The organism is Hyphomonas pacifica (genome assembly GCF_000682675.1).
Lineage (GTDB): Bacteria > Pseudomonadota > Alphaproteobacteria > Caulobacterales > Hyphomonadaceae > Hyphomonas > Hyphomonas pacifica.
Genome location: NZ_AWFA01000045.1, coordinates 56,846 through 114,055, shown reverse-complemented (window position 1 = coordinate 114,055; position 57,210 = coordinate 56,846). Strand labels below are relative to the sequence as shown.

Below are 57,210 nucleotides of genomic sequence, written 5' to 3'. Positions count from 1 at the left end.
TCCATGCCGATGGGGTCTGCCAGATTACGATCGAACCAGTCCGTGAAGCTCGCCGCGCCGCTGACCTGCTGCAGCGCATGGCCGATCAGATGAAAGCCCGCCGTGGAATAGTTCCACATAGCCCCCGGCGTGTGCACGGGTGGCAGATTATCCTGCGCATATTGCAAGACATCGAAGCGACCGGGGCCATACATCATCTGTACAACATCATTCGTCCTCAGATCAGTTGCGCCGATTTCCAGATAGTCGAGCCCGTCCGTCATGGTCAGCCATTGACGCCAGGTAATTTCCGCCCTCGGATCGCCTGCTGCAAACGGTGTTGGCATGGGGGCGTCCAGATCATCAATCAGGCCCAGCTTGACCGCCCGCCCGACCAGCGAGGAGGTGATCGACTTCGCCATGCTCCAGGAGACCTGCTTGGTGTCCGGCCCAAAGCCCTCGCGATAGGTCTCGAAAACCAGTTTGCCATGATGAATGATAACGACCGCTCGCGTCTCCCCCATCGGATCGGCCAGTTCACCTGCCATGGCGTGGTCAATGACGGGCTGGACAAGGATCGCCGTTTCCGCCGGCATCTCTCCCGTCTCCCAGCCACTTGTTGGCCAGGCGAGCTCGTCCGGCTGGGGCGGCAGCCGCACAAGTGGTTCCGCACTGGCAAGGCCCGGCGCCAGCATCAGGCCCAGCGCTGCCAATCCTGATTTAACGTATCTGCTGCACACGAAAAACTTGCCCATCTTGCCCGCTCTCCCTTACTCTTTGTGTCAAAGATTAGGGGCAAGGGATGAAACTCGTCAAAGCACTTTTGATTGTCGCGGTGACATTGGCCGTCATTGGCGGCGCTGTCTGGCAATTCTGGCTGAAGGATCAGGTGGCCTTTGCACGTGTCGCCACGGCCTATGGTGCCAAGACGGTTTGCTCCTGCCTGCACATTGGCGAGCGGGAGATGGAAAGCTGCCGCAACGACTTCACCGTGGATGTCAGCGCCATCACTTTCAGCGATGAGAACAATGTGACTCGCGCCAGCGTGCTGGGCGGCCTCGTAAAGGCCGAAGCTCGATACGAACCTGGCATGGGCTGCACACTTGTGAAGAAGTAGCAGCTAGTCCCCCATACGCTCAACGGGGGCAGGCTGCCCGTCAAACAGGTTCAGATATTCAGGCTTCAGCTTGTCCCGAAAGGCCGATTGCGGCACCGTAATGTGATAGGCTCCCTCCGCATACGCCCCAATGTCATAGGGCGCAAAATGCACGACATAGCCACCGAATTTTCCAGGCACAGTGGACGGCACGAAATTCACCTCCCCTGCGAGGATGCTGTCTGCATTGACCAGTTCAGCGGCCTCGGCAGCAAATGTTTCCAGCTGGCCTGAACCGCCAGCCTTGCGCTGTTTCTGCTCGGCAATCTCCTGCCAAACCAGATTCATGTGCTCACGGATTGTCGCTTGCGGCTGAAGGAAGAAATTGCTGAGCCGCATGGGCTGGCCCGTCTGGGAATCATAAAGCCGCGCATCGGTCATGTAATTGCCATGCGCGCCGCCGGTGAAGGTATAGATGAAGCCCTCAAGGCTCATCACATTGCCGGCTTCTGCCACGACATTCCACTGGACGCGCACGACATAGGGCCGGAAATAGTCCGGATCGGCTTCCTTGTAGGCCTTGGCATCGGCCAGCATGGCCTCGATGCGGATCTGCGCGCTGTCGACCACATCCATCGCGATGGCGGGTGCCTTCTGGAACAGGCCCTCATCAAAGGTGACCTCTGCCTTCAGATACTCATCATCGACGAGAATTTCACGCGGCAGATCCGCAAGGGTTTCGATGGCCGTGACATCGACTGAGCCGTCATAATCATCGCCTTGGCCTGCAACAGCTTCGCCCGCATCGGGCAGTTCCCGCACCTTCTTCTGGCAGCCTGCCAGAAGAAGGGCCCCTGCGAGCGTAGCCATTGCGAGTGTCTTCATGCCGGTCTCCCTAGAGGCTGAGGAGTTCGGTGTCGCCTCCCTGTGCCGTGATATTCACAGTAAGAGTGCGCTCTGTGGCGAAACGATGCAAGTAGTGTGGTCCACCTGCTTTTGGCCCGGTTCCGGAGAGGCCTTCGCCGCCAAAAGGCTGCACGCCTACCACGGCTCCGGTCATGGAGCGGTTCACATAGGTGTTGCCGACCGGCACGGCATCGCGCACTTCGATCTGGAAGCTGTCCAGACGTGAATGGATGCCCAGTGTCAGGCCATAGCCTTTCGCTTTCAGCGCCGCACCGACCTCATCAATATCATCCGGATCATAGCGGACAATGTGGAGGATCGGGCCGAATTTCTCTTCCGTGATCTGATCAAGGGATTTCAGCTCGATCAACGCCGGGCCGAAGCCATAGCCAGTCTCACCAATCTTGCCCGCCGGGATCTGGTGAAGCACTTTGGCCTCTTTCTCCATCTTCGTCAGGTAGTCCTGCAGCATCTCGCGGGATTCCTGGTCGATGACCGGGCCGACATCTGTATCCGGATCGGCCGGGTCGCCTAACTTTAGTTCGTTCATTGCGCCGATCAGGCCGTCAATCAGCATGTCGGCCGTATCATGCGGCAAGAATGCGACCCGAAGGGCAGAGCAGCGCTGCCCGGCCGAGCCATAGGCCGACACGATGATGTCGTCGATCACCTGCTCCCTCAGCGCCGTCGTATCGACGAACAAACCGTTCAAACCGCCTGTCTCCGCGATCAGCGGAATGATCGGTCCGTCGCGATCTGCCAGTGACTTGGCAATGATGCGTGCCGTGCTGGTACCGCCCGTGAAGCAGACACCGGAGACGCGGGGATCCTTGATCAGGGCAGAGCCGACTGTCTCGCCGCGGCCCGGCAGAAGGTGCAGGGTCTCTACCGGCAGGCCCGCCTTGTGGAACAGCTTCACGGCTTCAAACGCGATCAGCGGTGTTTGCTCAGCCGGCTTGGCAACGACCGTATTGCCGGCGGCCAGTGCGGCCGCGATCTGGCCCGTAAAGATGGCTAGCGGGAAGTTCCACGGGCTGATGCAGCAGAAGACACCTCGTCCGTGCAGGGAGATCTGGTTGGTCTCGCCTGTCGGCCCCGGCAGGCGGACCGCGCCGGTGAATTCCGCCTCGGCCTGCTTGGCGTAATAGCGGCAGAAATCAACCGCCTCGCGCACTTCAGCCACGCCGTCGCCGAGCGTTTTGCCTCCTTCGCGGGCCATAAGCGCGATCAAGCGCGTCATGTTCTCTTCGAGAATGTCACCCATGGCACGCAGATGCTTGGCGCGCTCTGCCCCCCCGAGACGATCCCAGCCAACCTGATAGCCGGCCGCAGATTTGAGAGCCTGGTCGATTTGTTTCTCGTCGGCTTCCTTGACGGAGCCGAGCACGATTTCAGTGTCGAACGGAACGCGTACCATGTCGCCGCCGCCTGTCTCTGCCTTGCCGTTGACAATCGGCCCTGCAGAAATCGCAGGGCTGTCACGGAAGGATTTGACGGCTGCGGCCAGCTGCTTGCGGACAGCATTCTGACTGATATCCATGCCGGAGGAGTTGCGCCGGTCCGGCCCGTAAAGGCGCGGCGGTGTCGGGATGCGCGGGTGACGGCGCGGGCCGACTTCCACCTTCACGATCGGGTCAGCCACAACCTGTTCGGCCGGAACGTCCGGATCGAGAAAGGAGTGCACGAAACTGGTATTGGCACCATTCTCCAACAGGCGGCGCACCAGATAGGGCAGCAGGTCGCGGTGGGCGCCGACCGGGGCATAGACGCGGACCTTGCGGCCTGCATCCGCCGCCGCATAGAGCGCTTCGCCCATGCCGTGCAGACGCTGGAATTCAAATGCCGTGGTGCCGATATCGTCCGCCAGCTGCTCAATCGCCGCGACGGAGTGGGCATTGTGCGTGGCAAATTGCGGATAGATCGCACCGGACGCTTCCAGCATCTTCCGCGCGCAGGCAATGTAATGGAAGTCCGTACCGTTCTTCGTGGTAAATACAGGGAAGTTCGGGAAACCTTCGACGTGCGAATGCTTGATCTCGCTGTCCCAATAGGCGCCCTTCACAAGGCGCACCATGAAGCGGCGGCGGGTCTGCCCGGCAAGTTCCTTAAGCAGATCAATCACCGTGCCGGCACGTTTCTGATACGCCTGCAGGGCAAGGCCGAGGCCGTTCCAGCCCTTCAGCGAGGGTTCGCGCGCCAAGCGCTCGAGAATTTTCAGGCTGAGGACCAGGCGATCAGCTTCTTCTGCATCCAGACAAAGATTGACGTTTGACTTGGCGGCGCGCTCGCAGAGCTCCAGCACATCGGGATACAGCTCTTCCATGACGCGCGCTTCATTCACCGCTTCATAGCGTGGGTGTAGCGCGGAGAGTTTCACCGAGACGCCATTGGCCTGTTCCGGCGGGACAGAGGGGTCCTTATCGGCGGCGACGGCATCAATTGCGGTCTGATAGGCCTTGAGGTAGCGCTCGGCATCCTTGGCCGTGCGGGCGCCTTCCCCAAGCATGTCAAAACTGAAATGCGCGGCCTCGCCCGCCTTCACCATTCGGCGACCGCGTTTCTGCGCATCCTTCACATTGCGCCCCAGCACGAATTGTTCGCCCATGATCCGCATGGCCTGCATCATTGCGGCGCGAATGACCGGTTCACCGCTCTCACGAATCAGGCCCTGCACAAAGTTTCCCGGTCCCTTTTTCAGGCTGGCCGGCACGCCAATAACACGACCTGTCAGCATCAGCCCCCAGGTGGACGCATTGACCAGCCACGAATCCGACTGCCCCATATGTGCACTCCAGTCACCGGAGCTGATCTTCTCGGCAATCAGTTCGTCGCGTGTCTCGGCATCCGGCACGCGAAGCAAGGCCTCTGCCAGACACATCAGTGCCAGCCCCTCGGCATTTGACAGACCGAACTCCTCCAGGAAGCTCTCCATCATACCCTTGTTCTTGTCCTGCTGGCGCGCCTTTTCGACCAGATCCAGTGCGCGCCGCATCGTGGCCTGGCGCAGATCGTCAGAAAGGGGGGATTGTTTCAGCAGATCTTCAAGAAGCGCCTCTTCATCGGCAAATTTGATGTCGTCGAGGGAGTTCCAGTCGATCTTTTCCAAAGCAAGCGTGTCAGCCATATAATTCCTGAATGAGCGTATGTGTGAATGGTGTAAGAGCTAAGTACACTAGGCTTTAATCCGCAAAAGGCGAATCCGGGCCAATTTTTGCCTCTCATTAAGCCAAACCGGGGCAGAAGCCTATCACCTATGTTGCCTGCACAGGGGGGCTGTTCAGGAGAACGCTGGCCCTTTACGCAATGTTGCAAGCCCGCCAAGATGGCGCGGGACTGTGGCTGAGGCTGTTGAAGGAGCGCTCATGCGCATCATGCTCGTAACGGACGCCTGGGATCCTCAGGTGAATGGCGTCGTGCGCACAATGAAGCGCGTAATCGAGGAAACCGAGGCCATGGGCCATGTCTGGGAGATTGTTCATCCCGGACAGGGCTTCATGACCATGCCGCTGCCGACCTATCCGGAAATCAAGCTGGCCCTGTTCGCCCGCCATCGGATCGAGGAACGCTTCCACGAGTTCGAGCCGGATGCCATTCATATTGCCACAGAAGGCACGCTGGGCATGGCCGGACGCGCCATGTGCCTGACGGTGAAACACCCCTTCTCGACAGCCTATCACACACGCTTCCCGGAATATGTGGCCGCCCGCCTGCCAATACCCATCTCTGCCGGCTATTCCTTTGTGCGCTGGTTCCACAAATATTCCGGCAAGGTGATGGTGCCGACCCCGTCCATGGTGGAGGAACTGAAAGCCCAGCGCTTCATCAATCTCGTCGCATGGAGCCGCGGCGTGGATACGACTCTCTTCAATCCGGACAAGCGCATTTCGGAAGGTGCGGAAAATGACCCGTTCAAAGGCTTGGCCCGTCCGATCTTCCTGAATGTCGGCCGTGTGGCAGTGGAGAAGAATATCGAAGCCTTCGCAGAGCTGGATCTGCCGGGCACCAAGGTGATCATTGGAGACGGCCCGCAACGCGAAGAGCTGGAAAAGCGCTACAAGGATGTCGTGTTTCTGGGCGCCAAGTTCGGCGAGGAACTGGCCACATATTATGCTTGCGCAGACGTGTTCGTCTTTCCCAGCCTGACCGACACGTTCGGCCTGGTCGTGCTGGAAGCGATGGCCTCCGGCACGCCTGTGGCGGCCTTTGAGGCCACCGGGCCGCGCGATGTCATTCCCGGCTCGAATGCCGGCACGATCACGCCCGTCGGCGGCGATCTGGCATCGGGCGCAAAGGCCTGTCTGGAGCTGGACCGGGAGACCTGCCGCAAATACGCCGAGGGCTATAGCTGGCGCGCCTGCGCGGAAGCCTTCATCGAAAATTTGCAGCCCCTGCCGGCCCCTGCCCGCAAGCGTTTCTGGCAGAAAATCCGCCTGCGCCGCCGCAAGAAGCCTCAGATTCCCGGCTTGTAGGGCCCGGCTATCTCCGCGCGCCGCGATTGGCCAGTTGCTCGGCAATTTCCTGCTGGGCAAGCCGGTCTTCAACCTTCAGCGGGATCAGCCCCTTTTCCAACAGATAGCCATCCGGCCCCATGGCGCGGTCTGACACGAATTCCGTAATGAATTCCGACAGGCCCGGCACAAGCGGCAAATTCTGGTCTTTCACATAGATATACATGCTGCGCGACAGGCCATAATTGCCCGACGCAATTGCCTCAAATGTCACGGCGACCCCGTCCAAATGGGCCGCTTTCACACGGTCTCCATTCTGCTCCAGAAAGGAATAGCCGAGCACGCCTATGGCAGTTGGCGTCTTGATCAGGGACTGGATGACCGCCGTGTCATTCTCGCCCATATCGATCCAGGCACCATCGGTACGGATCGTATGCGTGCGCAGCTTGTAGGCGTCGGGGTCAGCTGACTGGAGGGCTGCCATGTCCGGAATGGCCAGCGCCCCCTGTTCCATGCCCAGTTCGACAAAGGCATCACGCGTACCGGAGGTAGGCGGCGGGCCGAACACCATGATCTGCTCATCCGGTAGATTCGGATTGACCTCGATCCAGCTTTTGTAGGGATTGGCGATGAAGCCGCCCTGCCCGTCCGGCAGCTCTGCCGCCAAGGCGCGGTAAAGGTCCACCTTTCTCAGATCCAGTGGTGGGGCCTCGCGGGCATTGGCCAGCACGATGCCGTCAAAGCCGATCGAGAGCGCGGTGATATCCGTAATGCCATTGCTGGCACACAGGGCCGTCTCGCTCTCATGCACGGGGCGCGAGGCATCCGCGATGGAGGGATGGTTCGGGCCGATGCGCTGGCAGAAGGTCTTGAAGCCACCACCTGTGCCGGTCGTCTCGACAATCGGCGTCGGGTAACGGGTGGTCGCGCCAAATCGCTCGGCCACGGTCGTCGCAAAGGGCGCCACCGTGGACGAGCCGACAACGCGGATCTTCTGCGCATCCTCTCGGTCCACCGGTGGTGGCAGGATAACGTCTCCGGTCTCGAGTTCGGACAAATCCGTTTTGCCGCATGCTACCAGGCACGCCATCAAAAGAGATACGAAGAGAGGCCCAAGCCTGGCTGTCATTCGGGAGGAACTCCTCGGCAAGTGGTCGCGTTTTGATCAATTAGCGGCAAGGTTTTGCCCCTGTAGAATAAGGGCTTTAAGCCCCGAATGTTATCTATGGGTGACAAAAAATGTATGCTGCCCAAAATTTTTGCTTGCATGCCCGAAAAGAGTCTCCTACATCGCCGTTCGAAATTGAAGCGGCGGACATCTGGGCCAACCCTTAAACTGGGGGCCCCCTGTACTAACGCCCAAAGCTGGTTAAAAGCCCTTTGGAGGTTAGGTGTCATGCACTCCTATGCTACTCCCTATAATATTGTTGCCGACGCACAGCCGGACGTTCCCGTTTGGTGTTTCCGTCCGGAGCGCGTCACCGCGGCCGCGAAATGGTTCCGGGAATCCTTCCCGGGCGAGCCATTCTATGCCGTGAAGGCAAACCCCGGCGAGCACGTGCTGGAAGCCCTCTGGGAAGCTGGCGTTCGCAGCTTCGACACGGCCTCTCTCAACGAGATCGAGCTGATTCACCGCAAATTTCCGGGCGCCCGCATGGCGTTCCTGCATCCGGTGAAGAACCGCCGCGCGATCCAGCGTGCCTATCACGAATTCGGCGTGCGCATCTTCGTCACCGACACGATGGAAGAGCTGAACAAGATTCTTGAGGAAACCGGCTACGCCAAAGACCTCACGATCATTGTGCGTATTGCGGTCTCGTGTGACGGCGCTGCCCTGCCGCTGGCGGGCAAGTTCGGCGCAGGCGCTGAAGATGCAACGGAAATCCTGCGCGAAGCCCGCCGCTATGCGGACGAGTTGGGCGTGTCCTTCCATGTCGGCAGCCAGGCCATGAAGCCGACAGCCTGGGCCACCGCCATGGCAGACGTTTCCCGCATCATCATCGCGGCGTCCGTCACGGTCGACATCGTGGATGTCGGCGGCGGCTTCCCGTCGATCTATGCCGAAAACCCGCCTCCGTCGCTGGAAGACTATGCCGCCATGGTCGAGCGCTCCTTCGAAACAATGTACGTTCTCGAAAACGCCGAACTGTGGTGCGAGCCGGGCCGTGCGCTGGTGGCGGAAGCAGAAAGCCTGCTGACCCGTATCGAACTGGTCAAAGGCGACGCGATCTACATCAATGATGGCTCCTATGGTGCCCTCTATGATGCTGTGCACGAGCGCTGGGCCTTTCCGATGCGCGCGCTGCCAGGCGATGGTCGCACGCTGGGCCGTCTCGTCGAGTACACGGTGTACGGTCCGACCTGCGACTCAACAGACAAGTTCCCAGAGAAAGTCTGGCTGCCAGCCGGTCTCACCGAGGGTGACTATCTGGAGTTCGGCAATCTGGGTGCCTATGGCCGTGCGATGTCCAGCCGCTTCAATGGTTTCGGCGAAACCGAAGTTGCCTTGGTGCATGATGCGCCGTGGCCGAGCCTCTACAATGCGGTCGGTGCGGAAGTCATCTCAATCGGCACGTCTGCCACGCTCTGAATGTCTGGAAATCCATACCGCCTGAGGACCAGCGCCAGATCCGGCGCCTCTTCAGGCGGGCTGGTCAGCCAGGCATGCCCGCCCAGCCCCCTGCCCTCAGTATCCGGTGGCAAGACGCGGATGGTCTGGCGGGCAATCGCTGCTCCAGAATCAATATAGCTGACCGGCTGGGGCGCACTTGCCACCAGTTGCGCCCGCACCAGTGGGAAATGGGTACAGGCCAGCACGATCGTGTCGATCCTATCTCCGCCAGGTGCCTCGAACAGCGGAGCCTGCGCAGCAGCAAAGGCCTCAACTGGCAGGTCTTCCCCCCGCGCATGAGCTTCGGCCAGCTTCACCAGCTCGATACTGCCATGCATAATGACCTGAATGTCCCTGGCAAAGGTGTCAATCAGCTCTGCCGTATAGGCGCGGCGGATGGTGCCCGGTGTTGCCAGGAGACCGACTGTGCCGGTCCGGGTCAACTGCGCAGCGGGCTTGATCGCGGGGACAGTGCCGACAACGGGTATATCCAGTACGGCGCGTACATCCGGCAGGGCCAGCGTGGAGGCCGTATTGCAGGCAATCACAAAGACATCCGGGCGAACATACTCAACCAGGCGCCTTGCCACTTTCGGCAGGCGGTCTCTCAGCGCCTCGTCAGACTTGTCGCCATAGGGGAAAAAGCCGGAATCTGCTGAATAGTGGATACCCAGTGCAGGCCCCAGCGCACGGATTTCCTCCGCCACGGTCAGGCCGCCAACCCCGGAATCGAAGACGAGCACCCGCCCCCGTGCGGGCGACGGCATAAAATTGGAGGGGAGCGTATCGGTCAGCATTTGCGGAAAGACTAGTCGCATTTGCACAAGGCGAAAACCGGGCAAGCCCGTGGCTTTGGCACGGGATTTGTTGTGCAGCGCAACATAAGTAGCTATATATTCTTCTTTGGAACAAGGGAAACACCATGTTTGATCTCTGGCTGACACCTTGGCGCGCCACACTTTCCCTGACCGCCGCCACGCTTGAAACCATGATTGCCGCTCAGAAGAGCATGTCCATGCTGGCCCCCATGGGCACCATGGAGCCTGTGACTGAGAACAAAATGCGAGATGCCTTCCATGTGGCCGCAGACGTGAATTTACGCCGCTGGGAAGACACTGCCGGTGCCATCCAGAATCTGCCGAACTGGTATCATGAGATGAACCGGATGCCGGGCAATCTGATGACCGACTGGTTCGACGCCGCCCGCCGCAGCCACAAGGACTAGTCTTTCAGGCCCTCTTCCCGCGCGGCTGGCAGCCATACACCGAACGCCGTGCCTTCCCCAATCCGCGTTTCGACGGCGAAGCCGCCGCGATGATGTGCCATGATGTGCTTCACAATGGCGAGGCCTAGCCCGGTGCCGGTGATCTTGCCGCCCCGGCTCTGATCGGCGCGGTAGAAGCGTTCTCCCAGGCGCGGCAGGTGTTCGCGCTCAATGCCTGGCCCCTGGTCTTCGACCCGCATCCAGACGGCACGTTCTTTTGTGCCTGGACGTCCGGAGGCTGGCAGCAAAGTCATGCGCTCAGCCCCCATCCAGCTTTGTCCGGCCTTGATACGCGCATCGGCCATGCTGCTGGACAGGCCAAAGCTCAGCACGATCTGGCCGCCTTCCACTGAATATTTCAACGCATTCGAGACGAGGTTCTCGACCACCTGAATCATCTCATCGCGGTGGGCGATGACCGGTATGCTGCCGCTTTCCGCGCGCACTTCGAGCCGCACGCCCTTCTCTGAGGCAATGGCGCTAAAGGCATGCGTAGCATCGGAAACGATATCCTGGAATTCCTCGCGTTCACGCGGCGAGACATGTTCGGAGGATTCGATCCGCGACAGGGATAGAAGATCTGCGATCAGACGTGACATGCGCTGGGTTTCTCCTGCCATGATGGCGAGGAAACGGTCCCAGGAATCCTTGTCGTCCTTGGCAGGTCCACGCATGGTTTCGATGAAGCCTGACAAGGCCGTCAGCGGCGTGCGCAGCTCATGGCTGGCATTGGCCAGAAAGTCTGACCGCGCCCGCGCCGCACGACGAACGGGGGTCAGATCCTCCAGCACGACGAGAGTACGCCGCGCTCTGCCAGGGCGAGAAACATAGGCCCGCCAGGTTTCATCCGGACCGCTTTCCACCTCGACGGCAGTTGGTTCGACTGTGCCGCTGTCAATAGCATTCTCGATAGCCGACAGCAGGCCCGGAGAGCGGATTACTGTACTGGCACGTGGTTTCACCCGGCCATCCAGGCGCAGGATGAACTCGGCCTCTTCATTGAATGCGACAATGCGCTGTTCGTCATCAATCTCAAAAGCAGGCAGCGGCAGCGCATCCAGCATGACTGTGGAATCGTGCAGCTCCGGCACTGTGGTAGTAGGCTCAATCGCAAAGCGGGGGCTGATGGGCAGAATGGAAGCGGTGCCGACATAGACAGCCATCGCCACAGAGGCCGCCACGAGCAAGGCCGCGAACGCCTCAATCAGCCCGACAGCCCCGGTCAGCCACATCAGGAACAGGATCGCCCCGAAGCAGGCAACCAGCGTTACAAAGTCCCTGGCCCGGCGCGTCAGGGCCCTCTTTGCAGCTTCTTTTGCGTCGGCTGACATGCCTTCGCTCATTGCAACTCCCGTTAACAGACTGCCCACAGACACCGTTCTCTGTAGCGGCTATTATGTAACGATAAAACTACCAAGTGCCGTTATGCATCGAAGGCGCAGCATTTACTGTATCTTAGTCATAAAATGATTATTGAATAACGATAATTTATCGTTGGCAGTCGAGTAGTTGGCGCGTAACGGACAAAAGATAAAGCGGGAGCATTGCCGACGGCATGACACGATCAATTCTACTTTTCAGCACAGCAATTCTTGCTGCGTGCGCCTCATCACCGGCAAACTTGCCCGGAATAGATGGCGACCGAGGAGAAATCTTTGCCGTCGCCCCTGATGCGCCTGCTGAATGGGCAGCGCGTGACGTGGTCGGCATTGCCCCGACTGGCAACTGGCTGACGCAGTTCAATGACCCGATCATGGTCGATCTGGTACAGGAAGCGCTGGCCAACAGCCCGACGCTGGAATCACGCGCAGCCCTGGTTCGTGCTGCCAAGGCCGCTACACGAACGGCCCGCTCCCAGCGCCTGCCCAATGTGGATGCCTCCATATCTGCCGGTGGCACATCCAATGCCTTTGAAACGGCAGGCGGCATCGACCGCACAACAGACAGCGTCTACGGCTTGGGCGTCGATGCAAGTTGGGAAGCCGATTTGTGGAACCGGCTGGGCCGCGGCATTGCTGCGTCAGAGGCTGATCTGGCCGCAAGCGAAGCCGATCTGGCCGCAGCAGAACTTTCGGTTGCTGCGCAGACCGCCATCGCATGGATCAATCTGAACGCCGCGCTGGCGCAGGAAAATGTTGCCCTGCAGACCTATGAAGCACGCGACCGTGTTCGCATCCTGACCGAGCGCCGCTTTCAGCGCGGCCTGGCCCAGGCGCTGGACGTGCGCACAGCCCGCAGTGCGCTGGCAGGTGCCGAAGCAAACATCGCCCTGACTCGTCAGTTGTCTGGCGAGGCAGCTCGCCGTCTTGAAATCCTGCTGGGCCGCTACCCGGCAACGGAAATTGAAGCCCCGGCAGAATTGCCGGTGCTGGACATGCTGCAACCGGAAGTCAGCCCGATGCTGCTACTGGCTCGCCGCCCTGACATTGCCGGCGCAGAAGCGAGACTGGTCGCCGCTGGCCTGAGAGCCGAACAGGCACGCCTCGCCATGTTGCCCAGCCTGCGCCTGACCGGATCCTTGTCCACCAGTCAGGCCGACTTCGCAGACGCGATAGACCCGGAACGCATCGCCGCCCGCCTTGTGGCAAGCCTGGTGCAGCCACTGTTCACCGGCGGTCGCCTCAGCGCACAGCGCGATGCCGCCATCGCCCAGGCAGAAGCCGCCATCGCCGATTATGCCCGCGCAGCTCTGTCTGCCTGGGGTGAAGTGGAAGACGCCCTTGCCGCTGACGCCCTGCTGGCCGATCAGGAAGATGCACAGATGCGCTCCCTCGAAGAGGCACGCCTGGCAGAAGATCTGGCGGAACGTCAGTATACAAGCGGTACGATCACGATCTTCAATCTGATTGATGCCCAGACGCGCCGCCTGACAGCGGAAAGCAATTTGGTGTCAGCTCGCGCCAATCGCGCAACCAACCGCATATCCTACCATCTCGCCCTTGGTGGCGGCTTGCCCGTGAGCGCCGCTGCCAATGCCAACCAAACCCCGCAGGAAGACGTCGCAGAATAGCGACAGGAGATAGATCAAATGGGACGCATTCTTTCAGTCTTGTTACCACTCGGCATCGTTGCCGTCGTTGGGTTAGGCGGGGTTTTCGCGCTGTCAGCCGTGAAGCCGGAACCTGAAAAGGCCGCTGAACCGAGCGCAGGACTCAACGTCTTTGCAGAACCTGTTCGCCGGGGTGACCTGAAACTCGTCGTCGAGGCCCAAGGCGAAGTGAAGCCGCGCCGTGAGATCATCGTCGCGCCGCAGACATCCGGCCGCATCTCCTATGTCTCACCAGACTTCATTGACGGGGGATTCATCAAGAAGGGCCAATTGTTGGTACGCGTCGAGGCCGCCGATTATGAGCTGGCCGTTGTTCGTGCACAGTCCACCGTTGCAAGCGCGCAGCAGGCCCTTGCCCGCGAAGAGGCCGAGGCCGAACTGGCCCGTCAGGATATTCTGGATCTTGGCATCTCCGATGCCTCCCCGCTTGCCCGTCGCGAACCACAACTGGCCGAAGCTCGCGCAGCCCTGGAAGCCGCCCGCGCACAGCTTAAGGACGCCGAACTGGCCCTTGGCCGGACCGCCATCTATGCGCCGTTTGAAGGCCGTGTACGCGAACGCAACGTGGATATCGGCCAGGTCGTGGCAACAGGCCAGTCTCTTGGCAAGATCTTCGCCAATGACGTGGTTGAGGTGGCCATGCCCCTGAACGACACGGAAATGGGTCGTCTCGGCCTGCCGCTGGCCTTTGCCGCCTCCGCAGAAAATCCGGGTCCGGAAGTTACCTTCCGCGCCGTTGTCGGCGGCGTACCGCGTGAATGGCATGGTCAGGTTGTCCGCACGGCCGCAGCCGTCAGCACACAGACGCGCCAGATCAATGTGATCGCGGAACTGAAAGACCCCTATGGGGCCGGCGCAGACGGTGACGCCCCGATGGCCCCTGGTCTGTTCGTTACCGCCGCCATTCAGGGGGAGACCATCAAGGACATCCTGATCGCCCCGCGCGCCTCCCTGCGCGGCGAAGACCGCATGTTCGTTGGCCTTCCGGACGATGGAAAGCTGTCGATCCGTCAGGTGGATCTGGTCTATTCCGATCCAGATGGCGCCTATGTCACCTCCGGAGTCGAGGAAGGTGAACTGGCCGTTGTCAGCCCGATCCAGGCGCCCTTCGATGGCATGAACATCACCGTGATGCAGCGCATGGAAGACGGCTCCATCAAGGTATATGAGCGCAAATCCTCCGAAGACACATCGAAGACGGATGAAACCGCCGAACTGGCTCAGGCTGGCGACGGAGACAAGGGAGTCGCCCAATGAACGGCATCGTCGCCTGGTTCGCACGAAACGCGGTTGCGGCAAATCTGTTGATGATCGTTGCCTTTGTCGGCGGCGTCTTCGGCTACACCAAGATGGAACAGGAGATGTTCCCGGTCGTGAATGTGACCGGGGCATCTGTCTCTGTTGCTTGGAACGGTGCCTCACCGCAGGATGTCGAGGAACAGATCGTTACGCGCATCGAGGAAGCCGTCGCCGACATTAACGGCCTGGACCGGATTACTTCCATCGCCAATGAAGGCTTCGGTGTTGTCAACATCAAGGGCCGCGACGACATCGACATGGACAAGTTTCTGGATGATGTGAAACTGCGCGTCGACCAGATCAACAACATGCCTCAGGCGGCGTTCCAACCGCAGGTCACGCGCTGGGAGCAGCGTAACTCGTTTATGGGCCTTGCGATCCACGGCAATGTCGATGAACGCACTCTGAAACGCCTTGGCGACAAAGTACGCGATGACATTGCCAATATTCGTGGCGGCGAACTGGCCGAACTGAATGGTGTCATTGATGAACAAGTCAATATCGAGGTCTCCGAGGAAGCGCTGCGCCGTTTCGGCATCAGCTTCAGCGACGTGGCCAACGCCATTCGCCAATCTTCTCTGAACTCTTCCGGTGGACGCATCGAGTCGTCCTCCGGCGATGTGGCGATTACCGCCCGCCAACTGGCTGACACCGCCAAGCAATTTGGCAATATCATCATCCGCCAGACGACAGAAGACGGCACGATCCGCGTGGATGATGTCGCCTCGATTGATGACGGGTTCGTCACAGACAAATTCCAGGCGACGTTCAATGGTGAGCCGACCGTGTTCGTAATGATCCCATCCCCGGACACAATGCACATCCTGGATTATACCAAAAGCTTCCATGAGTATGTGAAGAAGGCCAACGACCCTGCCAATGGCATTCTGCCCCAGGCGGTGAAGGTGGATGTGCTGTGGGACGATTCCGAAGGCTTTCAGGACCGTATGGACCTGATCACGCAGTCTGCCCTGCAGGGCGCTGTGCTGGTGATGCTGGTGTTGATCCTGTTCCTGCGCCCGACCGTGGCGCTGTGGGTGACGGCAGGCATCATCACCGCCTTTGCCGGCGGCATCATGCTGCTCCCCTATTTCGGGGTCTCCTGGAACATCCTGTCGACCTTTGCGGTGCTGCTTGTGATCGGCGTGATCGTGGACGACGCCATCGTCGTGGGCGAGAACATACACAGGGAAATCGAAAGCGGTCGAAGCGAAGGCCTCGATGCGGCTATTATCGGTACTCAAATGGTTCTGAAGCCCGTGATCTTCGGGGTTCTCACCACAATCATCGCCTTCCTGCCCTGGGCATTCATTACGGGCCCGACCCGCATGTTTACCCAGCAGATCACCTTTGTGGTGGTCGCTGCGCTGATCTTCTCGGTGATCGAATGTATGCTGATCTTGCCGAGCCACCTGTCGCACATGAAGAAGCAGAAATTCGACGGCCCGTCCGGCAAGCTGCTGCGCCTTCAGCACAGCATTGCCGATAGCCTTCTCTGGTTTGCCAACAATATCTACAAGCCTGTTCTGGAAGTGGCGATCCGCTTCCGCTATGCAACCGTGGCTCTGTTCTTCTGCCTGTTCTATCTGGCCACCCAAGTATCGGGCATGGGCATCGTTCCGTTCAAGTTCATGCCGGAAATCGAAGCCGACATGATTCAGGTCGAAATCAGCATGCCGGAGGGCACGCCCTATGAGCGCCTGATTCAGGTGCGCGACCAGTTGCAAGCAGGCATCCAGAAGACCAAGCAGGAAGCCCATCAGGAATTCCCGAATATCGAAGGTGACATCATCACGGACGCATCCGTGGTTGCCTCCGGCACCAGTGTCCGGTCCTGGATCAGCATCATCCCACCGGAAGAGCGCCCTGTTGGCTTGCGGTCCAGAGAAGTCTCAGAATTCCTACGCAACAATGTCGGCGACATTCAGGATGCAGAAGAAGTCACGTTCGATTTCACCTTCAATGACGAACAAAGCGGCGTGCGTTTTGCCCTGAATCATCCAAATCTGGAGCGCCTGCGTGAAGCGGCCGCAGTGGTGAAAGAACATCTTTCTACGTACAATAATGCCTATGACATCGGAGACAATCTGTCCTCCGCGGCAGAAGAGATCCGTATCTCGATGAAGCCGGGTGCCGAGACCCTTGGCATAACGCTGGCAGACGTGTCCCAGCAGGTGCGCCAGGCCTATTTCGGGGAAGAGGTTCAACGCCTGCCCCGCGACGGGGAAGATGTGCGCGTCATGGTGCGCCTGCCGGAAAGCGCCCGAGAAAACCTCGACAGCCTCAGCGCCCTGAAAGTACGCACGCCAGATGGTCGTGAGATCCCGATCACGCAGGTGGCCAATTTCGAGTATGCCCCCGGCATCAACCGGATCATTCGCCGCAACCGCACCCGCTCTGTGTCGGTCTATGCCGAAGTCATGGGCGAAGGCGGCCGTGGTCAGATCATGAGCGCCATGGAGCAGGATTTCTGGCCCGACTTCCAGAAACAGTTTCCGGACGTTCAGCGCGGCGAGGCTGGCGGCTTTGAGGAAGAACAAAAATTCTTCGCAGAGATCGGCCGTCTGATCCTGATTGCCATCGGCACAATGTATATCCTGCTGGCCGTGGCCTTCCGGTCCTATGCCCAGCCCATCCTGTTGATGATGGCCCTGCCCTTCGCCTATTGCGGCGCGGTTTTCGGGCTGTGGATCTTCAATACGCCCATGGCGATGTTCTCCTTCTTCGGCATTGCCGCTGCGGCAGGCGTTGTGATCAACGACAACTTGGTGCTGATAGATTACGTCAATCGCAGGCGGGATGAAGGCGCAGGCGCCGTGCAGGCGCTGGTGGATGGCGGGGTCTCCCGCTTCCGCCCGATCCTGTTGACCTCGGTGACGACCTTTGTCGGTATCCTGCCCCTAATCGCAGAGAAATCCGTACAGGCGCAATTCCTGAAGCCGATGGTTGTCTCGCTCGGCGCGGCAGTGGCCTTTGCCCTGTTCGTATCCCTGCTGATGGTTCCGGCAATGTATGCAGTGGGCGTGGAGATCGGCCGTATCTTCCAGTGGACCTGGGGCGGCAAGCCCTACCGTCAGATCGGCGAGACCTATAGCGGCGAAGTCACGATTGATGAAGAAGAATTGATCGGCACCAGCCACAGTGACGGGCTTGGCCGGGCGGCTCCTGCGGAGTAAATTGGTTTCAATTGATGTGTATTTCCCCGCCCCTACTGGACGGCAGGTGCACATCCAAAAGTCTGGGAGAGACCTAATGAAGAAACTCATGCTTGGTGTCGCAACTGCGGCGCTATTGGCAGCGTGCACGTCCGCGCAAACCGATGAGACGGTCCAAACGGTAGATGCAGTTGAGACCGTGCAAGCGCCTGTCGCAGAAACTCTGACTACCCCGCGGCCGACGCCGAATGCAGACGGGAAATATGTTACCGCCGATGGCCTGGAACTTACCGCAGCAGACTATTGGGGCCCTTGGGGTATCGACCTCACCCTTCAGAACTCAGACGTGAAGCCCGGCGACAATTTCTACGCTTGGGCCAATGGCAAATGGCTCGATTCCTTTGAAATTCCGGCCGACAAATCCCGTTATGGATCTTTTGACCTGCTGGCCGAAAAGTCTGAGCAGCGCGTTCTGAATATCATTGACGATCTGGCTGCCGCAAAGCCTGCACTCGACACGCCAGAAGGCAAGATCGGCGCCTACTACAATGCCTATATGGACACAGATACGATCAACGCCGCAGGCCTTGCCCCGGCCCAACCCTATCTGGACAAGATCAAGTCTATTAAGAATTTGGATGATCTGGCAGTTCTGTTCAGCTCGCCGGGCTTCAGCTCCCCGATCAATGGCTTTGTCTTCTCTGACGACAAGGATCCAAACACGAACATCTTCCAGATGGGCATGGGCGGCCTCGGCATGCCGAACCGTGACTATTATCTCAAGACGGACGACAAATCTGTTGAGCTGCGCGCCAACTATCTGGATCTGTTGACCTTCCTGCTTAGCAAAGCTGGCTATGAAGATGCTGCGCAAGAAGCCCAGAAAGTGCTCGACCTGGAAACAGAGCTTGCAAAGGCAGACTGGGACCCTGCCCTCTCCCGCAATCCGGAAATCACCTACAACAAGGTGTCAAAGGATGATCTGGTCACCATCGCTGGCACCTTCCCGGTAGTTCGCGCACTCGACACGCTCGGCGTCGGGGACCAGAAGGAATTTCTCGTCGCAGAAATTCCGCCGACTCCTGAGGAACTCGAAGCGGCCGGCATCACGCCTGAGCAGGCTGAAAAACTCGGCGGCGGCTTCCCTGCCATGTTCAAGATCATCAGCGACACGCCGCTGGACACCTGGAAAGCCTATCTGACCGCGCACTTCCTGTCCGATTACAGCAGTGTTCTGCCGCAGGAAATAGATGATGCCGATTTCGCTTTCTATGGCACCGCCCTGCGCGGCCAGCCGGAACAGCGCGAGCGCTGGAAGCGGGCCGTGTCCGCCACTCAGGGTGTGCTGGGTGAAGCCATCGGCAAGGTCTTTGTCGAGCGTTACTTCCCGCCGGAAAATAAGGCTGAGATGGACGATCTGGTCAAAAACCTGCGCAAGGCCATGGCCGTGAACCTGCGGGATCTCGGCTGGATGAGCGAAGCCACGAAGGTAAAGGCAGAAGAGAAACTGGACGCCTTCAACCCGAAGATTGGCTATCCGGACAAGTTCGAAACCTATGACACGCTGGTCGTGGGCAACAACGCGCTGGAAAACCAGATCAATGCCAGCCAATGGGCCCTTGAGGACAATATCTCCAAGCTGGGCAAGCCGGTCGACAAGACCGAATGGTTCATGACTCCGCAGACGATCAATGCCTATTACAACCCGGCTTATAACGAGATCGTCTTCCCGGCCGCCATCCTGCAACCGCCTTTCTTCAACATCTCGGCTGATCCGGCTGTGAACTATGGCGCCATTGGCGGTGTCATCGGTCACGAAATGGGCCATGGCTTTGATGATCAGGGCGCCAAATATACCGGCGATGGTGTATTGGAAAACTGGTGGACGGAAGAAGACCTGGCCGCCTTCCGCCAGCTGGGCGATGCCCTGGCCGAGCAATATTCGGCTTACTGCCCGCTGGATGATGGCGAAACCTGTGTGAATGGCCGCCTGACGCTCGGTGAGAACATTGGCGATTTGGGCGGTCTTTCCCTCGCCTATCGTGCTTACAAGATGTCCCTGAACGGCGAGGAAGCCCCCGTGATCGACGGCCTCACCGGCGACCAGCGTTTCTTCATGTCCTGGGCCCAGGTCTGGCGGTCCAAATATCGTGAAGAAGCGACCCGCAACCAGCTGGCAACGGATCCGCACTCGCCACCGAACTACCGTGTGAACGGCATCGTTCGCAATCTGGACGAGTGGTACAAGGCCTTTGATGTCCAGCCGGACGACGCATTGTACCTACCGCCGGAAGAGCGAATTCGCATCTGGTAATAAGCTGAAACAATAATCTATGTTACAGAAAGCGGCGCTTCAAAGCGCCGCTTTTTTATGAGCTGTTAAGGTTGGGCTGGTATTGTTAAGAACTGGCATGGGGGTTGCATCATACTGATCAGGCAAAGGACCCTATCCAAATATGGCAATCATTGACCGCCTCTTCGGAAGTCGAAAGTCAGAAAGCCGCGCGCCTACCACCGAGCGTGTCGAGCAGATGGTTGCTACACATGTGGAGCGGCCCCGCCCTGCACGCGCCATGGTCTATCGCGAAGCCTATGTGACCTATAATTCTGGCTACAAGCGACGTGGAATTGTGCTGGATCACTCTGATACAGGCGTGCGTTTGCGCTTCCCCACCAATGAGCGCCTGCCCGCTACGGTGACCTTGAATGCCAGCGCTGTCGGCCTTGAAGGCCAGGCCCGCGTGGTGTGGCAGGAAGGTTCAGAAGCCGGATTCTCCCTGATCCGGCGCTAGTTCGCCAACCCTCAAACCTTGTCAGCGAAACTTTCCCCAAGGACAACTTCCTTGGCTTTTCCGGTATTTCAAGCTTGTATGGCCTCCCATCAGAAAGAAAGGGAGCCCAAAATGGCCATTATGAAATCCGAGCAGATCCTCGCCGAATCCACCAAATCGTTCGAGGATGCCATTCAGACAGCCATCACCCGGTTTGATGCGACGGTCAAAGGCCTCGCCTCTGCCTATGTGAACGAGATGTACACCACCATCAAGAATGGCAAGATCGACAAGTATCGCGTCAACCTCCAGATGACGTTCGAAGTGATGCCACCGAAAGCCGACGACAAGGCCTCCCGCAAGAAGGCCAGCAAGAAGAAATAGGGCGCTGATCGGCCCGGTGGGTATATATCTCGCCGGGCCTGCTAGCTGCGGCAAGCTTCATATTCACGGCATATGGTCGGAAAAGCACGTGACAAGTTTCGCGGTACGCTTAGTTTCCATCGAAAGCTGGAGGAGATGACCGATGCCCCGTTCCCTGATCATTGCCGCGATTGCGCCCGTCTGCCTGGGCGCACTTATCACCCTGCCGGCCAGTGCCGAGGCCCCCTCTTCCGCAACAGACCAGGAAACCGCCATGCACGCCACCGAATTCACCTCAATTGACGGCAAGCCGCTGGATCTGACCTCTCTTGGCGCAAAAGCCATCCTCGTCGTGAACACCGCCTCCAAATGCGGATACACGCCGCAATATGAAGGCCTCCAGAAACTCTATGAATCAAAGAAAAAGGACGGCCTGGTTATTGTCGGCGTGCCGTCCAATGATTTTGGCGGACAGGAGCCTGGCACCGAGGCTGAAGTCAAAACCTTCTGCCAGATCAATTATGGCGTCACCTTCCCGCTGACCAAGAAATACGCCGTCACCGGCGCGAAGGAGCACCCCTTCTATCTCAATGCCGTCGAGAAACTGGGCGATGGGGCACAGCCGAAATGGAACTTCCACAAAGTGCTCGTTTCTGGCGGTGGGACGCCCCTGAAGGCCTACCCTTCCGCCACCAAGCCGTCTGACCCGGACTTGCTGGCCGATATTGAAGCCGCCCTCGGCGGCTGACGCGCTCTGTCCTGCGCCATGACGGGCCTTCACAGGGGGCCCGACAGGCCGGTTACGACCTAAGCACGGTCTTGACGACTCCCCGGTGGAAGCGCTTTGTGTTCGCAAATGCAAAAACCTTAGCGGAAGGAAACTCCATGTCAGAACAAGATCCCGTCGTCATCGTCGGTATGGGCCGTACCCCCATGGGCGGCCTACTCGGTGACCTTGCCAGCCTGACTGCCAGCGAACTCGGCGCCATCGCGATCGAGAAAGCTGTCAACGAAGCCAAACTGTCCGTTGGCGAAGCCAATGAGATCATCATGGGCAACTGCCTTCCCGCTGGCCAGGGCCAGGCTCCTGCCCGCCAGGCAGGCTTCAAGGCAGGCCAGGACAAGGGCCTGGAAGCCACCACGATCAACAAGATGTGCGGCTCTGGCATGCAGGCCGCCGTTATGGGACGCAACGCGATCCTTGCCGGGGAAGCCAGCATCGTCATCGCAGGCGGCATGGAATCCATGACCAACGCGCCGCACCTGTTGAATGTACGCAAAGGCCACAAATACGGCACCATGGCCGCTCAGGACCACATGGCGCTGGACGGCCTGTCCGATGCCTACAAAGGCGGCCCCATGGGTGAGTTTGCCGACATGATCGCCGGCGAATACCAGTTCACCCGCGAGCAGCAAGACGCCTATGCCCTGGAAACGCTGAGCCGCGCGCAGACCGCCACCAAAGAAGGTAAATTCAAGCGCGAGATCGCCCCGGTGACGATCAAGACCCGCAAAGGCGAAACGGTTGTTGATACAGACGAACTGCCGCGCACGGCCATGCCGGAAAAAATCCCGACCCTGCGCCCGGCCTTCTCCAAAGACGGCACCGTGACGGCGGCCAACGCCTCCGCGATTTCCGATGGCGCAGCAGCTGTCGTGCTGATGCGCGAATCCGAAGCCAAGAAGCGCGGCCTGACCCCGCTGGCGAAGATCGTGTCCGCCTCCAGCCACGCGCATGAGCCGGAATACTTCACCACGGCCCCTGTGCCAGCCATGAAGAAGGCCCTCGAAAAGGCTGGCTGGAGCATTGACGATGTCGACCTCTGGGAAATCAACGAAGCCTTCGCGGTCGTTCCGATGATCGCCATGAAGGAAATGGGCATTTCCCATGAAAAACTGAACGTGAATGGCGGCGCCTGTGCCATGGGCCACCCAATTGGTGCCTCCGGGGCTCGCCTGATCGTCACGCTGCTCGCCGCCATGGAAGATCGCGGCGTCAAGAAAGGCATGGCCAGCCTCTGCATTGGCGGCGGCGAAGGCATCGCCATGGCGCTTGAGCGCTACTAGGCGCTGATATGCTGGAAGATACCCGGGTCCCGGATCATTTCGTCGAACAGGCGGGCTGGTGCGCGGATCTGGGGTCTCCGTTTACCGCCGCCCTGCTCCGGAAATTCGCGGAAGATTTTGACGCTGGCGGCCCCATGTATGATCTGTGCAAGGACTGGGACGGCAATCCCCGCAAGGATGCCCTGGCCCTGCGTATTGCTGGCGCGTTGCACCATGCCGTTCTGACAGGCGACGCCCCGGAGCTTGCCGCCGCTTACCCCGCCGCGAAATATGACTGGTCCATGGATGATGTCTGGGCCAGCGCGGGGCCCTGGCTGACTACCCATATAGAGCACGTCAGGTCTTTCATTCAAAACCCTCCGCAGACCAATGAAACCCGGCGCTGCATTGCCCTGCTGCCGGGCTTTCTGCACCTCGCCGACACATACCGCATGCCCATGAATTTGCTGGAGCTGGGCGCCAGTGCTGGCCTCAACCAGAACTGGGACCGCTACGCCTATGATGGTGGCACCTGGCAGCGCGTCGGCACCTCTGACGTCAGCATCAGCACGCATTGGCGCGGACCGGAACCGGCGCATCTGGACACTGCACCGATCATTGCGTCACGCGCGGCGTGTGACCTGAACCCGATCAATGTGGCGGATCAGGCCGCCTATCTGCGCCTGAAAAGCTATACATGGCCTGACCAGACCGAACGGCTGAGCCGCCTAGACGCCGCCGCAAGCCTGGCGCAGCGCAAAGGGGTGCGCGTGGACCAGGCCGATGCCGTAGACTGGCTGGCCCGCAAGCTAAGCGAACGCCCGCAGGGAGAGCTGACAATCGTCTATCATTCGGTCTTCCTGGTCTATCCCCCGCGGGAGGTCATCGCGCAGATCATGCAGATGATCGAACAGGCAGGCGCCGGCGCCAGCGCCAATGCGCCACTGGCCTGGCTGTGCTTTGAACCGGAATCCCTGTTCGGGGGCAATCGCACCTCGCCGCGCATGCAGACACGTCTGAAGACATGGCCCGATGGCGAAAATCTGCTGCTGAACGAGTCGGACGGACATGTGACAGAGGTGGACAGCCTCCTCGGCTAGTCGCTCTCTTCTGAGGCATAGCTCGCGGCCAGTTCCGCCGAAAAACTGTTCAAGGCAGATGCGGCTTTCTGGCTGAAGCTGTTCGTATTCACGATGATGACAAGCCCCTGTTCCGGCAGAAGATGTACGGTCGATAGCCACATCGTGTTCGACCCGCTATGCCCCAGAACCGGCCCCAGTTTTCCCGGCGGAATCATCCCCCAACCGAAGGCGTAATCCGAATCCGCATCCGGATAGGGCGTCATCAGCTTTTCTTCCGTCGGCCCGGGCGTCAGGAACCGGCTAAGGAACACAGCATGCGGCACGAGCGGAACATGTAGGGTTCCGGCAGGCCCTAGCGCCGCCGGGTTGTCCGCTGCCGAGCCTTTACCTTTGGATTTCCATTGGCCAAAGAGGTTTCTGGCGTGGCCTTCAACGCCCTCCTGCGGCGGGCCAAAGCCCCAGCCCTCCCCTTCCGGGACGAGGGTTGAGAGGAACAAGGCCTCATAATTCTCATAGCCCTGCCGCTCGGCGATCCGGTCAATCGCGGCCCCGGCAATCATGTAGCCCAGATTGCTGTACTGGAAGGTTCCGACTTTTCCATCAGGCGCTTTGGAGAGATATTTTTGGGCCAGCTCCGTTCGCTGGGCTTCCACCGGCTCTTTGGAATCCCGGTGGGTCAGGAACCAGGTCGTAGCCGGATTGGCCGCCAGACCACTGCGATGAGAAAACAGCTGTTCAATAGTCACATCCTGCCAAGCGGGGGACATATCCTCTGCCAGGTCCGGAAACAGCTCCGGCAGGGTATCGCCCCATTCGGCCTTCCCCTGCTCCACCAGACGGCCATAGAGCAAGGCTGTGAGCATCTTGGTGTTGGAGCCGATATGCCAGGCATCGCCCGGCTGGACCGCGTCTCCGCTGCCCTTGCGCCGCTCGCCCGAGACTGCAAGACCCAGCACCTCCCCGTCCGCATCGACCACGACCGCGCCCAGAGCGACAAGCCCCGCCTCCTCCCGGACAGTGTCCACTTTTTCCTGAAGCTCAACCTCGGTCAGCGGCGCCGCCAGGGTGGGAAGCGCCATCAGGCCCAAAGCCGCCACGGCAGCCATCATCGAACGAAACATCATGCATCTCCTGCTATCCTTTAGGGATATAGTCAGGTGGACGAGGACTTTCTTACATCTTCCACCAGATCCAGCGGCAACGCCGTCGTACGCTTGGCCACGCGGATCACAATGCGAGACTGGACGTCAGAGACGAGGGCAGACCCCAGCAACTTGTCACGCAGGAAATTGTCATAGGCGTGCATGTCAGTCGTCACGATGTGGATCATGTAGTCCACCGCGCCGGTCACCGTCATGCATTCGACGACCTCCTGCCAATCCTGCACCATGCGCTCAAACGCTTCGAGATTCTCCCGGCTCGGCAGCGCCAATTTGACGCTTGCCAGCACTTCGAAGTTGAGTCCAAGCGAATTATTGTCCAGCAGGGTGACGCGCCCGGTAATGAACCCGGCCTCTTCCATGCGCTTGATACGGCGCCAACACGGGGAAGAGGACAGACCGACACGGTCAGCGATCTCAGCGACGGATAGTCCGGCATCATGCTGGATGATGTCCAGGATTCTCGCATCAACGGCATCTAGTTCTTGGGCCAATTTTGCTTACACTCCCGCAATTTCCGGTAAATTTTACCCCGGAATAACAAAAACCGCGCAAGAAAGGCAAGCAATTTCGTGCGATTTACCCAATAATATGCCACAAACCCTTGGGATAGGCATATCATGCAACATCGCGAAGTTACGCTGGACGACAAATACGATCTTGTCGAGGGCAAAGCTTTTATGACGGGCATTCAGGCGCTCGTGCGCCTGCCACTTGACCGCAAACGACTTGATATAGGCATGGGGCTGAATACGGCCGGCTTCATTTCCGGCTATCGCGGCTCTCCTCTCGGCGGATATGATCAGCAATTGCGGGCCGCGCAGAAATGGCTCGACACCTATGACATCAAGTTCTGGGAAGGCCTGAACGAAGACCTCGGCGCCACTGCCGTCTGGGGTAGCCAGCAGCTCGGCCTGTTTCCGGGGGCCAGATATGATGGCCTGTTCGGCATCTGGTATGGCAAGGCCCCCGGCGTTGACCGGACGGGCGACGTCTTCAAGCACGCCAATGCCGCTGGCGCCTCAAAGCATGGCGGCGTGATTTCCATCATTGGCGACGACCATAATTGCAAATCCTCCACCCTGCCCTCGCAATCCGAATTCGCGATGCAGGATGCTGAAATCCCGGTGCTGAACCCCGCCTCCATTCAGGATGTACTGGACTATGGAATTCATGGCTGGGCGATGAGCCGCTTTTCCGGCGCGTGGACGGGCCTCGTCGCGCTAGCCGACACGATGGATTCCGGCGCCGTAGTCAGCGTGGATCTGGACCGCTTCAACTTTGTCAGCCCGGAATTTGTGATTCCGGAAGACGGTGTCCACATGCGGCGGGGCGACAGCCCGCTGGACAAGGAACGCCGCCTGCGCCAGGTGAAGCTTCCGGCCGCACAGGCTTATGTGCGCGCCAACCAGCTCGATCAGATCATCCTGCCGTCGCCGAAGCCCCGTATCGGCGTCATCGTGACAGGTCAGGCCGCCCGCGACGTGTTCGAGGCGCTCGCGGCGCTTGGCCTCTCTCCGCAGGATGCAGGACGCCTGGGCCTCTCCATCTACAAGGTCGCCATGCCCTGGCCCTTGGAGCCGGAAGGGGTCCGGGCGTTCTGCCGCGGGCTGGAGCGCGTCGTCGTCATCGAACACAAGCGCCCCCTGATCGAGGATCAGCTACGCTCTGCCCTCTACGACCTGCCGGATGGCCAGCGCCCCTATATCGAAGGCAAGCGCGACCGCGAAGGCAAGCCCCTGCTCTCCGACATCGCCTCCATCTCCATTCCGGAAATGGCCGGCGCCCTGATGAAGATCATGCCGGAAGGCTGGGACACGAGCCGCGCCGACACCTATTTCGACCGCGTGGGCCGTGCGGGCGAAGCGGCCCGCACCAATGCCTCCCCCACAATCCGGACGCCCCACTATTGTTCCGGCTGCCCGCATAATACCTCCACCGTGGTGCCGGAAGGTTCTCGCGCCATGGCCGGTATTGGCTGTCACTATATGGCGAACTTCATGCCTGACCGTAAAACCGACATGACCAGCCAGATGGGCGGCGAAGGCATTGCCTGGGTCGGCCAGCACTGGGCCACTGATGAGGGCCATGTCTTTGTGAACCTTGGAGACGGCACCTATTCCCATTCCGGCAGCCTCGCCATCCGCGCGGCGGTCACCTCCGGCGCGAACATGACATACAAAATCCTGTATAATGACGCCGTTGCCATGACCGGCGGCCAGCATGTCGAATCCGGTCAGACCCCCGCCCAGATTGCTCAGCAAGTTGAGGCGGAAGGCGTCGAGACGATCGTCGTCGTCACCGAAGACCCGACCCGCTACGCCAATGTGGCCAACCTTCCCCGCCGCGTGAAAATTTATGACCGCGAGGATCTGGACGAAGTTCAGGACATGCTGCGCAAGACCAAGGGCGTCTCGGTCATGATCTATGACCAGATCTGCGCCACCGAAAAGCGCCGCCGTTCCAAGCGCGGCCTGCGCGCGCCGGACCGCACCCGCGTCATCATCAATACCGAAGTCTGTGAAGGCTGTGGCGATTGCTCCATCAAGTCGAACTGTCTTTCGGTTGAGCCAGTCGAGACAGAACTCGGCCGCAAGCGCCGGATCAATCAGTCCACGTGCAACACAGACCTTTCGTGTTTGCGCGGATTCTGCCCCAGCTTTGTGACCATTCAGGATGGCGAACCGGCTTGGGAAGACCAGCCGCGCCCGGTGTTTGACGATGCCGGCCTGCCCCTGCCCGAAACGCCCAGCCTGGCGGAGCCATGGAACGTGCTGTTTACCGGCGTTGGCGGTACAGGCGTTACGACCGTGGCCGCTGTGCTGGCCATGGCTGCGCATGTGGACGGCCATGCCGCCTCCAGCCTGGACATGACCGGCCTAGCCCAGAAAGGCGGCCCGGTGCTCAGCCATATTCGTTTTGCGCGCGAGCCGGAGATGATCTCCACAGGCCGCGTCCCTCCGGCCAGTGCTGACCTGATCATCGCCTGCGACCTGGTGGTGGCCGCAGGCGGCGATGCCATCAACATGATGGATTCTGGCCGCACGGCCGCCTATGCCAATTCCGATGTCACGCCGACCAGTGAATTCATCCGTGACCGGTCAAAGAGGTTTGAGAGCGATCTCCTTGCCTCCCGCGTGAAGCGTCAGGCGCGGGACTTTGCGGCCTTTGATGCCGAGGCGCTGGCCGTCGGCTATCTGCATGACGCAATCTATACGAACATGATCATGGTCGGCTATTCTTGGCAAAAGGGCCAGGTGCCGGTCAGCCTGCGCGCACTCTACCGCGCGATCCGCCTCAATGGCACCAAGGTGCAGGACAACATGTCCGCCTTCAATATTGGTCGTATCGCCGCGGTTGACCCTGTACGCTTGGAACAGCAGCACGATCCGCGAGGCCATATCGAGCCGAAAACTCTGGACGAACTTATTGATGACCGTGCAGAGCGCCTGACAAAATATCAGGACAAGGCCTATGCCGAAAAATACCGCAATTTGGTCGCGCAAGTCCGCGCAGCAGAGCATGGCACAGGCCTGGGCGACAAGCTGACCCGCGCGGCTGCCACCTATGCCTACAAGGTGATGGCCTATAAGGACGAGTATGAAGTCGCCCGTCTCTATACGAATGGAAACTTTGCGGACTATGTGGCGAAACAGTTCAAGGGCGGCAAGATGCGCCTGATGCTGGCCCCGCCCATCCTCGCCAAGAAGGATGCCAATGGCCATCTTCAGAAAAAGCATTTCGGCGCCTGGATGCTGACGGTCTTCAAGCTGATGGCGAAGTTCAAGGGCCTGCGCGGCACGAAGTTCGATCCGTTCGGCTATACCGAAGAGCGCAAGATGGAACGCCAGATCCGTGACGATTACCTTAGCGGCCTTGCCCGCATCGCGCAGGAACTGACGGCAAAGAACCATGATCTGGCCATCGCGCTCGCCGAGATTCCGGACGAGATCCGCGGCTATGGCCATGTGAAGGATGCCGCAGTCGAAACCGCCAAGACAAAAGAAGCAGAGCTGTGGCAGAGCTGGCCCGAAGGCAAGCTGCCGACAGCGAAGACGACGCTGATCTCGGCGGAGTAGTCCCTACTTCGCCGGGCTCACATCGACGTCCACAATCCGGCCCTTCTTGCTGAGCTTTTTCAGCTCGCGCTCAAGATATTTCTTCTTGATCGTTTTCCGCGTGTGCTTGCCATTGCTGTAGGTCACATCAATGCGGACATGCTCGTCCGGCCCGTCGAGCGCGTCGCCGGTCACACGCACCGCGCCGGAGCCGACCGCATATGCGCCCTTGGCCGTGCCCTCGACAACATCCCCCGCCACACTTACCGGTACGGTAACGATCTTGCTGGCCATACAGGCCGGCAAGCTAACAAGCGCGCCTGCGAGCAGCACTGTGCGAAGAATGGTCATGTGCGGAAAGCCTCTCCTGTTCGGTCGCTACTTAAGCAGGGAAGTGTTTAGGGCTGATTACAGCCGCACGGGGCATGCCCCCTCTGCCCTACCCCTTCAAAAGGGAGAGACAGAGTGGGATCCTAATGGCTTCGCCTACCCCCGTGCCAGCGCATCATCGATCAGGCGGGCCGTGTTCGCGACGCCATAAAGCGCAGCGAAGCTGCCGAAGCGCGGGCCCTGGCTCTGGCCGAGCAGCACCTCATAGAGCGCCTGGAACCATTCGCGCAGATTGTCGAACTCATGTTCCTTGCCGACAGAGAAGGTCAGCGTCTGAAGATTTTCCGAGGTCGGCTCGTCACTGAACGCCTTGAAGCGGGCGGACAGGTCTTCCATTGCGGCGCGTTCCTTGTCCGTAGGCGCACGATAGGTTTTTTCGGGCAGCACGAAGTCGGTATAATAGCTCATAGCATAGCCGGCGAGCTTGTCGAGCATCGGGTGCGTTTCGGGCGAGGCCTCCGGTGCATATTGCGAGATGAAGCCCCAGAGCTGGCTCTTGTCTTCCGGGTTTGCCACCGCCACCAGGTTGAGCAGCAAAGCAAAGCTGACCGGCGTCTTCACCTGCGGCGGATTGCCGGAATGAATGTGCCAGACAGGGTTCTCGATCTGCCGCGCAGGCTCCTCTTCCGGATATTTTTCCAGGAAGGTCAGATATTCATCCACCGCTTTCGGGATGACATCGAAATATAGCTTTTTCGCCACGCGCGGCTTCTGGAACTGGAACAGGCTGAGGCTCTCATCCGGCGCATATTTCAGCCAGTCTTCCACAGAGATGCCATTGCCCTTTGTCTTGGATATCTTCTCGCCCTTGTCGTCCAGGAACATTTCGTACACGTACTGTTCCGGCGGCCGTTTGCCGAGGATCTTCGTGATCTTGGAATAGATCGGCGCATTGGCCTGATGGTCCTTGCCGAACATTTCGAAGTCGACGCCGAGAGCCGCCCAGCGCATGCCGAAATCCGGCTTCCACTGCATCTTCACATGGCCGCCGGTGACGGGCACGGTGAATTCCTTGCCGGCTTCGTCCTCAAACGTGACGGTCCCCTTCTCTCCGTCCACGGCCTTCATCGGCACATAGAGCACTTCGCCGGTTTCCGGATGGATCGGCAAGAACGGGCTGTAGGTCGCCTGGCGCTCCTCGCCAAGCGTCGGCAGCATCACATCCATTATGTCTTTATATTTCTGCGCCGCCCGCAGCAGCATGTCGTCAAACCGTCCGGATTTGTAGCAATCCGTCGCAGACAGGAATTCATATTCAAAGCCGAACTGGTCCAGGAAGGCGCACAACCGCGCATTCATGTGCGCGCCATAGCTGTCATGCGTGCCGAACGGGTCCGGCACTGCCGTCAGCGGCTGTTGCAGATAGGGCTCCAGCTTTTCCGGGTTCGGCACGGTTGGCGGAACTTTCCGCATACCATCCATATCATCCGACACACATATCAGGCGCGTTGTGTATTTGCCCGCCGTCAGCACTTCAAAGGCATGGCGCACCATGGTTGTGCGCACAACTTCGCCGAACGTGCCAATATGCGGCAGGCCGGACGGGCCATAGCCGGTCTCGAAGGTGACCGGGTCATCGGCGGCGCGCTGGCCCGCCTTTATCTGCTGCTCCACGCGTTGTTCCAGCTTGCGGGCAAGCTCGAACGGCCAGGCCTTTGCGGATTGGGCGAGCGTAGAGAGATCGGTCATCAGGAATGTCAGTCATTGTTGAGTGAAAACAGGTGCGCCGGAGGTAGAGGCCACAGCCCCTCCGGTCAAGCTGGGCGATCATTTGTTGTTAAAAATATTTGACATGTCAAAAATCTTTGACTACACGTCCCATGTAAGAAATCTTTTACACCGCAAAGGACTTGTAGATGTCATTCCGAGAGAAAACCGCCTGGGGCATGGGCCTCATCCTGATCGTGGCAGGGGCCTGGTATTTCAGCAAAATCGTCAGCGTTTCGAGCGCGCTTGGCCACACATCACCGCCCGATCTCCGCTTCTTCATAGGCTATGTCACTCTGGTTGTGATCACCTCGATCATTGTGAATGTCGTGCTCGCCATTATGTCCGGCCAGGAAGCCAATGCTCCTGTAGACGAGCGCGAGAAGGCCATTCTCGACAAGGCAGGCCACTGGTCAGGCTATGTGCTGGCCGTCGGTGCATTTGGCGGCCTCTGGCACTTTGGCTGGCTCGGCGACGGAAACCTGTTGTTCCACATCATCTTCGGCGCCCTGATGCTGAGCCAGATTGCGGAATATGCGTTCCAGATATTCCTCTACCGCCGGGGCGTGTGAGGCATGGCGAAACGCCCTCCTATTGCGAACCGCGTCAAGCAGCTGCGCGAGGCTCATGACGGGATGAGTCAGGCCGCCCTCGCCAAAGAGATCGGCGTCACGCGGCAAACCGTGATTGCCATCGAACAGGGCCGCTATTCCCCGTCGCTCGAAAGCGCCTTCCGCATCGCGCGCGTTTTCGGCGTGGGGCTGGAAGACGTGTTCAGCTGGGACGAAGCCCAAGATAGCTGAGCACGGCATGGCGGATGCGCGCCTTCAGGCCATCACCATCCGTCTCGCCGCGCTCGCCCGCCGTATCGCAAATGCCCAGCACGATGGCGAAGACATCCACCGTGCTGGCCTCCAGCCCGAAGGGCAGGCTGAGGCCGCTACTTTGCAATTCCTGGCGTACGAGGGCAAAGCCCGCCTCATGCACGGCCTGCAGCGCCGGGTCATGCGCCAGCCGCCGCTCTTCCATGTCGATCATCCGGGCCAGCACCGGGCGCTCCATCTGGTGCGCAATCACGACATCCAGCAACGCTTCCAGCCGCGCCAGGAACGGCGCGCCTGCCGAGCCATCGGAGGCGGCCTGCAGCGCTTCATACAGGCGCTCTGCATCCGCCAGCACCAAAGCCGCCGTAATCGCCTCCTTGTTCGGAAAGTATTGATAGAGAGAGCCGATCGACACGCCCGCGCGCGCCGCAATAGCATTCGTAGTGTAGCCCTCCATCCCCTCCCCTTCGAGAATGTGAGCTGCCGCCGTCAGGATCGCGTCGACCGTGAGGGCAGACCGCGCCTGAACTGGCCGTTTTCTGGGGGCGGGCGTCTCGGCGGAACTCATGCAGCAAGGCTCTCTGAATGCGAGTTTCAAAATACGAGTAATAGCTCATATTTAATGCATTACACCGCCACCGCAACAAGGATTTGCGCCATGCCCTTTGACATGCCCCCGCCCGCCAACGGCCTGAACGCCCCACAGGTCTCCGCCACGCTCGCCCGCCTGCATCAGGATGCCCGTCAGGACCGGAATGTTTTGCTCCGCGCCCTGCCCGCCATCCTGACCGGCTATCTGAAAGCCCGCTCCACCTTTGAATCGGCAGAGCCCTATTTGAAAGACGCCTACATCTCCGTCTCCCCGGAATTCGGCCAGCTGATGTACCTCGCCGCTCTGTCGGCAGGGGCGCGCAATATTGTCGAGTTCGGCTCGTCTTTCGGCATTTCCGCCATCTATCTGGCGGCTGCAGCCCGTGAGACCGGCGGTCGTTTTACCGGCACAGAGAAAGACCCCAGCAAGGCGCAAATCGCCCTCGCAAACCTGGCAGAGGCCGGCCTCAGCCGCTGGTCAGACATCCGCGAAGGCGACGCAATGGAAAGCCTCGCGCCGCTGCAGGGGCCGGTTGATTTCGTCTTCCTGGATGGCTGGAAGGATCTCTACATCCCTGTCCTGCACCTGCTGGAGCCAAAACTGGCGCCCGGCGCGATCATTCTGGCCGACAACATCTTCAGCTTCCGCAAGACGCTGAAGCCCTTCGTCGAGTATGTCAGCGACCCGGCAGGACAGTATGAGACAACCACGCTGACTATCGGCAGCGGCGTCAGCTGGTCCGTCTGGCGGGGCAAGACAGGTTAAGAAGTGTGAAAAAGCGTATTGACAATCATTCGCACATTGATGCAAATGGTTCTCATGATCGTTTGTGTCTGCAACCGCATTAACTGCAAGAGCGTCCGCGCTGCCGTGGATGCCGGGGCGCGTAGCCCCAAGGCCGTACAATCGCATCATGGCTGCAAGTTCCAGTGCGGAAAATGCAGCTGCTCCATGGGCGAGATCATCGCCGAGGAGATGGATCGCCGTATGCCATCCCCTGTCATGGTTGCTGCAGAATAAGCGCTACCCCTTTGCCTTGACTGGTTTTTTCCGCCGCCCTGCGCGAGAGACGCATTTGCACGCCCGCCTGCAACTGTGTCGCACTTTCATATGCAATTGATTTTATTGGGTTTTTTATTGCCTACGCTTACCAATCGGCCTATCTGCTAGGTATATTCACGTAATCAATCAGGAGCCCCCCATGAAAGGCGATCCCAAGGTCATCGAATTTCTGAACAAGTGTCTGAAAAACGAGCTGACCGCCATCAACCAGTACTTCCTGCATTCCCGCATGCTGCATGATTGGGGCGTCAGCAAGCTTGGCGACTATGAGTACAAGGAATCCATTGAGGAGATGGAGCATGCCGACTGGCTGATCGAGCGCATCCTGTTCCTGGGCGGCCTGCCGAATCTGCAGGATCTGGGAAAGCTGCGCATTGGCGAATCTGTGCAGGAAATTCTCGAGTGCGACTTGAAGCTGGAGAATGACGCGATTCCGATGCTGCGCGATGCCATGGAATACTGCGAGAGCGTACGCGACTATGGCAGCCGCGACCTATTCGGCAAGATTCTGACCAACGAGGAAGAACATGTCGACTATCTGGAAACCCAGTTCGAACTGATCGAACGTATTGGCATCGAGCGCTACACAATGCTGCAGTCCGAAGCCAACGGCTCAAAAAGCCAGGACTGATCTGTCTCAGGCGCCGCTCTCTTCGGGGGCGGCGCCTTTTTTGGCTTCGGCCTCTTCCACCCTGTCCTGCAACTTCTGAAGCTGGCGCTCACGCAGCTCATCAGAGAAGGCGCTGGCGAACACGCCCGCCGGCAGGGCCACTACCCCGATCCCCGCAATCGCAATCACAGAGGCCGCGATCCGGCCTAGCGTCGTGACCGGATACACATCCCCATAGCCGACCGTCGTCAGCGTCGCGATGGACCACCAGATGGCCCGTGGGATGGAATTAAACTCCTCACGTCCCTGCCCCACACCTTCAATGAAGTAGAGCAGCACAGCCGCAACATAGACCAGCGCCATCGCCATGGCGAGGGTGGTGAGAAGTTGCGAGCCTGCCCGTTTCATCGCTGCGCCCAGCACATCGAAAGCGGGTACAAAGCGCGCAATCTTGATCAGGCGGAACAAGCGGAAAACCCGCAGCGCGATCAGCGGAATACCGCCGCCGACAATCATCACAATCAGTTCCGGCAGGAAGGCCAGAAGGTCTGCAACGGAATAGAAGCGCGTGATGTAGCGCAGCCGCCCGACAAAGCCGGCATATTCCGGTCGCATGCCGGCAACCGCCACGCGCAACACATATTCGATGGCGAAGATAATGACGACCGCGACATTGAACCATCTGAACGCCACCCGCCATTCGGGAATCGCCAGCAGCGTCGGCTCTGTCTCAAGCGCCAGAAACAGGAAGCTGGCCAAGACCAGGCTGATGATAAACCAGTTCGTGAGGGAGATGCCGGTTTCCCGGGCTTCGGGAACCAGTTGAGTGTGCAACCACCGATACAGCCCCATGCGTCCCCTCCACGAACAGGTTGATCTGTACCTATCCCCTTAGCACACCCCCGGTGCCCTTGGCGACCGCAGCCACAACCTTGTCCATCAGGGCCTGGATATCTTCATCCTTCATCTTCTCGCGCGGCTGAAGCGTCAGCTCGAACGCGACTGATTTTTGACCCTGCGGCACGCCGGCACCTTCATAGACATCGAAGACTTCTGCGTGGCTGATCAGCTTCTTGTCAGCGCCCTGCGCCAAGCGCACCAGTTCGCCTGCCGGAACGGACTGGTCCACGACAAAGGCCAGGTCACGGCGGATCGGTGTCAGGTCGATACGCTCCAGAACCGGCTTTGTCTTCGTTGTCCTGGCTTTCATCTGCGGCAGTGCATTGAGGTTCAGCTCAAAGCCGAACATCGGGCCGTCAACTCCCAGCGCCTTCAGAAGGCCGGGGTGCAGCTGGCCGAAATGGGCTACCGTAACTTTCGGGCCAAGCTTCAGCGCAGCCGCCTGCCCCGGATGCCATTGCGGCAGCACGGGGTCAGCCACCTGGAAGCGATCCCCCGTTTGGCCAAGAGATTCCAGCACGGCAAACAGGTCTGCCTTCGCAGCATAGGAATCATAGGCATGCGGGGCGCCCTGCCAATGGCGCTCATTATAGGGACGCACCAGCCCGGTGACGACCGTACGCTGATCTTTCGGGCCATCGCCCAGATAGATCGGCCCGGCCTCGAACAGACGCACGCCACGCTCACCATGATTGGCCGCGCGTTGGGCCGCCTGCGCCAGATTGCCCAGAATGGACGGGCGCATATAGTCAAGATCGCTCGCCACAGGATTGGCGACCGTCAGGGCCTCATGGATCTTGCCGAACAGCGCCGCATGGGCTTTTGACATGAAGCTCCAGCTGACCGTTTCGAGGAAGCCGCGAGATGCCATGACGCGGCGGGCCGTCCGCACACGCGCCTGCATCGGCGTCGTGATCGCGCGCACGCCGCCCTCAGGTGCTGGCAGAGACGTTGTTGGCAGCTGATCATAGCCGATCAGGCGGGCAATCTCTTCCACGATGTCAGCTGATTGTTCCATATCGAAGCGGAAGGTCGGCGGCATCAGATACCAGGCATCACCGGCATCTTCGATCACGAACTCCAGATCCTTCAGGATACGGCGCATCTCGGTCTGTTTGACAGTCAGGCCGGTCAGGCGCTCGACATCCGCCGGATAGAACGTCACCTTGCGCGGGTTCACTGGCGGCTCGCCCACAATGCGCGGCTTTGAGACGGTGCCGCCACCATATTCAACGATAAGCGCCAGCGCCATGTTCAGGCCGTCCAGACAGCTGTGCGGGTCCACACCGCGCTCAAAGCGATAGCGGGCATCGGAATGGATCGCCGTGGCCCGGCCCGTGCGGGCGGTGCGCAGCGGATCGAACCATGCGCTTTCGATGAACACTTCTGTCGTCTCATTGGAAACCGCCGTGGACTGGCCGCCCATCACGCCGCCAAGACCAATCGCACCGCTATCATCGGCAATGACGCACATGTCTTCGCTCAGCGTGTAGGTCTTGCCGTCCAGCGCGTCCAGCGTCTCCCCTGCCTTGCCCAGACGGGCCACAACAGGACCGGAGAGTTTCTGCGCATCATAAACATGCAGCGGGCGGGCACGGTCCAGAGAGATATAGTTCGTGACATCCACCAACAGATTTTTCGGCTGAATGCCAACGGCCTTCAGACGCTGTTGCATCCAATCCGGTGACGGACCATTCTTCACGCCGACAATCACCGCCCCGGCAAAGACCGGGCAGGCCTCCGGCGCGTCCAACCGGATTTCGACCGGGCAATCAGCATTGCCATTCACCTTCTTGACGTCCACCTGCACGAAACGGCCCCCGCCAGCGGCGGCGATGTCACGGGCAATGCCCTGTACACCCAGCCAGTCCGGACGGTTCGGCGTCACTTCGAAATCAATCACCGGATCATTCAGACCCAGCGCATCAGCAGCGGGCGTGCCCAGCGGAATGGATGCATCCAGATCGGCAATGCCGTCATGGTCTTCCCCGGCTTCCAGCTCCCGCGTGGAACACATCATGCCATAGCTTTCCACGCCGCGGATCTTGCGGGCCTTCTTGTCCAGCGCGAAGTCCAGCCCCGGAATATAGGCGCCCAGCGGCGCATAGATGGCCGTCATGCCGGTGCGGGCGTTCGGCGCGCCGCAGACAATCTGCTTCTCGCCATCCACAGTATCCACCGTGCACACGCGCAGCTTGTCCGCATCCGGATGAGGCTTTGCCTCTTTCACCTTGCAGACCGTAAAGGCGGCCAGCTTCTCACGCGGGTCTTCAACCTCCTCAACCTCAAGGCCGGCTTTCAGCATGAGGGAGAGAATATCATCCAGCATCGCCTTGGTGGCGAGGTGGTCGTTCAGCCAGGACAGGGTGAATTTCATTGTCTATTCCACTTCGGGAGTCTCAATACCTGCAGATGGTGCAGGTATACGGAGTTCTTCAAAAATATCTCGGTCGCTGCGTTCGCAGCGCTGTACGCGCTCTGCCCGGGCCGTACCGATGCCGCGCAGTTTCCAGCACCGCTCAAAAACAGAGCAATAACAGATCTCAAGCGCCAGGTCGTCCCACTCCCCGGCCACTTCGTAAAAGTCGTCCTGGGACAGCGCCTCAACCGGCCAGGCCACCTCAACGGGCGTGATCATCTGGTCAGGCGCCAGCGCGCGCCCCGTTGCTCCGCTCCAGGACAGATCATATCCGGGCGGCAGGCTCTCACGGTGGCTCTCAAACCCGTCAATCGGCTTGCCTCCCTCCAGCAGCGTCACAGACTCGATCAGCGCAGGCCCAACCCCACTATTACTGAGACGAAGGCCGAGGGAGCGTCTTGTCGGCGTACTGGACACAAAGCCGTCCACCTGCAGCACAGGATAAACCGATCCGTGCTGCTGCGCGCGCATGACGCGACCCTGATCCCAGGCAACGAACAGGGCAATCACGCTGGTCATCACCGCGCAGATCGCGATCAGCATTTCCGCCTTGTTGCCATTGCCCATGCCCGCCCCCTACTGCGTCGCCCCGGCGCGTTCCTGCGCTAGGTGGTCAGCGGCCTTGGCCGCGAAATCAGAGTCCAGCACATCGACCAGGCGGAATGTCTCGAACAGAATGTCCATGTCCTCTGTGAACACACCGGCGCGGGTGAAATAGTCCCTGTGGGCGCGCTGCCAGTAATCGAGGCTGAGGTCGCCCTCCCCTTCCAGCGCCGCCAGTTCCTGCGTCATGTCCGCGAATTTCATCCGCGTGACCGTTAGGGTTTCAAGGATCGCCACCGGCCTGTCATCGCCGCTCATCAGGTATCCACGCTCGCCTTCAACTGGCGGCCCATCAATGCTCGCTTCGCTGCAGGACGCCGTCTTCACGCCCGCAACGATCAGCGCGGCCAGACGGTCGGCCAGTTCGGGGGAATCCCCGAAGGTCCATTTCGGCAAATCAGATGAGGCGGCGCTGTCTGTCACGACAGCCCTCCGCTGACACTCGGCGTGGCCCATGGCGCAAAGCCGTAATGGCGCGTCCATTGCGGGTCCGCTTCGAAGTACGGGCGCAAATCCGGCATGCCGTATTTCAGCATGGCAAGGCGGTCAACGCCCATACCGAAGGCGAAACCCTGATACTCTTTCGGGTCAATGCCGCAATTACGCAGCACATTCGGGTGCACCATGCCGGAGCCGAGGATCTCCATCCAGCTATCGCCGGCACCGATCTCGATCGTCTCGCCCTTGCGGGTATATTTCACATCCATCTCGGCAGACGGCTCGGTGAACGGGAAGAAGTGTGGGCGGAACCGTGCCTCCACTTCGTCCACCTCGAAGAAGGCTTTCACGAAGTCGATCAGGCAGCCTTTGAGGTGGCCCATATGCGTGTTCTTCTCGATCACGAGGCCTTCGACCTGGTGGAACATCGGCGTGTGCGTCGCGTCCCAGTCATTCCGATAAACCCGGCCCGGCGCAATGATGCGGATCGGCGGCTTCTGGGTCATCATGGTGCGGATCTGAACGGGCGAGGTGTGCGTGCGCAGAACCTTGGCATCATCCCCTTCCAGCGCCTTCATGAAGAAGGTGTCGTGCGTCTCGCGCGCCGGGTGGCCTTCGGGGAAGTTCAGCGCCGTGAAATTGTGCCAATCGTCTTCCATGTCCGGGCCTTCGGCCACAGCAAAGCCCATATCGCCAAAGATCGCCGCGATCTCTTCAAACACCTGCATCACAGGGTGCAGCGCGCCAGCCTTCGGGCCCGGCGCCGGCGGCAGAGAGAGGTCGACCTTCTCGCGGGCCAGTTGGGCTTCCAGCGCAGCGGCTTCCAGTGCTTCCTTGCGGGTGCGTATGGCCTCATCAACGCGCGTTTTCAGCGCATTCAGCTTCGGCCCCATTTCCTTGCGCTCTTCCGGGCTCATGCCGCCCAGCTGCTTCATCAGACCGGACACGCGGCCCTTCTTGCCAAGCTCCGCCACGCGGACGTCTTCAAGCGTGCCGAGATCACCGGCAGACTCAATTGACGCGAGGGCTTCTTTTTCGATCGTATTGATATCGGACACGGGGGAAATTCCCTTTTCTGTTCGCGCGGGCTTTTTAGGCGCTTCGAAGCAGGTTGCAAACGCCCTTAAAGAAAAAGCCCGGCTTTGAGGGCCGGGCTTTGTCACTTGTGCCTTGATGGCAAGTTAAGCGAGGGCAGCCTTGGCCTGTTTGACCAGGGCACCAAACGCTTCCGGCTCGCGCACGGCAATGTCAGCCATGACCTTACGGTCGACTTCGATGCCGGCTTTGGTCAGGCCGTTGATGAACTGGGAATAGTTCATCTCGTCATCGTGAATACGCACAGCGGCGTTGATACGCTGGATCCACAGGGAGCGGAATTTCCGCTTCTTCACCTTGCGGCCAACATAGGCGTACTGACCGGCTTCCCAGACAGACTGGTGCGCGATGCGGAACGTATTCTTGCGGCGGTTACGGAAACCCTTTGCCTGCTTCAGAATCTTCTTGTGGCGGGCGTGGGCGGGAACTTTGTTACGTGAACGGGGCATCTAGGCCTCCTTGGTCAAGATCTTGAACGGATACGGGCCTAGAGGCCGTAGGGCAGGAATTTCTTCACAACGCGGGCAACATCAGCTTTAGCGGCCAGCTTGGTGCCGCGGTTCTGACGGATGTATTTCGCATTGTGGCTGATCAGGCGGTGACGCTTGCCAGCGACGCCGTGCTTCAGCTTTCCGGTTGCCGTGATCTTGAACCGCTTTGCAGCGGCCTTTTTCGTCTTCATCTTCGGCATTTCATCTCTCCTCTAGTTGAGCTCACACCTTGCGGCGGCCCAGGGTTCATGAGCCAAAGGGGCATGCCGTTCGCCCGCATTGCTCGGAAGTGGCGGCTTATGACGGATCGGCGCGCAGGAATCAAGGGGGTGAATCCGTTAAAAGCAGCGTCACTATTGGGGAAAGCCGCGCGGTCATTCCCCGGCCCTGACAGGCCTGTCCCCGCCTGTAACCAGCGTTTTCACCTTTCCCAATCCGGCGCAGAAGCCCCGCTTGTAGGTTTGGCCCTGTCATTTCGGTGGTGACATGCCGGAATGGGGGTTTCCATGGCCCCGGCGCGCGGAGAGACAGGGTCGCTACCTGTTCCCTCCCCTCTCTATACTTACCGCGGCCTTGTACTCTCCGCGTGTTACAAACAAAAAACCGGAGGGCTTTGGGCCCGTCCGGCTTTTCGTGTTGTTCCAGACTGACAGGAAAGCTTACCTCAGCCGCACTTCAGGCTGAGAATGAGGCCGTCCTCATCGGTCAGTACGTTCAGGCGCGTCGGCACATAATCCATAGTCACCTGGGTATCCGGGCCAACAATACGGGCCCCTTCCGGCAGTTCATCTTCCGGAATGTCGCTGGCGGCCTGGCCGATATAGGCCTGCAAAGCAGCCATGCCGCAGGAATCCTCTACCTGGTCCAACGGGTCCATTTGCGGGCTTACCGTCTCATCAGAGGCCGCATCCTCTGGCGGCGCACCTTCGACAGCCTCAACAGGGGGCTGTTCAACTTGTGGGGCATCTGCCACCGGATCAGCGTTTTTGCCGCCACATGCGGCCAGCAGCAACGCGGCTGAAACGGCCAGAAGGATCGCGCGAATCTTCATCGCGGCGCCAGAACCATGGTCATCTGGCGGCCTTCGAGTTTAGGCTCCAGCTCAACCTTGGCCATTTCGTCGAAGTCTTCTTTCACGCGCTGAAGCAGCTCCATGCCGAGATGCTGGTGCGCCATTTCACGACCGCGGAAGCGCAGCGTGACTTTCACCTTGTCGCCAGCTTCAAAGAAGCGGGTCATGGCCTTGGCCTTCACGCCATAGTCATGCACGTCGATATTGGGGCGCATCTTGATCTCTTTGAGCTCGGAAGACTTCTGCTTTTTCTTCGCAGCGGCCTTCTTCTTGCGCTCCTCGAACCGAAGCTTGCCATAGTCGAGAATCTTGACGACGGGCACCTCCTGATTTGGAGACACCTCCACAAGGTCCATCGCGGCTTCACGTGCCGCGTCCAATGCAGCCGTGAGGGGCATCACGCCCTGTTTTTCCCCGTTCTCATCAATCAAGAGAACTTTGGCGGCGCGGATGTCATCATTGATACGTGGGCCGGCGGTTTTCTGCGGTCCACCCATGTCTGGTCTGCGAGCTATGGCGAATCTCCTTTGTCGCTATTTCAAGAATGCCTGAATATGCCCGTAAATGCTGGCATATTCAAGGCAGAGCGCACTCCTCGAATTTTGGTTCCCGGTCAACCCCACAACTGATGAGCAGCAGGAAGGCCGGTTCACTGTGCTGCGTCCGGCAACACGCCCAAAGCGCGCACGGATTGCCAGACATCATCCACGCTGAGTTCCGCCAGAGTCGGAGCGGAATTGATGATGATTGTCTTGGGCCCGCGCGGGGCGGCATGGTCCGGATTGCTCTCATTCAGGGCAAACAGGGCGACGCCCGGCGCGCCGGCAATCGCGGCCATGTGCATCGGCCCGGTATCATTGCCGACAACGAAAAGCGCCTTTTCTGCCAGAGTAACAATCTGGAACAGGTCCGTCCGCGTGGTCAGACTTTTCGCCCGCGGCTCCTTGCGCACAATGTCTTGCGCCAACTGGCCTTCCGCCTTGCCGCCAATGATGACCGGCGTAATACCCAAATCTGCGACACGCTTTGCCAGTTCGGTATAATTCTGTACCGGCCAGCGCTTGGCCTCACGGTGCGCAGAGGCCCCGGGGATCAGCAGCATATAGGGCTGTTCCAGGCTGAAATAAGCGGGCTGAAGACGCGGCGCATCGCGCAGCTTCGGGCGCACCCATGAAAGGTCCGGCTTCGGCGCGCTATTGCCCAACCACCGGCCACCCGGCGCGACGCCTGCCACTTCCAGCTGCTCTGCCAGCCGGTCAATGGAGTGCATCGTCTTGCGGTCGGCATTGTCGTGGAAGAAGGCGGCCTTCTCATGATGGCCAGACCAGAGCGGCGCGCGACCGGTACGGTTCAGCGCCGTGTAGTAATTCTTCGTGCGCCCGCTCGTCTGGAAGTCATAGATGATGTCATACTTTTCCTTGCGGATGCGCTGGATCAACGCGGCCGTCGCCTTCATGCCTTCCGGGCGGCCATCGGTCTCCACCTCGTCCACATAGGGGCAAAGCTCGGCAAATTCCTTGTAAGGCGGCGTAGTCAGCAGGGTGATGCGCGCCTTGGGGTGGGCTTCGCGCACGGCTTTCATTGCGCCCAGCGCAAGCACAAAGTCGCCCAGGGCGCTGAGTTTGATCACCAGCACCTTGCGCGCACTCTCTCCCGGATTAACGGGACTGGCCGACTTGCCCGGTTTTGTCATGCTTGCCTCGGTTTTCCCTATTCAAGCAGGGTCTTATAGACGCCGAGCGTCGCCGCCTGAAGCCCCCGCTTGGAGAAATGCTTGCGAACATGCAGTTGGCCGGCCCGTCCCATGCCGCTGCGGGCCTCTTCTCCTATGGAAATCAAGGCGCGGATGGCCCCGGCCAGCGACTGCGCATTGCCCGGCTCGACCCGGGCTCCGGTTTCACCCTCGATCACGGTTTCCCGTCCGCCGCCATGATCCGTCACCACGACCGGGCGGCACATGGCAGACGCCTCTGCGGCCACGCGGCCAAAGGCTTCCGGGCGGATGGACGGTGCCAACACAATGTCGCTCGCCATGTAGGCCGCGGGCATATCGGTGATGTGTTCTGACATGATCACGCCCCGGTCCAGCCCATTGGCGACTACGGCCTCTTCCAGACGCGTGACATAATTCTTGCGGCCCTGCGCATCCCCGGCCAGCACGAGCACCAGCTTTTCGCGCTCTTCCGGGGCCAGCAAACCCAGCGCCTCGATCGCGACCAGTTGGCCCTTCCATTCCGTCAAACGGCCCGGCAGCAGCAGAACGAGGCGATTGTCGTTCTCCAGCCCCATGGACTGACGGATCGCGGTTACACGCGACGGCGCAACGGCAATCGGGTGAAACACCTCCAGATCCACGCCGCGCGGAATGGTGACGATCTTCTCGTCCGGCACGCCATGCTCTGCCTTCACATGTTCGGCAATCCATTGCGAATTGGCGATCACGATGTCGCCCTTCGCCATCACCGAATTGTATTTTTTCTTGAGGGAAGATTTTCCGGAATACGCACCATGATAGGTCGTCACGAACGGCACACCCATGGCGCGGGCGGCGTTATAGGCACTCCAAGCCGGCGCGCGGGAGCGGGCATGCACCAGGTCCACCCCTTCCCGCTCGATCAGACGCTTCAGCTTGCCCTCATTCAGTTTCAGCGTGATCGGGTTCTTGGTCTTGGCATCCATGCGGAAGAGTTCGCCGCCAAGCGATTCAAACTCCTTCTCCAGCCGTCCACCCTTGCTCGCCAGCAAGGCCCGCCCGCCAGCACTAATAACAGCTTCGGTGACTTCCACCACGGTGCGCTCAACCCCGCCCGCAGACAGTTCGGGGGCCACCTGAAGAATGGTCTTTCCGGTCAGATCCGGGAATTCGTCCACAGCGCGCTACCTCCCACTCGCTTGACAGGCGAGAGAGATGGAGGAACGGGAGAGGAATGACAACGACCTATTTCACCTCCCCTGAAGGACGCCGCCTCGCCTACCGGGTGTCGTCCCCGTCTCGTTCGGACCTGACCTTTGTCTGGCTGTCCGGTTTCAAATCCGACATGAGCGGCACAAAAGTGACCGAGTTGGAGAACTGGGCCAGCGCAGAGGGCCATGGCTTCCTGGCGTTCGATTATTCCGGCCACGGCGAATCCGATGGCGCATTTGAAGATGGCACGATTTCCGCCTGGCGCGAAGATGCACTCGCAGCCATTGACGCGCACACGTCCGGGCCGCTGATCCTTGTCGGCTCCAGCATGGGCAGCTGGATGGCGCTGCTGTCAGCCCTTGCCCGTCGCGAGCGTATTGCCGGTCTCGTCCTGATTGCACCCGCACCGGACTTTACCGAAAAGCTGATGTGGCCGGAATTTTCCGCAGAGGCGCAGGCAGAGATCCTGGACAAGGGATTCACGCTGCGCCCGTCCGATTATGGTGCCCCCTACACAATCACCCGCGCGCTCATCGAAGATGGCCGGAACTGGCAAATCCTGGACGAACCGATTGATCTGGGTGTGCCGGTCCGCATCCTTCAGGGGATGCAGGATGCCGATGTGCCATGGCGGCACGCCGAGCGCCTTGTCGAGGCCATCACCAGCGAGGATCTCGTCTTTACCCTGATCAAGGATGGCGACCATCGCCTCTCCCGCCCGCAGGATATCGCACGCCTGAAAGCAACCTGTGCCGACATAGCCGACGTCGCCCGCTGAAACTGGCAGACATTTCCGGTATTTAATCGGAACAAGGCATGGGCCTCACCCATTGATTGTGTGATGGACGGGATGATCCTGTCCGCCGCGTTCCCCCCCAAAGGGTTGCAGCGCGGGTAACACGAAGCAAGGAGGCATATTCCATGTCAAACCAACGCGCTGAAGGTCGTAAACTCGCAATTCTGGCTGCGGACGGATTTGAACAGATCGAACTGACATCTCCGAAAGAAGCCATCGAAGCCGCAGGCGGAGAAACAAAGATCGTCTCCATTGAAAAAGGCTTCATCCACGCGAACAAGCACCGTGAGCATGGCGACAGCTTCCATGTCGACATGTCCCTGGAAGAGGCAAAGGCAGATGATTTCGACGCCCTGCTGATCCCCGGCGGTTTGTTCAGCCCGGACACCCTGCGCACAAATGACCGTGCGAAAGACTTCGTCTCAAAATTCTTTGAACAGAAGAAACCTGTCTTCGCCATTTGTCACGGCCCACAGGTCCTGATCTCTGCCAATCTGGTGAACGGACGCGAAGTCACCGGTTTCCCGGCCATCCAGCAGGATCTGCGCAATGCTGGCGGTAAAGTGAAAGACCAGTCAGTGGTCGTTGATGGTGGCCTTGTCACCTCGCGCTCTCCGGATGACCTCGGAGACTTCAACGCCAAGATTGTTGAGGAAATCTGTGAAGGCAAGCACGCTCGTCAACGCGAGTCTGTCACCGCCTGATATCGCGACCGATAACAATACCCCTCTATACCTGCCCCTTCCGAACACGGAGGGGGCTTTTTTATGAGGCACTCTCTTCTGCCTTCAGCACGGCTTTTAGCCCTTCGCGATAGGTGCGGTAAGCTGGCTGCCAGCCAAGCGCAGACTTTGCCCGCGCATTGGAGACCCGCTTGCACTCGGCATAGAAGCTGCGCGCCATGGGGCTGAGATCAGCTTCGTTAAAAGGCACTTCAGGCGGCGGCGCAATGCCCAGCAACTCAGCCGCATAGGCCGTGACATCCTGCGGCGGGGCGGGCGCGTCATCACACAGATGAAACACGCCGCTGATCTGCGGACGCAACATCAGGGCCTCAAGGCCAGACGCAATGTCATCAACATGCACGCGGGAGAAAACCTGTCCCGGTTTCACTGTGCGGGTGGCCTTGCCTTTGCGCAGCTTGTTGAAAGGTGAGCGGCCTGGCCCGTATATGCCTGGAAGGCGAACGCTGCGCAGCGCCCCATCTGTTGCCTCCAGCCACTGCTGTTCGGCCTTTACCCGCGCCGTTGCCCTGTCAGAACCCGGATTGACGGGGCTCCACTCCATGGCCCAGCCGCCATTCAGGTCTCCATAAACCCCGGTAGTCGACAGATATGTTACCGATGCGGCCGTTGCCTCGACATAGCTGGCAGCCCGTGCAGCGGGGCAACCATCAGAGTCGGGAGGCAGCGTCACCAGCCAGTGCGCCCGTTCCGGAATATCCGGCCGCCCCTCCCCAGCCCAGACTTGCGCGGCGATGCCCTCAGCCTTTAGTTTCTCGGCTTTTTCAGCCGTTCGCACAGTGCCATGCACCTGCCAGCCCTGCGGTTTCAGGCGCTCAGCCAGCTGCAACGCGCTATAGCCAAGTCCGAAGACAAAAAGCAGAGATGGCTGATCTGTCATTTGCGCTGGCCTTTCCGCTCGGGTCTAAGACCAGTCATATAGTCTTCGGAGCCCATGATCCATGTCCCTCCTTGCCCTGGCCACAGCCTCGCTCTTCCTGTCGCAAAGCGCGACGGCCCGTCTCGACAATCGCGAAGCTGAACGTCTCGAAGCCTGTGTGGCCAAGATCGAGGTGGACGCTGAAGAGGCCTATGAAGACGGCCTCGCCTGGACCTATCAGGGTAACCGACCCGGCGCGCGCCAGTGCACGGCCCTCGCCCTGATCGCCCTTGGCCGCGCGGATGAAGGCGCCGCCCGCCTGGAAAGTCTGGCCAATGCCACCGATGGCGGCACGCTGGAACAACGCGCTGAATATCTGACACAAGCCGGCAATGCCTGGCTGCAGGCTGGCGCGCCGGAAGCGGCCGAACTGACGCTGACCAATGCGCTGAAACTGAAACCGAATGTGCCGGACCTGCTGATCGACCGGGCAAGCGCCTATCTGATGCAGGAAAAATGGGCCGAGGCCGAAGCCGATCTTGACAAGGCCATCTCGCTGAAGCCTGGCCTTGCGGCGGCGTACCAGTTCCGCGCCGAAGCGCGCCTGAACCTGGACAAGCTGGACCCGGCCATGGCCGATGTGGAAGCGGCCATGGCGGCAGATCCGGAGAATATCGACACACTGGTATTGCGCGGTCGTGTTCGGGAAGCCAAGCGCCTGTCAGAGGTGCAGGTGCTTAGCCCCGAAATTATCGACTGATCAGGCCGAATAGCGGTTCTGCAATGTCTTCCAGATCGCGCGCAGACCGCAGGCGGCAGCGCCTTCCGGGCGACCATACTTGCCAAGACGCCACGCCCAGACATCAAGATGCGTCCAGCTAGGCGCATCCACGAATTGCTTCAGGAACAGCGCTGCCGTGATGGAGCCTGCAAACCGGCCGCCGGAATTGACGAGGTCTGCGATCGGGCTTTGCAGGTCTGCCAGGTACGGGTCCCATAGCGGCATGCGCCAGACCGGATCGCCGGAAACTTGAGAGCCCGCCTCAATCGCCTCCGCCATGGTTTCGTCATCGGTGTAGTAAGGCGCAAGATCCGGCCCCAAAGCGACACGCGCTGCGCCGGTCAACGTGGCGAAATCGATCAGAACGTCCGGTTTTTCCTCGCACGCACGCGTCAGCGCATCGGCCAGGATGAGACGGCCCTCGGCATCTGTATTGTCAATTTCGACGGTCAGGCCCTTGCGGCTTGTCAGCACGTCACCCGGCCGGAAGGAATCCCCCGCCACCGCATTCTCGACCGATGGCACGTACAGCTTCAGGTGCACCGGCAGATTGGCGCTCATGATCAGCTGCGCCAGCGCGATGACATGGGCAGAGCCGCCCATATCCTTCTTCATGATCCGCATGCCGGAACCGGGCTTCAGATCCAGGCCGCCGGAGTCAAACGTCACACCCTTGCCCACTAGCGCGATGCGCGTATTGGACGGGTCGCCCCATTCCAGCTCCATGAAGCGCGGGGCATAGGTTGCGGCGCGACCGACGGCATGCACCATGGGGTAATTCTCTGTCAGCAGATCATCTCCGACAATGGTCGTCAGCTTCGCACCGAACTTGTCGGCAATTTCGGCAATAGCGCCTTCGACATGCTGCGGGCCCATATCCTGAGCGGGCGTGTTGACCAGATCGCGCAACAGGGCGCAGGCATCAGCCTCACGGCTGAGCGCGTCGGCATCCTCGCCTTCCGGGATAAGCAGTCGGGGCGGCTTGGCCCTGTCTTTCAGGTAGCGGTCAAAACGGTACGCGCCGTCTGCCCAGCCTGCGACCACCTGTTCAAATGGCAGGCCACCCGCCTCGGCAATTCTGTAGGTTCCCTTGGGCAGCTTGCCTGACAGGGTCGCGACGGCCAGGGCATCCTCTCCCTTGCCCAGACCGAACAAAACCTTTGCCAGCGTGCCCCCTTCCCCGGGGATCATCGCCACCTGTCCGGCCGAGGCCGTAAAACCGAGCGCCTTGGCTGTCGCCCGCGCGGATGGGAACGGATCGTTCTCCAGATTTTTGAAGGCGGCAGATGTGTAGAGGAAGACGTCAACGGCGCCCGTGGGGTCGGCGGTGAAACTCTTATGCATTCAAACAGGCCTTTCAGCGGCGAGAGTTAATGGAATCTGCCGGGGCGTTAACCGATCCTTGACGCCATGCCGCCAGAGTCCCTTGTGGCTATAACTGATACAAACCCGGAGCCTGTCCATGTCCAGAGCCAAAACGTCACTGGCTGCACTCGCTGTCGTGCTGAGCGCCTGCACGACAAGTCCGGACCCGACCGATCAGGCAGAGCAGGACTATGCCCGCGCGGTGGAAGCCGCGCTGCAGCCAGCGACACCGGAAGAAGTCGCGGCCGCTAACCGGGCCGACCCGCTGACCAAGGCAAATTTCTGGGCCAAGGAACATTCCAAGGACCCAGATAATCTGGAAAAGGCGTTGACCTTTGCCAACGCGCTGCGTGGGATCGGCTCTGATGAACGCGCGATTGAAGTTCTGTCACAGGTTCTGGTCGTGCATCCCGGTGATCCCGACCTGCTGATTGCGCTGGGCAAAGCCCTGTCTGCGCAGAACGATCTTGTGGCCTCTGCCCGCGCCTTTGAGCAGGCGACCCGCACCGCGCCTGAGCGTGCCGAAGCCTGGGCTGCGTTAGGTACATCGCTGGACAAGCTGGACCGTCACAAGGATGCACAGCTGGCCTATACGCAAGCCCTGGTGCTGGCACCGACCCGCACCTCTACCCTGACCAATTACGGCCTGTCCCTGGCGCTCAGCGGAGACCTGAAAGGCGCAGAAGAAAAGCTGCGTCTGGCCGCAGCTCAGCCGGACGCCGACCTGCGCGTTACGGAAAACCTTGCCCTCATTCTGGGGCTTCAGGGCAAGTATGACGAAATGGCCGAGATCAGCAGCCGCCATGCCCCGCAAGGCGTGGTGGAGCAAAACACGAAACTGCTTCAGGACATGATCCAGCCGGTCCGCTCATGGGACGCGCTGGAAACGGAGCTTCCAGCCGCCAAGACTGCTGCACCGCCCGTTCAAAAGTCCAAGCCCAAATCGTCTGCGCCGCCGGTTGCCACGAGCAAGCCCGAAGAGACCCCACCGGAGGCCAGCTCAACAGGTCTACGCCTGCGCCGGTCCGGCGACTAGACTTTCGCAATCAATACGCAGCAAATCAGGATTGGCGGGTGACAGGCGCTGGCGCTTCATCGCTCAGCTGTGATTTCTTGAAGGTGAGATAGGCCGGTCCCAGCACCACAAGGAACAGAACCGGCAGGAAGAACAGGATCATCGGCACGGTCAGCTGGGCTGGCAGTGCGGCAGCCTTCTTCTCGGCCTGCGCCATGCGCATGTCGCGGTTTTCCTTGGCCATGACGCGCAGCGCATCGCCCAGCGGCGTGCCGTAACGCTCTGCCTGTCCAAGCGCCATACAGACGGCTTTCACGCCTTCATGTCCTGTCCGTTTGGCAAGGTTTTCATAGGCTTGGCGACGTTCCGGCAGATAGGCCAATTCCGCCACGGTGAGGCCGAACTCTTCGGCCAGTTCCGGCGAGGCCGAGCCGATTTCCTGGCTGACCTTTGAAAAGCCTACTTCAATCGACATGCCAGACTCCACGCAGATAAGCAGCATGTCCAGCGCATCCGGAAAGGCGCGCATAATCGATTTCTGGCGCTTCTGGGCCAGGTTGGAGACGTAGAGATTGGGCGCATAGAATCCCGCCGCTGCGCCAAATAGCAGCGAGCCATAGCGCATCGGGCCCTGCAAGCCGTGATCATTCACATAGAAGATGTAGAGAAACATCAGGAACGCGCCGACAAAAGGCATCGTCATCCGTGCGAAATAGAAGGCTGACAGCGGCCCCGGTCCGCGCAGACCGGCCCGACTCAATGTCGCGGCAACATTCGGGTCTTCCAGCGCCTTGGCCAGGTTCAGCTTGGAAGAGATATTGCCAACCATGGAGTCGTCGGTCCGGCGCAGGCCGCGACTTTCCAGGGCCGCCCTGTTCTGCTTGCGCAGCTTCTCGCGCTGTTCCGTCACCGCCTTGAGGCGCGTTTCGAGTTTATCCGTCTTCAGATAGGGCAACATGATGGACAGGACTGTGCCGAACACAGCCAGCGCCACCAGAATTGACGCCACCGCCTCAGGGCGGGCCAGCGAAACAAGTGTATTGTACATCACGCCCCCTCCCCTACATATCGAAATTGATCATTTTGCGCATCGTCAGAATACCGATTGTCATCAGCACGACACCGATGGCAATAAAGAGGTGCCCGGTCTCTTCCGTAAACAGCAAGGTGATGTAGGCCGGAGTTGTCAGGTAGACGAGAAAGCCGACCACGAATGGCAGTGACCCGATAATCATGGCAGAGGCCTTGGCCTCTGAAGACATAGCCTTCACCTTCTCTCGCATCATTTTCCGGGACCGGATCACGTTTGAAAGATTGTTCAGAGCTTCCGACAAGTTGCCACCGGCCTTTGACTGGATCAACAGCACGATGACAAAGAAGTTCACTTCCTGCAGCGGCACGCGCTTGTAGAAACTGTTGAGTGAGCGCTCCATGCCAGCGCCCATAGCCAGATTGTCTGCCAGAATGGCAAATTCCGAGCGCAGCGGCTCCGGGCTTTCTCTGGCAATAATCCGTACACACTCATTCAATGGCAGTCCTGACTTAACGCCCCGCACAATGATGTCCAGCGCATCAGCGAACTGGTTGAGCATCTTCTTGTTGCGACGTGCAGTGAGTGAGTTGATCATGAAGCGCGGGAAGCCGAACATGCCGGCAAAGAAGGCTCCAGCCACAATGGCTGGCTGGCTCTTGAAGACAATCCCGCTGATCGTCAGGCCATCAAAGCCGGTGAGATAGAGAAAGCCCCCGCAGAAAACACCGGCCACCAGCGAGAACAGCCAGAACATGGAGGGAGAAATATCAAGGCCGGCCTGTGTTAGTCTTGTCTTCAGATCCTGTGGCCGGATGGACTTGCGACGTTCCTGATCCTGCTTGCGCAGCTTGTCCAGCATCTCTTGGGTCTTCTGGCGGCGCTTGGCATTCTCATCCAGGATACGCGTTTCGCGGCCCTTGCCATTTATAGTCTGTCCAGACCCGATGGCCCTTACACGCTTGCGCGCAGCCTCGTTCTTTTCAGAGGTCATGGCAACACCGATGCCGGCAATCGCCAGAAAGGCCAGCGCGGCTACCATGTAGATGATCATGTCACCCTGCATGCCCTAACTCCCCACAGCATCCAGCGCAGCGGCCAGTTCCCGTTCCATGTTATAATAGGATGCGCGCTCCCAGAAACGCGGGCGCCCAACGCCTGTACCCCGGTGAGACCCCAGGACACGGCCATTTTCGTCTTCGCCTTCGATTTCGTATTTCAGCACATCCTGAAGCACGATCGTGTCCCCTTCCAGACCCATCACCTCTGTGATGTTCATGATACGGCGAGAGCCATCCCGCAGGCGGGACGCCTGTACGACAACATCAATCGAACCTACAATCATTTCACGGATCGTCCTGGCAGGCAGAGAGAAGCCGCCCATCGTGATCATGGATTCCACACGGGACAGTGCTTCGCGTGGACTGTTGGCGTGCAGGGTTCCCATAGAGCCATCATGGCCGGTGTTCATGGCCTGCAAGAGGTCGAACGCCTCCGGGCCACGCACTTCACCCACAATGATCCGTTCAGGGCGCATACGCAGACAGTTCTTCACGAGGTCACGCATCGTAACCTCACCGGAGCCTTCAATGTTCGGCGGGCGGGTTTCGAGGCGCACAACATGCGGCTGCTGCAACTGAAGCTCTGCGGAGTCTTCGCAGGTGATAACGCGCTCGGTCGGATCAATGAAGCCCGTCAGACAGTTCAGCAGTGTTGTCTTGCCGGAGCCCGTACCACCGGAGATCAGCACATTACACCGCGCGTGACCGATAATGCGGAGAATCTCCGCCCCCGGCTCGGAGATGGAGCCGAAGTTTACAAGGTCTTGCAGCTTCAGTTTGTCTTTCTTGAACTTACGAATGGTCAACGTCGGTCCGTCAATCGCCAGCGGCGGGGCAATGACGTTGACCCGTGATCCATCCAGAAGACGCGCGTCACAGATTGGCGAGGAATCATCCACACGGCGGCCAACCTGGCTCACTATCCGCTGACAGATGTTCATCAACTGGGCATTGTCCCGGAAGCGGACATTCGTCCGCTCGATCTTGCCATTGACCTCGATATAGGTCGTATCGGCACCGTTCACCATGATATCGGCAATGTCATCACGCGCGAGCAGAGGCTCCAGCGGGCCATAGCCAAGCACATCGTTACAAATATCATCAAGCAGTTGCTCCTGCTCGGAAATCGACATCACAACATTCTTGATGCTGATAATTTCGACAACAATATCGCGAATCTCTTCCCGAGCGCTCTCTGCGTCGAGCTGCGCCAGCTGTGACAGGTCGATCGTATCAATCAGCGCGTTGAAGATGGTTGTCTTGGTGGCGTAATACTGTTCCGATTGCTGGTTAACCTGACGCACGGGCTCCGGCTTTGGCTCCGCAGGCTTAATCTGAACAGGCTTTGCCTGTGCGGATGGCGGTTTTGGTGCGCCCTTTACCGCAACGGGGGTTGGCGTCTTGGGTTTCTGCGACTGAGGACGCGGCACGGCAACGGGCGCAGCCTTCGGCTTCGACGCCACAGGCACCGCCTCAGGTATGCTGGATGCTGATCGTTTGCCGAAGGCCATTCCACGCTCCCTGAGGGCTATTTGCCAAACAGTTTCTTGAAGAAGGATTTCCCGACCGGCTGAATCGTTCGGCCAGACATGACGCATGCCAGATCATCAATAGCCTGAGAGGATTTAGAGGTCGCGTCCGTCTCGGAAATCATCTGCCCATTATTGGCAGCCGTGCCGAACAGTTCAGGTTCAAACGGAAGAATGATTTCGGGCTCGACGCCAATAGCCGCAGCAAAGTCCTTGACCGGAATTTCCGGACGCTTGGGCACACCGCTCATGTTCAGAACGAGACGGGGCGGATTATCATTCGGCCGCTTCGCTTTCAGCTGGTCGATGAAGTTCTTGCCATTCCGCAGAGAGGCAAGATCCGGCTGACAAACAATGATAACTTCATCCGAGGCCACCAGCGTATCCAACATCCAGGCAGACCATATATGCGGCAGGTCCAGAACCACATAGGGCACATTCCGGCGCACGACATCAATCACCATGGAATAGGACTCGTCGGGAATATCCATGATCTGGTTGATCGTCGCAGGTGCGGTGAACAGGGACAAACGCTCGGTCGGCTTGGCCAGCAGGCGCTCAACCACCGCATCATCGGCGCGCTCCGGTGCTAGCAAGGCATCGGCAACCGTCTGCGGTGTCTCCTGATTGAAATCCAGAGCTGTCGTACCAAATGAAAGATCCAGATCAACCAGCGTGGTATTGACCTTCACATTCTCTGCCAACGCCCAAGCCAGATTGTGGGCAATAGTGGAGGCCCCTACCCCGCCCTTGGCACCAACCACGGAAATCTGCTTGCCAACAAAAGGTGCATCCGGGTTATGAAACAACTCGCCGATGGAACGGATGATCTGAAGCGGCTCGAAAGGTGGCACCAGATATTCGCTGACACCGCGCGCAATCAACTGACGGTACAGCATGATGTCATTGACACTGCCGATAACCATGACCTTCACGTTTTCATCACAATGTTCGGCCAACTGATCGATTTCCCGCAGCACCTGGCTCGCTGAATCAGAGGACTCGATCAGAAGAAGATTTGGCGTCGGGTTCTGGCTCATATAGGCGATGGCTGCCGGAATGCCGCCAGAGATGGATTCCACAGTGGCGCGCCCCATGCGACGGTCATGGGCGCAGGTTTCCATCAACTGACGCGTCTCGTCACGCTCGTAGAACAGCTTGATCGAAATGGCGGGCAGCATGCTGTCACCGCCGACATGCTCAGATACGCCATACCCGAAAGCATCATTATCCGCAGGCGGAGCGGCAGCTTGCGCTACAGGCTCTACAGTCACCTCTACAGGCGTTTCTACTGAGGGACGCACCAGATCCGCCAGCGGGTCTTCTGCAAAGACATCCTCGAAGTCCGGATCAATCTCGTCGTCGAAAAGGGCTTTTTCATGTGGCATGTTCAGCTCAATCCTCTCTCACCCGAGCTAATTTCCAAGTGCCTTGGAAACGGTACCTGATTCATCCTCGGATCGGGCCGCGCCGGTGATTTCCCCACTGCGGAACTTCTCAAGAATAACACTACGGCGTAGCGGGTCTGCTGGATCAAGAGACCGCTGCCCCATCAGGTCCGCCGGGTCTGCAATCATGGCGGCCAGATTGGCTCGCACTGAACAACCAAGCGTTGATTGCTCATTATTCGATGCGATGTCGGCAAAATCCACAGTCGCCTTGGACGGGCAGTTCGGCGCAATCGCATCATAGGTCTGGTACGCCAGGATGAGCGGCTCCATCAGGCTCTCTTCAGACCCATGATGCGTGTCTGAAATTTCTTCATACTGAACGCCATTTTCCCAAGCGATAGTCCGCGCCTCGGAAATCGCGGCCACAGCCAGCTGGGGATTGGCGGATGAGGCCGGCAGAGACATGACGAGCGGGCCATGCCCCTTTTGGCGGTAATTTACCACAAAATTGTTGATGCGCGCCTTGTCACTGAGGCTCAGTTCACTTGCCTCGGAGTCGAGTGAAATTTCGAGAAACTCGGTCCGCTTTGCCACACCAATCGCGTTACGGTCCAGCACCGTCCCCTGAAGATATGATTTTGGCACGGCGGTCGGCGCGTGGCTGGAACAAGCCGTGATTACGGTAAGTCCCGCCACGGCTCCCAGAGCAAAAGATAGTGTTTTCAGTCTGCCCATTCCTCGTCCCCTACTCCTCGATGAAGCCAACTGGGCTGCGATAATCGGAAGCGTCCACCGGCGCGCCATCCTTGCCATATTGTTCGTTCAGTTTTCCGAAGAAGATCGTCTTCGCATCGGATGCGTTCGCATAGCCATCGGCCGGTGTGCGCAGCTGGTTCTTGGCTGCCGGGTCAACCAGATATGGCGTCACGATCACGACCAGTTCGGTTTCCTCGTGCAGAAAGTCACGCGACTGGAACAAGGCACCCAGAACCGGCAGCTTCTTCAGGCCTGGCAGCTGGTCGAGATTCTGGCGCGAGCGGGACTGGATCAGCCCAGCCATCATCATGGACCCGCCGGACGGCAGCTCAATCGTGGATTCCGCACGGCGCACTGTCAGTGCCGGCAGGGTTACACCTTCCTGCTTCACGACATTGCCATCGCCATCCACCGTGGTCGTGCTGGCCGCTTGAAAAGCCCCTTGAGAGGTGAGTTCGGAAACTTCCGTAGACACTTTCAGGGAAATGCGCCCCTCTGACAGGACAACCGGCGTGAAGCCAAGGCCCACCCCATAGGGTTTGAACTCAATTGTGATGCGCCCATTATTGTCCTGTCCAACAGGCACAGGAAACTCACCGCCGGCCAGGAATTTCGCGCTCTCACCGGACATCGCAACCATGTTCGGCTCGGCCAGAGTCTTAACAATTCCAATCCGCTCCAGCGCGTTGATGGCTATACCAACAGCAGACTGAAGATCCGTTCCGACATAGTTGGCATAATTGAATGACGTGTTGAGGCCACCGATGCTCTTGCCCTGAATCGGAAATCCCAGAGTGCTGCCGATATTGCCGGAGACATCAAATGGCAAGCCTGCCGCCAGCTTGGTAGTTTCGGCATTGACGGGAATCCCGTTGCCCGCATCAACAAAGAGTTGCTTCTCTACCAGCTTGCCCAGATCACCAAAGGTGGGGCTTCCACTGAGATTGACGCCCAATTGCTTCACCGCATTGCGCTGCATCTCCACAATGCGCACTTCAAGCAGCACCTGATCCTTGGCAGAGATACTCATCATGTTGACGATTTCGGCATTATTGCCTGAACCAACATACGCTTTGACGAGGCGCTCAACCGTATTGAATTCCGTCAGATTACTGGCATTCCCGGTAATGACGATGTTGCCATTCATACCCTCTACTTTCACCCGTGCTCCAGGCACCAGTCGAGCGATCGTGGCATGCAGATTGGCCATGTCCATTTCGACGCCAATCTCCAAATTCAGCAGCTGGTTGCCATTCTGGTCAAAGACGAAGGCATTCGTCTGGCCATAGCTCACCCCGCGAAAGATGATGCGTTGTGCTGTTTGCACAACGGCGTCAGCAATCCTGGGGTTTGTGATCACGACATCCGCCGCCGGCTGGTCCAAATCCACGACCATGGATTTGTTCAGCCCCAAAGTAACGCGCTGGCTGTAGTCGGACTCCCCCGGATACGTGATCCGTGTTCCCTGCACGGCTGGTTCGGCATGCAC

At 59.4% G+C, this 57,210-nt stretch carries 53 protein-coding genes (2 of these 53 only partly in view); 23 read left to right on the top strand and 30 right to left on the bottom strand.

Features of this window, described 5'->3' with window-relative positions; genetic code table 11:
* A protein-coding gene (locus HY2_RS13140; protein ID WP_081815057.1) for a serine hydrolase domain-containing protein crosses the window boundary here: on the bottom strand, positions 1-734 show its 5' portion. 475 nt of this gene lie to the left of the window's left edge; 734 of the gene's 1,209 nt are visible here — the first part of the coding sequence; its start codon is at positions 732-734; the stop codon falls past the left edge of the window.
* A 47-nt stretch (positions 735-781) separates the two neighbouring features.
* Between HY2_RS13140 and HY2_RS13135 the strand changes: the two genes are divergently transcribed.
* On the top strand, positions 782-1,096 hold the full coding sequence (locus HY2_RS13135; protein ID WP_034828318.1) for a hypothetical protein: 315 nt from the start codon (positions 782-784) through the stop codon (positions 1,094-1,096).
* A 3-nt stretch (positions 1,097-1,099) separates the two neighbouring features.
* Here HY2_RS13135 and HY2_RS13130 read toward each other — a convergent pair whose 3' ends face one another.
* Positions 1,100-1,960, bottom strand: coding sequence for a DUF3298 and DUF4163 domain-containing protein (locus HY2_RS13130; protein ID WP_081815056.1), 861 nt, complete (start codon positions 1,958-1,960; stop codon positions 1,100-1,102).
* A 10-nt stretch (positions 1,961-1,970) separates the two neighbouring features.
* On the bottom strand, positions 1,971-5,105 hold the full coding sequence (gene putA, locus HY2_RS13125) for a bifunctional proline dehydrogenase/L-glutamate gamma-semialdehyde dehydrogenase PutA (protein WP_034828313.1): 3,135 nt from the start codon (positions 5,103-5,105) through the stop codon (positions 1,971-1,973).
* A 238-nt stretch (positions 5,106-5,343) separates the two neighbouring features.
* On the opposite strand from putA, the gene HY2_RS13120 reads away from it, so the two are divergent.
* Positions 5,344-6,450, top strand: a complete 1,107-nt coding sequence (locus tag HY2_RS13120) for a glycosyltransferase family 4 protein (RefSeq protein WP_034828311.1) — start codon at positions 5,344-5,346, stop codon at positions 6,448-6,450.
* Positions 6,451-6,457: 7 nt separating this feature from the next.
* Here HY2_RS13120 and HY2_RS13115 read toward each other — a convergent pair whose 3' ends face one another.
* Positions 6,458-7,486 carry a substrate-binding domain-containing protein gene (locus HY2_RS13115; RefSeq protein WP_233346371.1) on the bottom strand — a complete coding sequence of 343 codons (1,029 nt, stop codon included), beginning with the start codon at positions 7,484-7,486 and terminating at the stop codon, positions 6,458-6,460.
* A gap of 339 nt (positions 7,487-7,825) precedes the next feature.
* Here HY2_RS13115 and HY2_RS13110 point away from each other — a divergent pair, with 339 nt between their 5' ends.
* On the top strand, positions 7,826-9,019 hold the full coding sequence (locus HY2_RS13110; RefSeq protein ID WP_034828307.1) for a type III PLP-dependent enzyme: 1,194 nt from the start codon (positions 7,826-7,828) through the stop codon (positions 9,017-9,019).
* On the opposite strand, the gene murI is transcribed toward HY2_RS13110, so the two are convergent.
* Positions 8,965-9,837, bottom strand: a complete 873-nt coding sequence (gene murI / locus HY2_RS13105; protein ID WP_051595015.1) for a glutamate racemase — start codon at positions 9,835-9,837, stop codon at positions 8,965-8,967. The genes HY2_RS13110 and murI overlap by 55 nt on opposite strands.
* 125 nt (positions 9,838-9,962) lie before the next feature.
* Here murI and HY2_RS13100 point away from each other — a divergent pair, with 125 nt between their 5' ends.
* Entirely contained in the window at positions 9,963-10,265 is a 303-nt protein-coding gene (locus tag HY2_RS13100) for a hypothetical protein (protein ID WP_034828305.1), read from the top strand.
* Here HY2_RS13100 and HY2_RS13095 read toward each other — a convergent pair.
* Positions 10,262-11,647 carry a sensor histidine kinase gene (locus tag HY2_RS13095; protein WP_051595014.1) on the bottom strand — a complete coding sequence of 462 codons (1,386 nt, stop codon included), beginning with the start codon at positions 11,645-11,647 and terminating at the stop codon, positions 10,262-10,264. The genes HY2_RS13100 and HY2_RS13095 overlap by 4 nt on opposite strands.
* Before the next feature lie 212 nt (positions 11,648-11,859).
* Here HY2_RS13095 and HY2_RS13090 point away from each other — a divergent pair, with 212 nt between their 5' ends.
* The 9 genes from HY2_RS13090 to HY2_RS13050 all read left to right on the top strand — a co-directional run bounded on the left by HY2_RS13090 (position 11,860) and on the right by HY2_RS13050 (position 24,087).
* A complete protein-coding gene (locus tag HY2_RS13090) occupies positions 11,860-13,314 on the top strand; it encodes an efflux transporter outer membrane subunit (protein WP_064773917.1) in 1,455 nt (484 codons plus the stop codon).
* An 18-nt stretch (positions 13,315-13,332) separates the two neighbouring features.
* Positions 13,333-14,610: an efflux RND transporter periplasmic adaptor subunit gene (locus HY2_RS13085; protein ID WP_034828303.1), complete on the top strand. Its 1,278-nt coding sequence runs from the start codon at positions 13,333-13,335 to the stop codon at positions 14,608-14,610.
* Positions 14,607-17,828, top strand: coding sequence for an efflux RND transporter permease subunit (locus HY2_RS13080; protein WP_034828302.1), 3,222 nt, complete (start codon positions 14,607-14,609; stop codon positions 17,826-17,828). Before HY2_RS13085 ends, HY2_RS13080 begins: the two co-directional genes overlap by 4 nt.
* Positions 17,829-17,904: 76 nt before the next feature.
* On the top strand, positions 17,905-20,121 hold the full coding sequence (locus HY2_RS13075) for a M13 family metallopeptidase (protein WP_034828300.1): 2,217 nt from the start codon (positions 17,905-17,907) through the stop codon (positions 20,119-20,121).
* Between the two features lie 142 nt (positions 20,122-20,263).
* The gene (locus tag HY2_RS13070; RefSeq protein ID WP_034828298.1) at positions 20,264-20,599 is read left to right on the top strand and encodes a hypothetical protein; all 336 of its coding nucleotides are present in this window, start codon (positions 20,264-20,266) and stop codon (positions 20,597-20,599) included.
* Positions 20,600-20,710: 111 nt separating this feature from the next.
* Positions 20,711-20,962: a dodecin family protein gene (locus tag HY2_RS13065; protein ID WP_051595027.1), complete on the top strand. Its 252-nt coding sequence runs from the start codon at positions 20,711-20,713 to the stop codon at positions 20,960-20,962.
* 142 nt (positions 20,963-21,104) lie between these two features.
* On the top strand, positions 21,105-21,689 hold the full coding sequence (locus HY2_RS13060) for a glutathione peroxidase (RefSeq protein WP_034828296.1): 585 nt from the start codon (positions 21,105-21,107) through the stop codon (positions 21,687-21,689).
* A 137-nt stretch (positions 21,690-21,826) separates the two neighbouring features.
* Positions 21,827-23,008 (top strand): thiolase family protein, encoded by a 1,182-nt coding sequence (locus HY2_RS13055; protein ID WP_034828293.1) that lies wholly within the window; start codon positions 21,827-21,829, stop codon positions 23,006-23,008.
* Positions 23,009-23,016: 8 nt separating this feature from the next.
* Positions 23,017-24,087 (top strand): DUF2332 domain-containing protein, encoded by a 1,071-nt coding sequence (locus HY2_RS13050; protein ID WP_034828291.1) that lies wholly within the window; start codon positions 23,017-23,019, stop codon positions 24,085-24,087.
* Here the strand turns inward: HY2_RS13050 and HY2_RS13045 are convergent.
* Together HY2_RS13045 and HY2_RS13040 are read right to left on the bottom strand one after the other, a co-directional pair.
* Positions 24,084-25,190 (bottom strand): serine hydrolase domain-containing protein, encoded by a 1,107-nt coding sequence (locus HY2_RS13045; RefSeq protein WP_162173289.1) that lies wholly within the window; start codon positions 25,188-25,190, stop codon positions 24,084-24,086. The genes HY2_RS13050 and HY2_RS13045 overlap by 4 nt on opposite strands.
* A 32-nt stretch (positions 25,191-25,222) precedes the next feature.
* On the bottom strand, positions 25,223-25,723 hold the full coding sequence (locus HY2_RS13040; RefSeq protein WP_034828287.1) for an Lrp/AsnC family transcriptional regulator: 501 nt from the start codon (positions 25,721-25,723) through the stop codon (positions 25,223-25,225).
* Positions 25,724-25,849: 126 nt separating this feature from the next.
* Here HY2_RS13040 and HY2_RS13035 point away from each other — a divergent pair, with 126 nt between their 5' ends.
* Positions 25,850-29,308, top strand: coding sequence for an indolepyruvate ferredoxin oxidoreductase family protein (locus HY2_RS13035; RefSeq protein ID WP_034828285.1), 3,459 nt, complete (start codon positions 25,850-25,852; stop codon positions 29,306-29,308).
* A 3-nt stretch (positions 29,309-29,311) separates the two neighbouring features.
* Here HY2_RS13035 and HY2_RS13030 read toward each other — a convergent pair whose 3' ends face one another.
* Positions 29,312-29,638, bottom strand: coding sequence for a hypothetical protein (locus HY2_RS13030; RefSeq protein WP_034828284.1), 327 nt, complete (start codon positions 29,636-29,638; stop codon positions 29,312-29,314).
* A 135-nt stretch (positions 29,639-29,773) separates the two neighbouring features.
* Complete coding sequence (locus HY2_RS13025) at positions 29,774-31,366, bottom strand: lysine--tRNA ligase (RefSeq protein ID WP_034828282.1); 1,593 nt, start codon at positions 31,364-31,366, stop codon at positions 29,774-29,776.
* Between the two features lie 167 nt (positions 31,367-31,533).
* On the opposite strand from HY2_RS13025, the gene HY2_RS13020 reads away from it, so the two are divergent.
* Together HY2_RS13020 and HY2_RS13015 are read left to right on the top strand one after the other, a co-directional pair.
* On the top strand, positions 31,534-31,956 hold the full coding sequence (locus HY2_RS13020) for a hypothetical protein (RefSeq protein WP_051595013.1): 423 nt from the start codon (positions 31,534-31,536) through the stop codon (positions 31,954-31,956).
* Between the two features lie 3 nt (positions 31,957-31,959).
* Entirely contained in the window at positions 31,960-32,187 is a 228-nt protein-coding gene (locus HY2_RS13015; RefSeq protein ID WP_034828280.1) for a helix-turn-helix transcriptional regulator, read from the top strand.
* On the opposite strand, the gene HY2_RS13010 is transcribed toward HY2_RS13015, so the two are convergent.
* A complete protein-coding gene (locus HY2_RS13010; RefSeq protein WP_034828279.1) occupies positions 32,159-32,776 on the bottom strand; it encodes a TetR/AcrR family transcriptional regulator in 618 nt (205 codons plus the stop codon). The genes HY2_RS13015 and HY2_RS13010 overlap by 29 nt on opposite strands.
* 90 nt (positions 32,777-32,866) lie before the next feature.
* Between HY2_RS13010 and HY2_RS13005 the strand changes: the two genes are divergently transcribed.
* From HY2_RS13005 to bfr, 3 genes are all read left to right on the top strand, one after another.
* Positions 32,867-33,565: an O-methyltransferase gene (locus tag HY2_RS13005; RefSeq protein ID WP_051595012.1), complete on the top strand. Its 699-nt coding sequence runs from the start codon at positions 32,867-32,869 to the stop codon at positions 33,563-33,565.
* 39 nt (positions 33,566-33,604) lie between these two features.
* On the top strand, positions 33,605-33,820 hold the full coding sequence (locus tag HY2_RS13000; RefSeq protein ID WP_241762409.1) for a (2Fe-2S)-binding protein: 216 nt from the start codon (positions 33,605-33,607) through the stop codon (positions 33,818-33,820).
* Between the two features lie 181 nt (positions 33,821-34,001).
* Positions 34,002-34,493 (top strand): bacterioferritin, encoded by a 492-nt coding sequence (gene bfr, locus HY2_RS12995; protein ID WP_034828277.1) that lies wholly within the window; start codon positions 34,002-34,004, stop codon positions 34,491-34,493.
* A 6-nt stretch (positions 34,494-34,499) separates the two neighbouring features.
* Here bfr and HY2_RS12990 read toward each other — a convergent pair whose 3' ends face one another.
* The 11 genes from HY2_RS12990 to HY2_RS12940 all read right to left on the bottom strand — a co-directional run bounded on the left by HY2_RS12990 (position 34,500) and on the right by HY2_RS12940 (position 44,361).
* Positions 34,500-35,324, bottom strand: coding sequence for an ion transporter (locus tag HY2_RS12990; protein WP_034828275.1), 825 nt, complete (start codon positions 35,322-35,324; stop codon positions 34,500-34,502).
* 31 nt (positions 35,325-35,355) lie between these two features.
* Positions 35,356-37,749: a phenylalanine--tRNA ligase subunit beta gene (pheT, locus tag HY2_RS12985; protein WP_034828273.1), complete on the bottom strand. Its 2,394-nt coding sequence runs from the start codon at positions 37,747-37,749 to the stop codon at positions 35,356-35,358.
* Positions 37,750-37,752: 3 nt separating this feature from the next.
* Entirely contained in the window at positions 37,753-38,358 is a 606-nt protein-coding gene (locus tag HY2_RS12980; RefSeq protein WP_034828271.1) for a hypothetical protein, read from the bottom strand.
* 9 nt (positions 38,359-38,367) lie between these two features.
* Positions 38,368-38,817: an ASCH domain-containing protein gene (locus HY2_RS12975; RefSeq protein ID WP_051595011.1), complete on the bottom strand. Its 450-nt coding sequence runs from the start codon at positions 38,815-38,817 to the stop codon at positions 38,368-38,370.
* Positions 38,814-39,890, bottom strand: a complete 1,077-nt coding sequence (gene pheS, locus HY2_RS12970) for a phenylalanine--tRNA ligase subunit alpha (protein ID WP_112063347.1) — start codon at positions 39,888-39,890, stop codon at positions 38,814-38,816. The genes HY2_RS12975 and pheS overlap by 4 nt, the downstream gene beginning before the upstream one ends.
* A gap of 123 nt (positions 39,891-40,013) precedes the next feature.
* The gene (rplT, locus tag HY2_RS12965) at positions 40,014-40,376 is read right to left on the bottom strand and encodes a 50S ribosomal protein L20 (RefSeq protein ID WP_027839517.1); all 363 of its coding nucleotides are present in this window, start codon (positions 40,374-40,376) and stop codon (positions 40,014-40,016) included.
* Between the two features lie 38 nt (positions 40,377-40,414).
* Positions 40,415-40,618 (bottom strand): 50S ribosomal protein L35, encoded by a 204-nt coding sequence (gene rpmI, locus HY2_RS12960; RefSeq protein WP_034793460.1) that lies wholly within the window; start codon positions 40,616-40,618, stop codon positions 40,415-40,417.
* 464 nt (positions 40,619-41,082) lie between these two features.
* Positions 41,083-41,469 (bottom strand): I78 family peptidase inhibitor, encoded by a 387-nt coding sequence (locus tag HY2_RS17190; protein ID WP_051595010.1) that lies wholly within the window; start codon positions 41,467-41,469, stop codon positions 41,083-41,085.
* A complete protein-coding gene (gene infC, locus HY2_RS12950; RefSeq protein WP_034828269.1) occupies positions 41,466-41,987 on the bottom strand; it encodes a translation initiation factor IF-3 in 522 nt (173 codons plus the stop codon). Before infC ends, HY2_RS17190 begins: the two co-directional genes overlap by 4 nt.
* Before the next feature lie 152 nt (positions 41,988-42,139).
* Positions 42,140-43,183, bottom strand: a complete 1,044-nt coding sequence (locus HY2_RS12945) for a glycosyltransferase family 9 protein (RefSeq protein ID WP_051595009.1) — start codon at positions 43,181-43,183, stop codon at positions 42,140-42,142.
* A gap of 17 nt (positions 43,184-43,200) precedes the next feature.
* Positions 43,201-44,361 carry a glycosyltransferase family 4 protein gene (locus tag HY2_RS12940; protein WP_051595008.1) on the bottom strand — a complete coding sequence of 387 codons (1,161 nt, stop codon included), beginning with the start codon at positions 44,359-44,361 and terminating at the stop codon, positions 43,201-43,203.
* Between the two features lie 56 nt (positions 44,362-44,417).
* On the opposite strand from HY2_RS12940, the gene HY2_RS12935 reads away from it, so the two are divergent.
* On the top strand, positions 44,418-45,173 hold the full coding sequence (locus tag HY2_RS12935) for an alpha/beta fold hydrolase (RefSeq protein ID WP_034828267.1): 756 nt from the start codon (positions 44,418-44,420) through the stop codon (positions 45,171-45,173).
* Positions 45,174-45,316: 143 nt separating this feature from the next.
* Complete coding sequence (locus HY2_RS12930; protein ID WP_034828265.1) at positions 45,317-45,895, top strand: type 1 glutamine amidotransferase domain-containing protein; 579 nt, start codon at positions 45,317-45,319, stop codon at positions 45,893-45,895.
* A gap of 61 nt (positions 45,896-45,956) precedes the next feature.
* Here the strand turns inward: HY2_RS12930 and HY2_RS12925 are convergent, their stop codons facing one another.
* Positions 45,957-46,814, bottom strand: a complete 858-nt coding sequence (locus HY2_RS12925) for an SDR family oxidoreductase (protein ID WP_034828263.1) — start codon at positions 46,812-46,814, stop codon at positions 45,957-45,959.
* A gap of 61 nt (positions 46,815-46,875) precedes the next feature.
* Between HY2_RS12925 and HY2_RS12920 the strand changes: the two genes are divergently transcribed.
* Positions 46,876-47,553, top strand: a complete 678-nt coding sequence (locus HY2_RS12920; RefSeq protein WP_051595007.1) for a tetratricopeptide repeat protein — start codon at positions 46,876-46,878, stop codon at positions 47,551-47,553.
* Here HY2_RS12920 and HY2_RS12915 read toward each other — a convergent pair whose 3' ends face one another.
* Positions 47,554-48,918 carry a leucyl aminopeptidase family protein gene (locus HY2_RS12915; protein WP_034828261.1) on the bottom strand — a complete coding sequence of 455 codons (1,365 nt, stop codon included), beginning with the start codon at positions 48,916-48,918 and terminating at the stop codon, positions 47,554-47,556.
* 118 nt (positions 48,919-49,036) lie between these two features.
* Here HY2_RS12915 and HY2_RS12910 point away from each other — a divergent pair, with 118 nt between their 5' ends.
* Positions 49,037-49,975 (top strand): tetratricopeptide repeat protein, encoded by a 939-nt coding sequence (locus tag HY2_RS12910; protein ID WP_051595006.1) that lies wholly within the window; start codon positions 49,037-49,039, stop codon positions 49,973-49,975.
* A 25-nt stretch (positions 49,976-50,000) separates the two neighbouring features.
* Here the strand turns inward: HY2_RS12910 and HY2_RS12905 are convergent, their stop codons facing one another.
* The 6 genes in view from HY2_RS12905 to HY2_RS12880 are tightly spaced (at most 27 nt apart) and all read right to left on the bottom strand, a layout consistent with a single transcriptional unit that may run on beyond the window.
* Positions 50,001-51,002, bottom strand: a complete 1,002-nt coding sequence (locus HY2_RS12905) for a type II secretion system F family protein (RefSeq protein ID WP_034828259.1) — start codon at positions 51,000-51,002, stop codon at positions 50,001-50,003.
* 13 nt (positions 51,003-51,015) lie between these two features.
* Positions 51,016-52,050 (bottom strand): type II secretion system F family protein, encoded by a 1,035-nt coding sequence (locus HY2_RS12900; protein WP_034828257.1) that lies wholly within the window; start codon positions 52,048-52,050, stop codon positions 51,016-51,018.
* A 3-nt stretch (positions 52,051-52,053) separates the two neighbouring features.
* Complete coding sequence (locus HY2_RS12895) at positions 52,054-53,556, bottom strand: TadA family conjugal transfer-associated ATPase (protein WP_034828255.1); 1,503 nt, start codon at positions 53,554-53,556, stop codon at positions 52,054-52,056.
* Positions 53,557-53,573: 17 nt separating this feature from the next.
* Complete coding sequence (locus HY2_RS12890; RefSeq protein WP_034828254.1) at positions 53,574-54,962, bottom strand: CpaE/TadZ family protein; 1,389 nt, start codon at positions 54,960-54,962, stop codon at positions 53,574-53,576.
* Between the two features lie 27 nt (positions 54,963-54,989).
* The gene (locus tag HY2_RS12885) at positions 54,990-55,700 is read right to left on the bottom strand and encodes a CpaD family pilus assembly protein (RefSeq protein ID WP_158534027.1); all 711 of its coding nucleotides are present in this window, start codon (positions 55,698-55,700) and stop codon (positions 54,990-54,992) included.
* A 10-nt stretch (positions 55,701-55,710) separates the two neighbouring features.
* A protein-coding gene (locus tag HY2_RS12880; RefSeq protein WP_034828249.1) for a type II and III secretion system protein family protein crosses the window boundary here: on the bottom strand, positions 55,711-57,210 show its 3' portion. Its footprint extends 66 nt past the window's final position; only the last 1,500 of its 1,566 coding nucleotides appear in the window; the start codon falls outside the window, past its right edge; the stop codon is at positions 55,711-55,713.

What these genes read in the sequence shown, in the direction of transcription:
- HY2_RS13135 (WP_034828318.1), top strand. Translation starts at nt 782, where the DNA reads ATGAAACTCGTCAAAGCACTTTTGATTGTCGCGGTGACATTGGCCGTC.
- HY2_RS13130 (WP_081815056.1), bottom strand. Translation starts at nt 1,960, where the DNA reads ATGAAGACACTCGCAATGGCTACGCTCGCAGGGGCCCTTCTTCTGGCA.
- putA (WP_034828313.1), bottom strand. Translation starts at nt 5,105, where the DNA reads ATGGCTGACACGCTTGCTTTGGAAAAGATCGACTGGAACTCCCTCGAC.
- HY2_RS13120 (WP_034828311.1), top strand. Translation starts at nt 5,344, where the DNA reads ATGCGCATCATGCTCGTAACGGACGCCTGGGATCCTCAGGTGAATGGC.
- HY2_RS13110 (WP_034828307.1), top strand. Translation starts at nt 7,826, where the DNA reads ATGCACTCCTATGCTACTCCCTATAATATTGTTGCCGACGCACAGCCG.
- murI (WP_051595015.1), bottom strand. Translation starts at nt 9,837, where the DNA reads ATGCTGACCGATACGCTCCCCTCCAATTTTATGCCGTCGCCCGCACGG.
- HY2_RS13100 (WP_034828305.1), top strand. Translation starts at nt 9,963, where the DNA reads ATGTTTGATCTCTGGCTGACACCTTGGCGCGCCACACTTTCCCTGACC.
- HY2_RS13095 (WP_051595014.1), bottom strand. Translation starts at nt 11,647, where the DNA reads ATGAGCGAAGGCATGTCAGCCGACGCAAAAGAAGCTGCAAAGAGGGCC.
- HY2_RS13090 (WP_064773917.1), top strand. Translation starts at nt 11,860, where the DNA reads ATGACACGATCAATTCTACTTTTCAGCACAGCAATTCTTGCTGCGTGC.
- HY2_RS13085 (WP_034828303.1), top strand. Translation starts at nt 13,333, where the DNA reads ATGGGACGCATTCTTTCAGTCTTGTTACCACTCGGCATCGTTGCCGTC.
- HY2_RS13080 (WP_034828302.1), top strand. Translation starts at nt 14,607, where the DNA reads ATGAACGGCATCGTCGCCTGGTTCGCACGAAACGCGGTTGCGGCAAAT.
- HY2_RS13075 (WP_034828300.1), top strand. Translation starts at nt 17,905, where the DNA reads ATGAAGAAACTCATGCTTGGTGTCGCAACTGCGGCGCTATTGGCAGCG.
- HY2_RS13070 (WP_034828298.1), top strand. Translation starts at nt 20,264, where the DNA reads ATGGCAATCATTGACCGCCTCTTCGGAAGTCGAAAGTCAGAAAGCCGC.
- HY2_RS13065 (WP_051595027.1), top strand. Translation starts at nt 20,711, where the DNA reads ATGGCCATTATGAAATCCGAGCAGATCCTCGCCGAATCCACCAAATCG.
- HY2_RS13060 (WP_034828296.1), top strand. Translation starts at nt 21,105, where the DNA reads ATGCCCCGTTCCCTGATCATTGCCGCGATTGCGCCCGTCTGCCTGGGC.
- HY2_RS13055 (WP_034828293.1), top strand. Translation starts at nt 21,827, where the DNA reads ATGTCAGAACAAGATCCCGTCGTCATCGTCGGTATGGGCCGTACCCCC.
- HY2_RS13050 (WP_034828291.1), top strand. Translation starts at nt 23,017, where the DNA reads ATGCTGGAAGATACCCGGGTCCCGGATCATTTCGTCGAACAGGCGGGC.
- HY2_RS13045 (WP_162173289.1), bottom strand. Translation starts at nt 25,190, where the DNA reads ATGTTTCGTTCGATGATGGCTGCCGTGGCGGCTTTGGGCCTGATGGCG.
- HY2_RS13035 (WP_034828285.1), top strand. Translation starts at nt 25,850, where the DNA reads ATGCAACATCGCGAAGTTACGCTGGACGACAAATACGATCTTGTCGAG.
- HY2_RS13030 (WP_034828284.1), bottom strand. Translation starts at nt 29,638, where the DNA reads ATGACCATTCTTCGCACAGTGCTGCTCGCAGGCGCGCTTGTTAGCTTG.
- HY2_RS13025 (WP_034828282.1), bottom strand. Translation starts at nt 31,366, where the DNA reads ATGACCGATCTCTCTACGCTCGCCCAATCCGCAAAGGCCTGGCCGTTC.
- HY2_RS13020 (WP_051595013.1), top strand. Translation starts at nt 31,534, where the DNA reads ATGTCATTCCGAGAGAAAACCGCCTGGGGCATGGGCCTCATCCTGATC.
- HY2_RS13015 (WP_034828280.1), top strand. Translation starts at nt 31,960, where the DNA reads ATGGCGAAACGCCCTCCTATTGCGAACCGCGTCAAGCAGCTGCGCGAG.
- HY2_RS13010 (WP_034828279.1), bottom strand. Translation starts at nt 32,776, where the DNA reads ATGAGTTCCGCCGAGACGCCCGCCCCCAGAAAACGGCCAGTTCAGGCG.
- HY2_RS13005 (WP_051595012.1), top strand. Translation starts at nt 32,867, where the DNA reads ATGCCCTTTGACATGCCCCCGCCCGCCAACGGCCTGAACGCCCCACAG.
- HY2_RS13000 (WP_241762409.1), top strand. Translation starts at nt 33,605, where the DNA reads ATGCAAATGGTTCTCATGATCGTTTGTGTCTGCAACCGCATTAACTGC.
- bfr (WP_034828277.1), top strand. Translation starts at nt 34,002, where the DNA reads ATGAAAGGCGATCCCAAGGTCATCGAATTTCTGAACAAGTGTCTGAAA.
- HY2_RS12990 (WP_034828275.1), bottom strand. Translation starts at nt 35,324, where the DNA reads ATGGGGCTGTATCGGTGGTTGCACACTCAACTGGTTCCCGAAGCCCGG.
- pheT (WP_034828273.1), bottom strand. Translation starts at nt 37,749, where the DNA reads ATGAAATTCACCCTGTCCTGGCTGAACGACCACCTCGCCACCAAGGCG.
- HY2_RS12980 (WP_034828271.1), bottom strand. Translation starts at nt 38,358, where the DNA reads ATGGGCAATGGCAACAAGGCGGAAATGCTGATCGCGATCTGCGCGGTG.
- rplT (WP_027839517.1), bottom strand. Translation starts at nt 40,376, where the DNA reads ATGCCCCGTTCACGTAACAAAGTTCCCGCCCACGCCCGCCACAAGAAG.
- rpmI (WP_034793460.1), bottom strand. Translation starts at nt 40,618, where the DNA reads ATGCCGAAGATGAAGACGAAAAAGGCCGCTGCAAAGCGGTTCAAGATC.
- HY2_RS17190 (WP_051595010.1), bottom strand. Translation starts at nt 41,469, where the DNA reads ATGAAGATTCGCGCGATCCTTCTGGCCGTTTCAGCCGCGTTGCTGCTG.
- infC (WP_034828269.1), bottom strand. Translation starts at nt 41,987, where the DNA reads ATGGGTGGACCGCAGAAAACCGCCGGCCCACGTATCAATGATGACATC.
- HY2_RS12945 (WP_051595009.1), bottom strand. Translation starts at nt 43,183, where the DNA reads ATGACAAAACCGGGCAAGTCGGCCAGTCCCGTTAATCCGGGAGAGAGT.
- HY2_RS12935 (WP_034828267.1), top strand. Translation starts at nt 44,418, where the DNA reads ATGACAACGACCTATTTCACCTCCCCTGAAGGACGCCGCCTCGCCTAC.
- HY2_RS12930 (WP_034828265.1), top strand. Translation starts at nt 45,317, where the DNA reads ATGTCAAACCAACGCGCTGAAGGTCGTAAACTCGCAATTCTGGCTGCG.
- HY2_RS12925 (WP_034828263.1), bottom strand. Translation starts at nt 46,814, where the DNA reads ATGACAGATCAGCCATCTCTGCTTTTTGTCTTCGGACTTGGCTATAGC.
- HY2_RS12920 (WP_051595007.1), top strand. Translation starts at nt 46,876, where the DNA reads ATGTCCCTCCTTGCCCTGGCCACAGCCTCGCTCTTCCTGTCGCAAAGC.
- HY2_RS12915 (WP_034828261.1), bottom strand. Translation starts at nt 48,918, where the DNA reads ATGCATAAGAGTTTCACCGCCGACCCCACGGGCGCCGTTGACGTCTTC.
- HY2_RS12910 (WP_051595006.1), top strand. Translation starts at nt 49,037, where the DNA reads ATGTCCAGAGCCAAAACGTCACTGGCTGCACTCGCTGTCGTGCTGAGC.
- HY2_RS12905 (WP_034828259.1), bottom strand. Translation starts at nt 51,002, where the DNA reads ATGTACAATACACTTGTTTCGCTGGCCCGCCCTGAGGCGGTGGCGTCA.
- HY2_RS12900 (WP_034828257.1), bottom strand. Translation starts at nt 52,050, where the DNA reads ATGCAGGGTGACATGATCATCTACATGGTAGCCGCGCTGGCCTTTCTG.
- HY2_RS12895 (WP_034828255.1), bottom strand. Translation starts at nt 53,556, where the DNA reads ATGGCCTTCGGCAAACGATCAGCATCCAGCATACCTGAGGCGGTGCCT.
- HY2_RS12890 (WP_034828254.1), bottom strand. Translation starts at nt 54,962, where the DNA reads ATGCCACATGAAAAAGCCCTTTTCGACGACGAGATTGATCCGGACTTC.
- HY2_RS12885 (WP_158534027.1), bottom strand. Translation starts at nt 55,700, where the DNA reads ATGGGCAGACTGAAAACACTATCTTTTGCTCTGGGAGCCGTGGCGGGA.